Origin of the sequence: Sphingomonas sp. 1F27F7B, assembly GCF_005503355.1 — a bacterium.
Taxonomy (GTDB): domain Bacteria; phylum Pseudomonadota; class Alphaproteobacteria; order Sphingomonadales; family Sphingomonadaceae; genus Sphingomonas.
Genome location: NZ_SCMK01000034.1, coordinates 1 through 41,965, shown reverse-complemented (window position 1 = coordinate 41,965; position 41,965 = coordinate 1). Strand labels below are relative to the sequence as shown.

The window sequence follows — 41,965 nt, the reverse complement described above, 5'->3', positions numbered from 1 at the left end:
GCCGGCCAACGTGCCTGGGGGCATGCCCCCAGGCACGTTGCCATCCCATCAACCAACCATCATGAAGGAGCCGGACTCTACCTCTGAGTGGTAACAATCAGGGGCGCACGTCAATCGATCCTCCAGACGGTTGGCGGTATGGGTTCCCCAGGCCATTCAATCCGACGCCTGGGCAACACATCAACGATTGGCTTCTGGAAAATGGCTATCCGCAAAGCGAAATAGATTTGTGGGAAGGTAAGGGCGTGCCGTGTCACGTCTGGGAAGGCGATCTCCGCGACTGAGGCGGACCGCGCGATATCGAGCTGTTCGCCCAAAAACAGCACCAGCACCCGAACTCCCATCACCCTTAGGGTAAGATGGCTCAGATTGGTTGGAAAAGCGCAGGCTTATCGTGTCCTGACAGAAGCGTCACGGGAGGTGTGACGCCCACTCAACTCTGGACCAAGCGCAAAGAGGATATATCCATTCTGACCAGTTGGGCCAAGAGCGAATAACCGGTTATGCCTGGGCCAAAGCCGGATGATACCGCCTAAGTCTGGGCCGAACCGCATGAAGGGCGAACGCTCAGAAACGTGATATCGCGCGGTCAGACGTGAGATTCCGCAGCTTGCAGCGGGTGTTCAGATCGTCGCCAACCCTAACATGGTTCGAGCCGCAGAGCGAGGCACGAGGCCCTGCTCGTCGACGCTCAGGCCTGCCTTGCGCAGTTCGGCTGAGATCAGCCAGGTGCTCCCGCCGAGCTTTTCCCGTAGCTCGGTGATCGTGACCCACGTGGCGGCAACGGCGTCAACCTCGGACCGGCGGTATCGCATGCCAGAGTAAGAGTCCGATGAGGGCAAGCGGCCTGCGGCGGTCAGCGAGCGCAGGCGGTTGGGCGCGATCGCCAGTCGTTCGCGGGCGTCCTCGAAGCTGAGCCATTCGGACCGAATGCCGAGGCGGCTTTTAGCAGGAGGGAAAGCGCGAATCGTCCTGACGCCCTCGGGAGAGACCATGCAGCGCCGGAGGTTGAGGCTGCGTCCTTCATTCCGATGAATCGCCAGACGCCTTGCGAGGATGGCACTGATGATGGCCGGCCACGGCTTCTCGCCGGCCGGGCAACCCTGTAGTGCCGTGGCAAGCCTGATCGAGCCTTGTGGCGGCGCAGAGTTCTTCACGGCCTCTTCAAGCCGTTCGCGAAGTCGCTCGGCCGCCGAGGGGTCGAGGTGGTGCTCGGGCCAGAGCAGCTGGACGACTGGGTCGGCGTCAAGCGCGAGGTCTCCCTCGCTCATCAGCAGCTCGATAGCGTCCGTGCCGACGCCCAACATCCCTCCGAACGCCTGAGCGGGCACGCGGCTCGTGATCCGATGACGCAGGTCGGCGGCATCGGCGGGAAGAAAGAGCGCGATGTCCCTACCTCCTTCGGAGAACAGCGTGCGAGGCACGAGCGAGGACCGCTGGAGCGCGGCCATCCGCGAGTTCTTGAGTCCGGCCGCGCGAGCGAATTCAGTGGCTGTCAGTAGCCCGAGATGCCGACCGACGACGGAGGAGAAGGCGTTGGTCGAGATGCCTTCGAGCTGATCGGCGAGAAGGTCGGCTGGGCGCCCGATCGATGTCCGCCGACGCACGATGCCCTGGATAGTCTCGACCGTCCGTTGCAATCGGGCGTCTGTATCGTCGATCTGGGATCCTCGACGTAGCAGATCGGTGAGGCATCCCGGCCAAGCGGCAAGACGTTGCGCGCCGCAGGCGAGCATGGCGGCACGGTCGGGAGGTGCGCAGGTAGAAGGATCGCGTGCTGACGAGAGACCATCCGGCCGATCAAGGCATCCCAGAATCCAGGCGAGGTCGAACAGGTGTCCACGGTTCTCATGCCGCAGGCTGGCTGGAAGCCCGCTGAGGATCCGTGAGCGGGTCGCGGTGCAGGAGCTTAGGAGACCGGCGGCGAGCGCGATTCCCGGCCGCTGGTCGTCCGGGACGGATGTGGGAGAGGTCGCGGTGCCGCCCGGACATTCGGGATCGGAGCATCGTCCGAGGCGCTTGTGTCCGCTCCACGCCAGCGATGCGCCGCAGCCAGGCTCGGGGCAGTTCTCGAGCAGGAGCTCGCCGGTCTGAGTGCACGCGGCGAGCGTACGGATGTGCCAGACTTCCCGGTGATATGGCAGAGTGCGTATCGCCGTCGGTCCGACGCGCCTGACCGAGTGATCCACGTGGATCTTGCGCAGAAGGGCGCCGTGGAAGTCGATCGTGTTTTTTGCGTGCGCGTCACGGCAGGCGTCATGCCTGTGGCTTTCCACCCAGGCCGGTTGGACGGCTAGGAGGGTGGCCAGCGGCTCGAGGTCGCCGGCATGCCGGGCGATGCGGCCAAAGCCCTTCGGGCGTCCAAGGCCTGCGTCCGCCAGCAGAGCCGATGGATCGCGAAGGCCGTTGTGGTCGGCGGTGCGCCCGATGAAACCGGCCAGGCTCTCATCGCCATGTGGTTCGATCGGCCAGGTCACGTGCGGCAGGGCGCAAGGAGATCCTGCGAACACGGCGGCAAGCGTGTTCATGCAGCGTCCTTGAGGGCTTCCTGAAGGTCTGAGCGCAGGAAGGGGTTGCTGCGGCAGACCTTATTCACGATCGCCCAGCGTTCGACTGCCAGGCTGAGATCATAGGTCTCGACGAAGAGCGCGCCCCGGCTGGTCGCGATTAGGAGAGCCGCCCGCACGATGCGATAGGCCTGTCCGATCACGCCGTTCGAGGCGAGATGCAGACAGGTCACGACGTAGGGCGAGTCCAGCGAACTCGGCAGCTTCGTCAGGTTCCTGGCGACCATCTGCGCGTCGAGCAGCTCGAGGAATTTCGTCAGCAGGGCGACGTCGGCATCGCTTGCCGGATCGAGCGGCGTAAGCTCTACCGGATCTCCGCAGCGTCCAGCCAGCTGGAGGTTTTCAGCGAACATGGACTTCGCCTCCTCCACGCCGACGAAGACGACCGGGCAGATGCGGTCGTCGAGGAAGGTCTTTAGCTGGTCGGTGACCTCGAGGTTGTCGGTGGACCGGTTGCGGAGGTGCTGGACCTCGTCGATGACGATCACCTCGACGCCGGCGCGTTCGATGCAGTTGCGGACCTGCTCGATGAGTTCGTCCTCGTCGCGCTTGCGGGCATACCGGTCGCCGAACTTGGCGAGGATCGCCCGCAGCAGCTTCAGGACGGTGACCTTCTTGCGGAGACGGAGGTAGAGAAGCGGCATGCGACCGTCCGCGTATGCGTCGCTGCGGATGAGATGGGCGACGTATTCCTCGATGCCGGTCGTCTTGCCCGAGCCGGTGGGGCCGGTGACGAGGAGACCCCGCATGGGCTGGCCGGTTCCACGGACCTTGATGCCGTGAAGGCGGATGCGGTCGATCGCGAGCTGCATGTGCTTGTGGCGGGGGTAGTTCAGATAGATCGCGTCGAAGGCGGCCTCGACATCGGTGAGGACGTCGTTCATCGCGAGGCTGTTCTCCTCGTCGGCGCGACCGGTCGTAAGGTCCGGCATGACGACGGCCTCATCGGACCCAGGCAGTTCCCTGGGATGCAAGGAATCGGTGTCTAGGAGGGCCTTCGTGAGTGCCTGCTCGGCAGGCAGCTGAAAAGGGCCGGCGTTGCGCTTGGTCACAGTCCGCTCCAATCCTGATCCGGGCGGGCGCCGTGGCCGGCCGCACGGGTGAAGTTGACGGGTTCCCCAGTGGTCGGCGCGGTCAGCTTCTTGGCCGGGGTGTGCACCGCACGCTTCGGCTTGCCCGAGGCTTTGCGGGCGCGAGGACCCTTGGGTTTGACGCCGCCGTCGCTGCGCGTCGCGACGGCGGTCTCGTGCCCGATCACGGGAGCCATGCCGCTGTAGCTGCTGGGAACATGCGCGACGACGATGCTGCCGCTGGTATCGGCTCCGGCACCACCCTCGACCAGCGCCGCGAAGCGGTTGCGATGCTTCTGCGCCACGTGCGGAGCGGCCTCGCGGATCACGTGGTTCAGGGTAGCGCGGGCGAGCTTCCGCTCCTCCGGCGTGTTGAACGCGAGGTTCTGATGCTCGGCCCACTGCTCGAGGACGTCGAAGTGCTTCTTGCTCAGCCCGTGCAGGAACTCTTCCTTGCAGACGAGGGTGACGTAGTCGCGCAGTGTGGGATCGTAGACGTGGATCTCGGTCAGGTTGGCCGGATTGTATTTGACCTTGAAGCGCAGGCGGACAGACGCCTTTTTGCCCCGCCGGCGTCGCCCCTTTGGATCGTCAGGCGCGTTTCGGGCGATGATCGCCGCGAGGTTCTCAGGGTGTCCATACCATAGCCGGTTGAACATCTTGATGCCGGCGGTGGTGAGGGTCTTCTCCTCGACCATGCCCATGATCTGATCGATCTGGCGGTCGTTGTGGATGACGGGGATCGTCTCCCACTTGCGAAGCTCCTTCTCCCAGAGACGGGCGGGCTGAGCGTTTACGCCCGAATGCACCTCGACGTGATAGAAGGCGATGGCCTCGTCGAGGAGCGCGCGGAGGTCCGAGGCCGCCACGACGCGGTCCTTCGCGGGATCGTAGCCAAGGTCCTTCATCACCGCCGGATCGAAGACCGTGGCCGGCAGCTTCCGGGCCAGATAGGAGATCAGCGTTCCCCACCAGCGTTCGAGCCGTGCCTTGTCTTTCGGCATGCCGGCGCGCGACCAGTCGATGTGGCAGCCGAGATCCTGGAGCGAGTCCTGGCCTGAGGTGCCGGTGAACTCCCAGGCGTTATCCGGAAGGATCGTGTCGTAGCGCCCATAGATAGAAGCGAGAAGGTCGCGCTTGCTGGCGCCAACCTGGGTGGGCCTCAGCTTCGGCCGGTTGGCATGCTTGATGGCGTCGAGCATGTTGAAGAGCGACGGCGGGGTGAAGTGGAGGACGGCCGACACGCATCCGGTGTAGACGTCGAATACGGCGGTGATCGTGGGCCGACCGGCCGGAAGCAGCTCGTCGCCGATCTCCTCGAGCCCCACCCAGGCGTCGAAGGTGTGATGATCGATGATGCCGATCTCGAGGAAGCGCGTGGCGCGGACGCCCTGCCCGTCAGGTTTGTAGAGCTCGTCGGCCTTGGCCTTGCCGAACTTCGTCGAATACGTGTCGTAGTCCTGGATCTCGCAGATCCGCACGCGCAGCCATTCGATGCCGCAGGGTGCGACGGGCGTTAGGCCCTCCTTCGCGCGGTCGGCGTTGTAGCCGTTCACCCAGGCGACGTGCTCGGCATGAGCGTCCTCGAGGCTGTGCTCGCGGTCGGTCCAATACCAGATGGCGGCGTCGTTGCGCAGCTTCCTGACCTCGGGATCCAGCCGCTTTATGCGCAGCCCTGCGCCTGGCTTTGGGGCGCAGTTCTCGAGTGTGCGGTTGCCGATGCCGCCCCGCGTCTTCATCCATTTGCGCACGGTGGAGCCGGGAGGCGGACTTCCGTATTCCGCAACGACTTCGGGTGTGAATATCTGGACGAGGTGCCGGTTGATCGCGCCGTTGGATTCCGGGCAGGCCCGCTGGTCCAACTGGACGAGGACGAACTGGACTCGGCGCGCCTCGTCTAGGCGTCGACCCTCTAGGCCCGTCGGGTCGTCCTCCGGCCTCGGGCGATCACCGATGACCGTGACCTTGCTTCCCGCGATGACGAGACGGCCCTCGCTCCATTCGGTCAGGAACCAGAACTTCGTCGGAGGGGTGCCGTCGTCGAGGACGAAGGGCCGGTCCGAACGAATGCGCGTCATCGACAGGGTGCCATCGTCCCACTCCCGCTCCAAGCGCAGCATGAGACCTTCGTGGTCCAGGATGGCCGACCGGTCGAAGCGAGGAAGAGCGAGCTTCAAGCGGCATGCTCCCGCGCAGGCGTCGCGGTCGGAGCGGCCAGGACCGCCACGGTGGCGTCAGAGATCATCTCGCCGAGCGGGAGCTGCAGGACGCCACGGCACATGAGGCCGCGCACCATGTCGACCGCACCCGGCATTCCGCCGAGGACGTCCCTGATCTGGCCGATGGACATCCGGTTCCGGTTCGTCCGCATGGCGCGTTCGACGAGGAGGGTCTGCACGTCGTCGATCGCGACGAACCGCTGCATCTGGATCTGGACGACGTTGTCGCGGAAGCGCTTCGTCGGCGCCATGTCCGCATCGGTCCAGACTTCGAAGCGCCAGCCCAGATCCGCGCACACGTCCTGCACGGTATCGATCTTGGCGCGATAGTCGGCATCGGCCTGCCAGCGGGCGTCCTTTTTCACCTCGACGACGAGGATGTCGCCGTCCCGAGTGAGGGCGACGATGTCGGGGAAGTAACTGCGGGCCGCACCGCCGGACAGCAGATCGAAGCGGATGTGCTGGGAGCGGAAGTCGAGGATTCCAGGATCGATCTCGCAGGTCATAAGGGCCAGCTTCTCGCCGCCGATGCGGCCATGGCCACGGCTCTGATGCGGAAGCATTCGGCCGGCCTTGCGCGAATTGTAGCGGCCGACGGAAAGCCTGGAGCGAGGAGCGATCTGACGCACCGGGTCGCCGTTCGGCGTCCATGCGATGCGCACGCTGCGCTGCAGGTCCGACCAATGCGGTTCTTTGTCCGTCGTTTCTGCAGTCTCGAGGTCGAGGGAGCTGAAGAGCCGCAATCGGATTTCCGACCCGGCGATGGTCTCGGTGCGAACGCTATCTTTGCCGATCGCCAAAGGCATGGTGTGATCCCCGTGCACCGCGCGACACCGCCAATACCCAGTCGCATTTTAATTCGAAAGTCGCATATAAGATTGAAAATGCGCGGCGGCAACGCGATATTCGCATTTTAATCTGACAATCGTGGAATAGATGGTTAAGGGGCGAGATGGGAAGGAAGCCCGTCCGAGATGATGCCGACTGATCTGGCCGAGGCCGTCGAACTCGACGAGGAGCGGGCCGTGGCGATGTGGAACGCCCTCACCCCGTCGCAGCGGGAGCGGGCGGCGCGGAGGTTCGGGGCGCTTCAGCTATGGGGCGATGGTCAGCGCGACGTTGACGTAGGCAAAGCCGCTAGCGCTGCAGGCGTGAGCGTTAGTCGCTTTTACAGGATTGCCGCAGAGTGGCGGAAGCTGCGGTCGTTCGAATCGCTTGGCGTGTTCGCTAATCGAAGCAACAGGACGTCGACGATCTCCCCGGAGGTTTCCGCGTCCTTGATGGAGGCGGCGCGCAAGGCGGTGATTATGTCCGGTGGCGGATCGACGAGCGCGCTGGTTGCGCACACGCTCAGGATCGCGGCTCTGGATCCGGGAGGGAGGTTGCCGGGCATGACCAAGCTAAGGGAGATCGTCTCGGCGGAAGCACGCCGAATGTTGGCGTACGCTCCGCTTGGTCAGACGATCCTGTTTGATTGCGTCGCGACATCGCTGCCTAGGTCGGATGGGCGGCCACATGTCGCCTTCGTGTGCATCGATGGCGGAACGGGAGTCGTTTTAGGCGTGGCTGTCGGCAAAGTCGACGTGGCGGCTCGCGGATACGCGATCGCGGCCAACGATGCCTTGCGGGCGATCGATGGATGCAACGATTGGCGTTGGGCGAACGTGTTTACGTCGATGCGGATCGCGGCCGGCGAGGATTTCGAGCGCATGGTCAAAGTAGTGCATCGATTGAACGCCATGTTCTTAGCGTCCCACTTCATCCTGGAACGTGGCGATGGGCGTTATGGGAGGCTGATCACAAAGACTATCGGTTCGAGGTTGGGTAGGGTCGTATTCACCCCGACCCGAACCGTCTCTGGTGAAGCTCTGGCGACGAACGGCGACATGACCGCCTGGACCGAAAAGGAAGCCCTTGCTGAGCTTCGTCGGGCAGCTGACGCTCACAACAGGCCTATTCTTTCTGAAGGGCTTCAGGGCTCTGAACAGATTCCCGATCACCTTTACGAGGCGCTGGTGACGATCGGTGCCGATACCGGTCTTCCTTAAAACAGCATGTGACTGCTCATGTCGTCAGCGGGCTGGCCGCGTCACCGGCGGTCCTGAACCTTTCGCGCGCTTCGACCGCTGCGGGTGTTGGACCTGGCGGACCTTCCCGAGGTTCCGAGCGTCTTCAGGCCCGACCGCCATGATCTGATCCATCCGCTGAAGTTTCTGCACGCGTTTGCGCAGGACATCGTGCAGCCGATCAGCCGGGATGGCCGCGAGCACATCGAATACGTTCCACCCAGATCGCGACCGAGTTCTTCGGCCGCATCTTCCGCGATGCGCAGGGAAGCACGATAGATGGCATCGTCTACAGCAGCTCCAGGCATGCCGGAGGGAGGGCGTTCGTCGCGTTCTGCGAAAACGAGCAGTGCGTCGACGGAGAGCCGGGGCCGGCATTCCTGGAGCCCTTGATGCGCCTCGTCGGCGTGGAGCATCGCCCTTGTCCGGAGGGCTCGGCGCCAGCGCCTGTGATTTTGAAGGGCCTAGCGGCTCTCATGAACCTAAAAGGGTCGAAGCCGGCGCTGCATCATGGCGACTCTAGCTGAATTCACAGTTCGCTTCGAGGCATTCCGAATCGGTTCAAAGTGGTTGTATTCGGGCGAGATTGGTTGTTGCGCGACTTCGACGCTGGGCTATGCCCATCGAGTGGGGATGATAATAACGGCGGGGAGGGCCGGTCTTGGCGATTACACCGACGCATCTGACGGTTGGTCAGTTGTTCCAGCAGAACTTCATCTTCAGGGTTCCGAAGTATCAGCGCTACTACGCGTGGGGCGACGAGCAGATTGAGGACTTTCTGAAGGACCTCGAGGTCTGCTTGGCGAAGCGGACGATAGGGCAGCTTCAGCATCACTTCCTCGGCGGCATCGTGACCGTCTCGACGCCGACGCCTGGAAGCGTTCGGCGGAACGTGGAGGTGATCGACGGTCAGCAGCGGCTGGCGACGTTCTCGATTTTCGCGCACGAGCTCGCGAAGGCGATGCGAAATCTGGCGGCAGCATGCGATCCAAACGCTCCGGACTGTCCGGCGGCGTTCCTGCTGACCACGGCAGACGCGCTTTGGCGCCAGTATGAGTCCTTTCCCGACACGGTGGCGCTGCAGGTGGAAGAAATTCCGAGGTTGGAGCTGTCGAAGCCAGACAAGATCTTTTTTGAGCAGATGATGGCCGAACAGGCGCCGGCCGCGACCCGGCGATCGCACGAGATGCTTCTGCAGGCCAAGAACGAGATCGCGAAGAAGCTGGCCGAGATGGTCGCCAACGGGAGCGACGTCCAAAAGGCGCAGCGGCTGTCGGACCTGATGCAGGTGCTCGCGACGGATTGGACCGTCATCCACATGGGGACCGATCAGCGCAGCGAGGCCTACATGCTGTTCCAGGTTCTCAACGACCGGGGAACCGGCCTGACCGAGGGCGAGCTGCTGCGCGCGCGCACGCTCGAGATCCTGGACAACGGGGGAACCAACGCCCAGTCGCAGATCGTCGAGGACGCCTGGGACGCGATCCTGGCCGGAAATCCGGAAGACATCGGCGAGGGACTCCGCTGGATCTATTCGTCCTACGAGGCCAAGCGCCCGGGCAAGACCACGCTGTTCGACGAGTTCATGGACAAGCGCTTCCCGATGCACACGGCCGCGCAGCTGACGGGCCAGCAGGCCGCCGACGTCGTCTCGACGACCATCGGTCTCAAGGGCGACTTCGAGCGCATGGCCGCGATTCTCGAGGGGCGCTGGCCCTATGCGGTGCCGGTGCAGCAGGTCACCGCATGGGATCGGGACAGGCTGCGGCTTCTGATTCCGGAACTCAAGCTCAACATCTGCATGCCGCTGCTGATCGCGGCGTCCTCGCTGTCGCAGACCGTGTTCGCGGACGTCGTCCACGTGCTCGAGCGCTTCATGTATCGCTACAAGGTAGTCGTGAATGCCCGCATCGAGCCCGCCGCGAAGGTGTTCCTCGCCCACGCGAAGATCATACGGGACCAGCCGGCCAACTTCACGGTGGCCGCCCTGTCGGTCGCGCTGAAGGTTCTGCAGGACCAGCACGCGCCCGAGGCGCTGTTCCGCAATCGTCTCGACGAGCAGAAATACACCAACTCGGCGACGACCAAGCCGCTCAAGTATCTGCTTCTGACGCTCGATGCCTACGAGCCCTGGTCCGCCGCCGGCGGTGCAGGCGTGCCGACCGCCAACAAGACGACGGTCGCGGACTTCTCCGCGAACACGCTGGAGCACGTCTATGCGCAGAACGCGCCGAACTTCGATCCGGCGATGACGGACCTGGTGCACATGCTCGGCAACCTCGCGGTGCTCAGCCCGGCGGACAACGGTGCGGTCGGCAACCTTCCGTTCGCTGCCAAGAGGGCGGTGCTCGCGAACTCGCCTTCGCCGTTGAACCGGAAGCTCGCGACGGCGAACGCCTGGGGCCCGGCCGAGGTTAATGCGCGTCAGACGTATCTCAAGGACTTGGCGGTGAAGGTTTTCGCGCTCTAGGATCGAAGGACGGGATTCGCATGGGGGATGCAGGTTTGCAGCAGGAAGAAGGAGGGCCGCTCGAGGCCCTGATCCTGGACGTGATGAAGGTCCAGCGCCGCTATGCGCATGAGATGCGCAACGTGAAGTCGGAGCGCCAGGAGAAGGTCAGGGAGGCGGTCGAGGCGGCTGCGGTGAGGAGCGCGTCGTGAAGATCAAGCGCGTCGACCTCCGGGACTTCCGCCAGTTCCATGGACATGAACACATCGAGTTCGCGACCGACGACACGAGGAACGTGACGCTGGTCCATGCCGAGAACGGCGTGGGCAAGACGACGCTGCTCAACGCGGTCTTCTGGGCGCTCTACAACCGGACCACGCCGCGCTTCGAGCAGCGCTCCCGGCTCGTTAACTTCGAGACCGAGGCGCTGGGCGGACAGGAGGCGTCGGTCGAGATCAGCTTCGAGTTCGACGGAGCAGACTATCGGGCGATGCGCCGGCACGTGAACGGCGAGAGCGAGCCGAAGCTGACCGTCTTCCAGGAGCCCGCCGGAACACCCCTGCAGGCGCCGGAGACCTTCATCGGCACGATCATCCCGACCCGCATGGCGGAGTATTTCTTCTTCGACGGAGAGCACGCGGAGGCCTTCGCAGGCGAGCTCAACCGTGGCGCCGGCCCGGCGATCAGGAGCATGCTCGGCTGCGACCTCGCCGAGCGGGCCATCGCCGATCTGAAGGACGTCGCGGCGTCCTACACGCGCCAGGCCGGATCCATGAAGCTCGAGGCCGAGATTGAGACGATGCGCGTGCGCATGAGCGGTCTCGAGGCCGATCAGGACCGCGACGAGCGCAAGCTCGTCGATCTCGACGTGGCGATCCAGGGCGCGGTGGAACAGAAGGCCGTGATCGAGGAGCAGCTCCGCCAGATGGCGGGCGCCAAGGAGATCCAGGAGCTCCGCGACGAGCTGAACGTCCAGCTCGAGAAGGTCCAGGGCCGCATCGCGGATGCCGAGGGGGCGCTCGTCCGCTGGGTATCCGAGCGCGGCACGGTGCTGGTCGGCCGGCGGCTGGCCAAGGAGGTGCTCGACTTCATCGACGCCGAGCAGATCGAGAACCGGCTTCCCAGCCCGTATAACGAGTCCTTCATCCAGGGGCTGCTCACCAAGGGCAAGTGCATCTGCTGTCACGACCTCAAGCCGGAGACGGTGGAGTGGCGGTCGGTCGCGGCGCTGCTCGAGAATGCCGGCACGCCTGGTGCACTCAACAAGGTCGTCAGGGCCAAGGCGCGCCTGCTGGCCATGCACGACGATGCGCGCAGGGCTCCCGAGGATCTGAGGCGGATCGAGGAGCAGGCGGCGGCGGCGATCGAGGAGCGGCGGAGCCTTGAGCATCGCATCGGCGAGGAGTCCAAGAAGCTCGTAGGCTACAAGGTGGAGGAGGTCCGCGAGCGCGAGGCCGCCCGCATCACGCTGGAGACCGAGATCCGCACCAAGTCGGAGGAGAAGGGCGGGCTGGAGCGGATCGTCGCGGACCGTGCCCAGACGATCGGCCGGCTGGCGACCGACATCGAGACGCGAGTCAAGAAGAACGAGCGGGCGAAGGTCATCTTCGGCAAGCGGCGGCTTGCGCTGGACGCTTCCGATCGTCTCGTGTCGCACCTTCAGAAGTATGAGACTGATGCGCGGGCCGACATAGAGCGGCAGATCAATGAGATCCTCGCGATCGCCGCGCGGCGCGACTACAGGTTCCACTTCGCCGAGGACTTCTCGATGTCGCTGTCGCATCGCGACTTCGCCGGGCCAATCCCGAAGAGCGGTGGCGAGAACCAGCTTATGAGCCTAGCCTTCACCGCTGCTCTGGTCGCGTTCGCCAAGTCGCGGGTCGGAATGGAGGACGCCATCCTGACGCCGGGGACGGTCGCGCCGCTCGTGCTGGACGCCCCGATCGGCCATCTCGACAAGTCCTATCGGCGTGCGACCGCCGAGTTCCTGCCGGAAATGGCGGGTCAGGTCGTGCTGCTGCTCTCCAGCTCTCACACGGGCGACGGCGTGCTGGACGCGCTGCGGCCGAGGATCGGCGCGGAATACGTTCTGATCTCGGAGAACCGGTCGGAGCGGCAGGGGCGGAGCGACGACGAGATCGTCGTCGGCGGGCGCAGCATCGCGCGCTCGCTGTTCGGCCAGGAGATCAACCGCACACGTATCGAGCGAGTGGCATGACACTTAAGGCAATCCGTCGCCTCGTATCTGACGAGGACATCTGCGCCCGGCTCGCGCAGGCGCCGCACCCGCGCACGGGAGGCCCGATCTTCCGCACGTTCCGCGACCTTGCCGTGTTCGCGGCGACCGTGGGCTTCGAGCAGAGCCGTCGGCGACCGCTGGACGGCCCGACCGACGTCTTCGTCGACGGCCGCATCATGGAGCGCTCCGACACGGCCATGGACATGGTCTATCTGATCGGCCTCGCCGCCGAACGGCGGCAGGAGATCCTCTCCGACGATCCGAAGGAGGAGGACGAGCTCGCGAAGATCTTCGAGGAGTATGCGCGGGGCGGGCTCGAGGTGATTGCCGAATGGCTGGCCGAGGACGCCGCAGATCCGAACGGGGATCGGGCGCTGCGCTCGGCGCTGCAGCGGGGCGGCTATCTCGACGACGCCCGGTCCGCAGTGGAGTCGCTCGACGACGTGGACTTCTGATGCTGCGGTCGCTCGAGCTCAAGGAGGTCTACGAGTCCGAGGACGACGATCTTCTCGCCGACTTCTACGTTCCCGCGCTCGCGGCGTCGGTGCGATACGACCGTGCGGTGGGCTTCTTCTCCGGGGCAATGCTTTCCTACGCGGCGCAGGGCCTCTCGGCGTTTGTGCGCGGCGACGGGCGGATGCGGCTGATCGTCGGCGGTGAGATCGACGAGGAGGATGCACGGGCGATCGGCGAGGGCTACGACCTCCGCGCGATTTCCGACAAGCTCGGCGTCGAAATGGTTCGGCGCCTCGAGGCCGTCGATGACGAGCTCTTCCAGACCCGGATCGAGCTCATCTCGTGGCTCGTCGCCAGCGGGCGTCTCGAGGTCCAGGTCGCGTTGAAGCGGCGGGGGATGTTCCACAGCAAGATCGGGATCATGCACGACGCCGTCGGCGACAGCGTCGTCTTCCAGGGCTCGGCGAACGAGACGGCCTATGCGTTGCTCCCCGACTTCAACTTCGAGAGCATGGACGTCTTCCCGTCGTGGCGCCCCGAGCTCGGCGGCTTCCACGCGAAGCACTCCGCGACGTTCGCGAGGCTATGGGAGAACAAGTCGAAGAAGGCCGTCGTCATCCCGTTCCCCCAGGCCGCGAAGGAGCGCCTGATCGAGACCGCGAAGCGCGTCCAGATCGCCAAGCCCGACCAGGAGCTTGCGGTCCGGGACGCGGTGCTCGCGCGATACGAGCCGAAGACGCTCGAGCGCTCGCTGCCCAGGCTTCCGGCCACTCTCGGCGGCCGTCCGTTCGAGATGATGGAGCATCAGCGTCGCGCGCTGCGGGCCTGGAAAGCGGCAGGGGGGATGGGAATCCTCGCGCTTGCGACCGGCGCGGGAAAGACCATTACCGCCACCTACGCCGCCGTGAAGTTGTCCGAGGGCAGGCGTCGGCTGTGCATGATCGTCGCCGTCCCCTATGTCGCGCTCGCGGACCAGTGGGTGGAGGTCCTCCGGTCCTTCTCCATTCAGGCGTTCCGCTGCTACGGCGGCGTGGGATCATGGCATGACGACGTCTCGGAGGCGGCGCACTACTTCTCGCAGGGCGCGTGGCCCTTCCTGTGCCTCGTGGTGGTCAACAAGACGCTGATCGGACCTGAGTTCCAGCAGGTCCTTGCCGGGCTGCCGCAGGACGACGTCTTCTGGGTCGGCGACGAGTGCCACCGCCATGGAGCCGCCGGGACCAATGCCGCGCTGCCGGGCGACGTCGGTCTCCGCATGGGGCTGTCGGCGACACCCGAGCACTATCTCGACGCCGACGCCAATGCCCGGCTCGTCGGCTGGTATGGCAAGGTTTGCGACACCTTCGGACTCGCGGATGCGCTGCACGAGGGCGTGCTGACGCCCTACCGCTACAACGTCGAGGTCGTCGAGCTGACGGATGGCGAGCGCGGCGAGTATCTCGAGCTGACGTCCGAGATCTCCAAGAGGGTGGGTCAGCGCGGCGGCGATCTCGGGGAGGGCGATCCACGGCTCGATCAGCTCATGTTCGAACGAGCGCGCCTGCTCGGCGGCGCCGCGAACAAGATCCCTGCGCTGGAGCGGTTGCTCGGCGCGGAGCCGACCTCTCACACGCTGTTCTACTGCAGCGATGCCACCGTCATGGTGGACGACGAGGACACGGGCCAGCAGAGGCCGCAGCGCCAGGTCGAGGCCGTCTCCGCCATGCTGCATCGACGGCGCTGGCGCAGTTCGAGGTTCACGGCCCAGGAATCGCAGTTCGAGCGTCGCGAGATACTTGATGCATTCCGGATCGGGGACGTGGACGCGCTGGTCGCGATCAGGTGTCTCGACGAGGGCATCGACGTGCCCGCGTGCCGGCGTGCCTTCATTCTGGCGAGCAGCCGCAATCCGCGCCAATACGTTCAGCGTCGCGGCCGCATTCTAAGGCGGTCTCCGGGCAAGCAGTTCGCCGAGGTCTACGACTTCATGGTCGCACTGCCCGAGGTCGATGGCCAGGCGGGAGACATCGAGCGCCGCCTTCTTGCGATGGAGCTGGACCGCGTGGCCGAGTTCGCGCGGCTGGCGACCAATGTGGGTGAGACCAGGCGCGCGCTCTTGCCGCTGCTGGAACGATACGACCTCGCTCACCACCTCGTCTGACGCTCCATGCGTCTGAACTGACAGCTTCCGAACCACATCCGCCGGATCAGTCGGTCTCTGCGAACGAAGTGATGGTTTAGAGCCGCGCCGATGTGCGCGACGAGAAGCAGGATGAGGACCTCGGCGACGATCCCGTGGACTGACCTCGAAGCGTAGTCCGTGAAGCGGGGCAGCGTGCCTCCGGAAGAGGATAGGAGCGCCGTTCCCGCGCCGCTCGCGACCAGCATCGCGATGCTGCTTGAAGCCATCACGAGAATGGCGAGGTAGAGCGACAGGTGAACGAGGCGCGCGGCACGCCGCTCCCAGACAGACGATGATCGAGGCGCCAGCGGCTTTCGATCGAAGGCGATCCACCAGACCACTCTCGCCAGGGTGGTCGAGACCACAGCGAGGGCTGCCGGGATGTGGAAGCGCAGGATGGCAACCTTCGTCACAGGGTCGAGCGCGTGCGCAGCGCGGAAGCCCGAGCCCAGAAGAGCGACGATCAGGATCGCCGTCGACCAGTGAATCGTGACGGCGACCGCGCCGAACCTGTCCGGACTGCTTCTAAGCACGATGACGCTCCTCTCCGTATCCCACATGAAAGACGATCGAGCGGGCGTTTTCCGCTTCAACCCTCCAGCGGAGGGGGTTCGCGGCTCAGGCGACGAGCCGGGAGAGGCGATTGCAGGCTTCGACGATCGTGTCCGCCGCGAAAAGCATCTCTTCCTCGGTGGTCATGCGCCCGGCGGCGATGCGGAACGCCGAGGCGGCCCTCTCGCTCTCGCCGAACATGGCCAGAAGGACGTGGCTCGTCTCGACCGAGTTCGTCGAGCAGGCGCTGGATGCGGAGAAGCTCACGACGTTCGAGATCATGCGCATCAACGCATAGGGATCGACCCCGTCGATTGAGAGCGAGACGTTTCCGGGCAGCCGCTCGGTCGGATGACCGTTGAGACGGACGCCGGCGACGCCCCTCGTCAGCCGTTCGAGGAAGATCCTGGACAGGTTGGCCAGGCGCTCTGCGTGCTTGGGCGCTTCCCGGGCCGCGATCGCCAGTGCCTCGCCCATTCCGACGATGAGCGGAACGTTGAGCGTTCCGGAGCGCAGTCCGCGCTCCTGGCCGCCGCCGAAGACGAGCGGCGCTATCCGCGCGCGTGGGCCGCGCGACCGGACGTAGAGGGCTCCGATCCCCTTGGGGCCGTAGGCCTTGTGCGCCGACAGGCTCGCGAGGTGGACGTTGTCCTTGGCGACGTCGATCCGCTGCGTCGTCATGACCTGCGCCAGGTCGGTGTGGAACAGTGCACCCGCGTCCTGGGCGATTCGGCCGATCTCTCGGAACGGCTGAAGGGTCCCCACCTCGTTGTTGCCTGCCATGACGGAGACGAGCGCCGTGTCGGCGCGGAGCGAGGCGCGCAGGCCGTCCAGGGAGACCTGGCCGCTCTCGTCGACATCCAGATACGTGATCGACCAGCCAAGCCGCTCAAGCTCGCGGAATGGCTCGAGCACGGCAGGGTGCTCGATGACGCTCGTGATCGCGTGACGCTTCTCAGGCTCCGCCTTCGCGAGGCCGAGGATCGCCATGTTCGACGCTTCGGTGGCGCTGCCGGTGAAGATGATCTCGTTCTCGCGGGCGCCGATCGCGTCGGCGACCTGCGCGCGCGCCAGCCGGACGGCTTCGGCTGCCGCGTTGCCGTGCCGGTGCTCGACGCTGGACGCGTTGCCGAACTCCTGCGTGAAGTAGGGCAGCATCGCGTCGAGCACGCGCTTGTCGACCGGCGTGGTCGCGTTGTGGTCGAGATAGATGGGCCGGTCGGTCATGCGGCGAGAGCGTTCATTCCCAGCCGAGCGATGTCGACCGGTGACTTGGCGCGAACCGCCAGCGTGCCGACGCCCCGGTGGATGTGGGCCTGCATGCGCGCGAGCACTTCGGCGTCATCGAGCGATGCACCCTCCTCGTCCTCGCACTCGACGAACCGTATCAGCGACGCGAACACGCCGTTCAGCTCGCCCGTCAGCGTGTAAGCGTTGAACTCCTGACCCTCTTGGTCCGGAGCCCTGACGGTGCCGACCGGGCCCTCTTCCAGCGAGAGCATGAGGCCGAAGCGGCAGAGCAGGTTCGGCGTGAGGCCGGTCCTCTGCCGCAGCGACCGCAGCTTGCTGGTCGCGTCGAGGGAGATGCTAACCTTGGAGAAGTGCAACGTCGCCCTCCTGATCGTCGAAGTATCCGCGCGTCGCAACGGTGCGGCCCGCCACGCCGTCGTATTCGAGGCGGTATGAGTGGCTGACGCTTCCGTCGAGCCTGGCGAGCAGCGGACCGTCGACCTCGGTGTCTGTCGAGAGCACGATGACCTGATGGCTCGCCGACGGGAAGTAGCGCTCGACGATCGTCGCCCGGTGCTCGGAGTCGAGGCGGGCTAGCGGCGTGTCGATGATCATCGGCAGCGGGCGCCCGCTGGTGCGCGCGAGCGCCCAGAGCATGGCGATCGCGTAGACCTGCTTCTCGCCGGCGGACAGCCCGACCTTCGGGATTTCGCGTCCGGACGCGTCAATCAGCTTGCTGGCGAAGGTGTCGGGATCGATGGCGACGTCCGCCACCAGGTCCCCCTTGCGCGCGAGGTGGTTGAAGAGGACTGTGAACTCCCGCCGCAGCTGCTCGACCTTCAGTTCGAGTAGCCGCTGCTCGTATCGCGCGAGGGTCTGGCTCGTCATGGCCGCGAGCTTCGCGCGCTCCATCGCCATTCCGACGGCCGTCTGGGATTCGAGCAGCCGCTCCTGTTCGCGCAGCAGGGTCGCGCGCTGGTATTCTAGACCGCGAAGCTCCTCCTCGCGAGCCTTCAGCGTGGCTTCGGTCGCTCCGACGCGCTGCTCCGACACGGCCATCTCGTCCAGCAGTACGCCGGCGGCGTGGCCGTCGGCACGGACGAGGGATGCCTCGGCCTCGTTTAGCTGCCCGGTGAGCTCGGCCAGCTCGTGCGCGAGAAGCGCAGAGTGGCTGGACGTCGAGGCGCGGACCTGGGCGATGCGGCGTCGGAGCGCGTCGCGCTCGGCCGCGTCGGACAGCGGCCCTCCGACGGGGACTTCCCCCTGAGAGGCGGCGAAGCGTTCAAGGTCGGTCCAGTGCCCTTCGGTCCAGGTAGCCGTTCCGACGCTCGCCTGCCAGGTGCGCAGTTCGGCGAGCAGAGCCGAAGCGGTGTCCGAATTCACGCGGCTTCGGGCGTCCTCGTCCGCCAGGTGCCGTTCGACGCGCGAAAGCAGCTTCGTAGCGTAGGCGAGGGGGAGCAGGCCGTTTGCAAGCTCCCGCAGCTCGACCTCGCGCCGCACGATCTGCCGTCGCGTCTCGTCGCGGCTCGCCTCGAGCGAAGCGCGCTGGTTGGCGGCGTCTCCGCCTTCGGCAACGAAACGCCGGCGGACGCGCTCGGCGTTGGCACTTTGAGCGTCGCGCTGCGAGCGGAGCTCGGCCGTGTCCTCGACCGCCTCGGCGATCTTCGAGTCCAGTTCGGCCTTGCGCGCGAGAAGTTGGTCCAGCCTCGTCGCGCTCTCGCTGTCCTCCGCGCGGTTCTGGCGGGCGAGATAGAGGCCGAGGTCGGTGCGCAGACGCGCGATGACGTCGATGCCGAGGAGGCCGCGCATCGCGTCGGCCAGGCCGTCGTCATGCTCGCCCTCGGCGATTTCGCTGATCTTCTCGCCGTCGAAGAAGAACAGCTGCGAGACGCCGGGCGGAATGAGGTCGTGGAGGAAGTATTGCCACTCGTCGCGAGGGACCGAGGTGACGGTCTTGCCGTCCTTCTCGAGCAGGAGGTCCTCGTTGAGCTTCACCCCCTTGGCAGTCCACGAGCGTGTGATCTTGTAGCGGTGGATCTCGCCGGCCTCCGCGTAGTCGAACTCGAGTCCTACGGATGAGGAGTCGGCCCGCTCGCCATCGCGCGAGGCGTGGATGCGTCGCCGCAGGTAGTTCTCGTAGTCGGACTGGCCGACGCGGTGCCCGAGGGCGCGCCGCCCGTAGAGTGCAAGGCGGACGGCTTCGAGGAGCGTGGTCTTGCCCGCGCCGTTCTTGCCGCCGACGAGCACGACGGGGCGCGGCCCCCCGGCGTCGCTGCGGGGGACGAGGTCGATGAGCTGTCGGCCGGCGTATAGGCCGAAGTCCTGGAGGAGGATCGAGCGGAGGATCATGTCTTGCTGTTTCTTGCGTGTTCGGCGGCTGGGTTCATTCGACGTCCTCGTCGTCGTCGTCGATCACGGCGACGCTGACCCGGTCTCCCATGCGCGCCCTCCGTTCCGCGACGACGGCCTCGCGGTCGCGCCATTCGAGCTTGAACGTCTCCTCAATCCGTGTGTGGACGGCGTGGCGGCGCTTAAGGCCGTGGGAGGAGCGCTCGATGTCGAGCAGCCGCATGACGAGTTCGGTCGGCACGCCCTGCTCGCGGCAGAGATCATCGAGCAGCTGGCCGTCCTCGGCGGTGAACGCGACGGCATCGTCGGCCACCCAGTCCAGATCGCGCTTCAGGGTTTCGCGCACGATGCGCGGCACGCTGTCAGGCCAGTCGCCACGCTCGGTGCGCCAGATCCGGCGGATCTCGTGGAGCTCCGCCTCGTGGATGAGGGTGTCGGTCTCGCCCGGAGGCGCCTCGGCGGCCATCGCGACCTGCGTCTCAAGGAGCTTGCGGAGCAGCGTGCGGCAGAAGTCGAGCGTGTAGGGACCGGGCATGGGCCGGTCGCTGTCGCCGATGAAGGCGACCTTGCCCGACTTGCGGCGGAAGTCCCGGAACTCCTCCTTGCGGGAGGGATCCTGCGTCTCCGCGAGCATGTCGCGGTATTCGAGAAGCGGGGTCAGCCACTCCTCGCCGGAGTCGATCATCGCCTCCATCGAGCGGTCGCGCTCGACGACGGTGCAGACCCAGCAGCCGAAGCGGCTGTTGCCGCAAGACGGCGTCGTCTTGTCGACGACGAGCGGGCATTCGCCGGCCTGGGCATTGCGATACATCGCGACGAGGTCGCGGTTGTCGCTTCCCCAGGGGTTCTTGAACTGGAGGAGGTAGGTCCAGACGTCGTCGGTGCTGAACGCCTCGATGGGCCCGTAGACGAAGGCGTTGAGGAGAGACGAGTGTCGCGAGAGCACGGAGCCCTTGATCTTGTGCAGCGACATAACCTGCGCGCGCGTCGCGGACTCGGCCTTGCGGACGCCGAGCACCATGACGACCTCGCCGAACTCGGCGACGCGGTCGCGGATGAAGTCGTTGGCCGGTTCGATCTTCAGGCGCTCGGTGCACCAGCGGAAGCGGCGCGACGGGGCCGGGTATCCCCGGCCGATCATGTTCACCCAGAAGCTCTTGTCGACGTCGGGCGTGACCTTGAAGGTCTGGATCGGCATGCCGGTCGCGTCGGCCGCCTGCTGCATCTGGGCTAGCGAGGTGTCGATGTATCGCGATACCACCGGCGTCTCGACGAGCGTGTCGGAGGTGATCACGTAGACCGGCTTGGTCCGCTTGTGCGGGGGAAGCTCTGCAAGGGCGTTCCAGACCAACTGGAGCGTGCAGGTCGAATCCTTCCCGCCGCTGTATCCGACCACCCACGGCCGTGAGTCGGATTGGTAGATTTCCCGGATTTCGTCGGAGAGGCGGGCGATCCTGTCGCCGTCGATCATTGAACCACTCATTACGCCTCCGAACATGCTCAGGCTTCCGTCAGGGCACGATGTATGATCAGCGCAGTCGAATGCACGCTCGCCCGGGATCTGTTTATAATGCCGCCCACCAGCGCAGCCCCCTCCCAGACCTGCACGCTCGATCTCGACCAGTCGACGCACCTTAGCGCCGCAAGGCCCTCGGGCCAATCGGAAGGTTGCTCCTCGATCAATTTTGCGCCCGCCAGCGCGATCGCCTCCCAGGCGACGCCGTGCGCGTGGATCATGTCGCGCCGCAGGTCGGCGGCGGCGAGCCCGCCTGACGCGCAGGCTAGCCAGTCCGGCATGTTCGCGACGACCGCGCGCCAGAAGGGGAGCCGGAGGTCGCCGCCGACGCCATTCGCGGCGAGCACCGCGTTCGCCCGATGGATGCCGCTCAGAGAGAACAGTCGCCGGGAGCGGTTGGGAAGGCTCGACCGCTCGAAGTCGGTCAGCTTGCGGAAGGCGTCGATGCTTTCGATGATCGACCGGGTGGCGATCACTTCCGGGTCCCGGCCATCGTATAGCAGGCGCAGCGACCGGGCCGGTTTGACCGCATGCTGGTTGAGATCGACGAACATCTGCTGGGAACGTCGCAGACCACGGTCCGGATAGACGACCACGGCGATCGTCTCGTCGCCAAGGAAGGGTCGTTCGCGGATGGCGGCTTCGATCGCGGCGCGGCGGTGCTGGCCGTCGTTGATGACTAGCGAGGCGCCGAGCTCGATGGAGAGCTCTCCTACGGAGCGCGACCCGCCGACTGGGGAGAACTCGAACTCACCGTCCATCGTAGCCGAAAGGGCGGAGAGCACGTAATCCTCCGGATTGTCGACGATGTATCGGGCGATTGCTGGCACGCGCGAGTGGTTCAGCATGCGTTGGGCCTTGAGGTCAGCGGGAAGCTCGGGATCGTCGAAGCGGAACAGCCGGCTGACGGACTTCATCGGCACCATGACGACGTAGAAGGTCCGGCCCGCCTGTATGCCCCTGATTGCGGAGAACCGCATCACGTTCTCGGTCATCTTCTTTCCTCTCGGTCGGCTGAAGTTTCACTCATCACGCCGTCCGATCAATTCGCTTTTACACCACTTCCGCGAAGCGTGCCTTTCCGGCGTCTGGTCGCGGACTTCGGTCGCGGTTACGCTTCGCAGATGGCGAGCGCCGATATCACTGATGGCCGACTTGGGGTTCTGGACGCCGCGCGCCGGTTGCGGATCACGCCGGAGCTTCTTTTCAGCTACGTGAAGCACGGCGCGAAGGGACGCGATGGTCGGAGGCTGCTGATGGTGGCCGACGCGCCCGGCAACTTGTTCGCCGAGTCCGAGCTCGAGGCCTTCGACGCCTATCTGCGCGAGCCTTGGGCGGAGCCCGGCGCGGACCGGCCGGCGATCCCGAGGGCTGTGCGCGACTATCTTAAGGTGGAAGCGGGCGGCGGCTGCGCCCGATGCGTGTCGGGCGCGCCGCTCGAGGAGGCGCACATCGAGGCGTGGGAGGCTGTCCGTTCACACCACCATCACAACCTCATCCGACTGTGCCGCAACTGCCACCGCGCCTACGACGAGGGTGCCATTCCCCGTGCGGAGGTCGAGCGGCTTAAGGAGCGCTGCGTGCAGACCGTCCAGCGGCGCCTCTCGGGTGTGCGGCCGAACGGGTGGCCGTTCGCGGGCGCTCCGGCGGCCGCCGCGATCCTGGTTGGCCGCGACGTCGAGCTCGGAGAGGTGGCGTCCGCGCTGATCATGGGCGGAAGCGTCCTGGTCGAGGGCGCGGGCGGCATCGGCAAGACCCAGCTGGTCCTGTCCGCGCTTCGCGGCATCGAGGAGCAGCGGCCGGTGGTCTGGGTCGGGGTCGAGGCGGTCGGCAGCCCTGAGGCGCTGGAGGATGCGATCAGGCAGCGGGTGGCGGAGGTCGGGCTCGCACCGGCGGACCAGCTGTCGCGCATGCTTGACGACGGACGGGCGTGCCTGGTGCTGGACGGCGTCGAGCGCCTGCCGGACGGGCGCGACTTTGTGGCCGACCTCATCGATCGGCTCGTGTCCGACACGTCCGACACGATCCTCGTCGTAACGAGCCAGATGTCCTTGCCGTCGTTCGTGCCAGACGCGCATGTTAGGCTCCGTCCGGTCGACAGGTCGGCCGCCGAGGCCGTGCTGCGGAGGGGGCTGACTGACGAGGCGGCGCTCGACGAACAAAGTCTGTCGGCGCTCCTGGACTTCGCCGACGGGCACCCGCTCACGCTTAAGATCCTTTCCGCGCTCGTGCGGCACTTCGGTTCCGGTAGGGACGTCCTCCGTCGCCTCGGCGACCTTCGGTCGAAGGCGGTCCTGATGCCAGGGCGGCGGCGGCACGACGCGACCACATCGCTGGAGAAGTCGCTTGCGGTGGCGTTCGAGGATCTCGGCCCGATTGAGCGGAAGCTTCTCTGGATGGTCGCGATGAGCCCGGCGGGGTTCCGGAGCGGCATGCATCCGATCGACCGGGTCGGCATCGGGGATCCGTTTGTCGTCGCGGCAGATCTGCGGGGCTGGAACCTAATAGACCTCATGCGCGATCCGGCCTTCGATCTCGATCATCCCGCCGCCGTCGTGCTGACGATGCTGTCTCCGATCCGCGCGTTCGTCCTCGACGAGATGGATGACGAGCCGGGGGAGGCGCGGCTGTCGCGCGAGCGTGACTTCGCGTTCCAAGTCTCGTTCCTGATCTCGAGGCTTCAGTACAACTTCGTGAAGGAGGGAGCTGCCAGGTTGGGCCTGTCGCTGATGGATCGCGAGCTGCCCAACGCGATGGCCGTGTTCGATCTTGCCCGCAGCCGGATCGACGAGGACGCCGGCTTCCTCAACATCGTGTCGAGCTTGGCGAACTCGACCATGATGCTGCTCTTCACGTCCGGTCGCTTCCGACTGGGGCAGGAGATCATGCGAGCGGCTGCGTCCGACATGTCCGAGGCCGGCCAGTGGAAGGAGGCGATCCATCTGCTCCTTCAGATGCAGGTGCTCGCCGAGCGTTCAGGCGACGAGCAGTGGGCGACGTTCGCCTTGAACGAGGCCGAGAGGTTGGGAAGCGGTGCGCAGGGCGAGGCACTGGCCATGGTGAGGCAGATGCAGTCGTCGGCGGCCGAGCATCAAAGGGATTTTGGCGCCGCCGCCACGTTGGCGCGAGAGGCGCTAAAGCTGTATGACGCGCTCGGAGGAAATCACTACAACATCGGGTTTGCGGCGTTCCAGCTTGGCCGAGCGCTCGAGTTCGGCGGGGATCCAGAGGCGGCGCTTCCGTATTATCGGCGAGCGATCGAGGTCTGGGATCGGGAGAGCGACCCGATAAATCGCGCATCGACCTATCATCACATCGGTAACTGCGAGGCCGACGGTGGAAGATGGCGATCGGCGATGGACGCTTATCGGCTTGCGGGATCTGGCTTCGTCGAATTGGATGCCGTGGAATTCATCAGCAACGCTCTCGGCGAAGCGGGATTGATAGTCCCTCATCTCGACGAGCTCGTCGATCTTCCGAGTCGGCTGGAAATTGAAGCCGGCCTGCGGGACGTGGTCGCGCGGATTGCGGACCTCCTGAACGAGCCGCAACGTATACGCGACAGCTTGCGCGTCTCCTGTAAGAAGCTCGGAGGGATGATCAGCCTCGCGATCCATACGGGGAACTCGGACCTGTTGGAATCTACTGCCGACAGCCTTGCCGATAAGATCCTGTGGCCGTTGGCCGAGGGGTATGACGAGACCGTCCCGACACCCATCAGGGTCTTAGTCTACCACGTGCAGTGGATCACTCGGTTGTGCGCGTTCCTGTCGATGGGGATCGGCACGGTCAATCAGGATGAAGAATTCGAGATCGTCATTACCCTCGCGGGGAGGGGCTTTCCGGGCCCGGACCACGCGACTATGGCTCCATGGATCGCCTCGTTTCTCCGACGGGTGCGCGGCAATGGCGAGATGACCGCCGTGCGCATCGAACGCGAACTCGCGACGGTGACTTGAGATTTGCGCGGGAGGGGCAGCCTCTAGATGCTTGCCTCCGTCCCTTTAAAAGCCTCTCCCTTTCCGGTGAGCTCGTAGCCGACCTCGTTCCGGTCGGTGAGCCAGGCGGGGCGGGTGATCGTGTAATCGAGTGCCGAGGATTCGACGGTGCCGGCCGCCGCTGCACATGTGACGTCGCGTGGTTTCAGAGGTTCCGAAGGGCGCTCGAAAGAGCGTCCGTCGCAGAGCGGTTGAGGCGATACGTGATCGTCGTCCCCGAGCGGACCACGTCTACGATGCCGGCTTCAGCCAGCTTCTTAAGATGCGAGGACATCGTGTTCTGCACCACGCCAAGCCGGCGCGCGATCTCTCCCGCCGCCAGGCCGGCCTCCTCGGTTCCAAGCAGTCGCAGAACCGCGAACCGGGTCGGGTGGCCTGCAGCGGCGAGGATGGCGACGATCTGCCCTGTGTCCATGCGGTTCTGTGTCCTGCCGGACGCTAGCCGGTCAAGAAGCTCTTGAAATATCCAAATATCGGGATATATTGATATATAGGTGACTAGGGCTGGGATGTTAGCTCTGCCCGCCAGAATCAAGGGAGGCCAAAATCATGGCAGATCAGTTTACCGTCCTCCAGACTTCGTCGCGCGCTTCGGACCTCGCGGATCCGTTCTCGCGAGCGGAGCTAGGGGAGGACGCGATGGCGGTTCGCCAGGCCGAACTCGTCCGGCTTGCCATCGTCGCCGCCGGCGTCGGCGCGCGCTTCGAGCGCGAGCGCATTCCGCACGACCCGGTCGCGTGGCTGCTCGCGCCGCGCGAGATGTTCGACGGCGAGAGCGCGTTGACCGCCTGCCTCGGCGAGACGGCGTTCGAGCGGGCGTTGGTGCTGCACGCCGATGGCGCAGGGCTCGGTCTCGACGCGGACCCTCGTTTCCTCGACCAGCTTCTTGCCGATGAAACGGACGGCCATGCGGCCGAGGTCGATGCGGATGAGGAGATGGTCGCAGGCGGCGGCCCTCGTCACGATCCGCCGTTCCCGCAGAAGTCCTCGGAAGCGCGCGCGTGGCGTCGCCGGGCGGCGCACCGGCCGCCGGTCGGCGATCGGCTGTTCTCCACCGGCTTCACCCAGTACGCGTCCGGCGGACGGGTCCAGGTCTTCGTGGCGGCCGTGGTCGACAGCGAGCGCACGTTCCGCAATCGCCTCTTCGAGCGCTACGGTGCGATCGCTGCGCTCGGCGCGAAGGTGCGGGAGGGATTCGACCTCTACGACACGATCAGCGCGAGGCTGATCTCCGATCACGTCGCCCATCACCTCTCTGTCCTTGCCGTCGAGCCGGGCGCCCCCACTGCGGAAGGCTTCGCGGTCATCATGGAGCAGCGCGCTTGAGCGTCGAGGGCATGGTGAGCATTCCGGTGGAGGTGGAGGCGCTCGCTCGCGTGCTCGGGCGTCATCCCGACTTTCGTGTCCAGCGCCGCCTCGGCCGTTTCGAGCGCGCGGGGCTGCCGGGATTGGAAGTCGGCGTCGTCACGGGCGTCGCGCTGGACGTCGAGACGACGGGCTTCGATCCTGCTCAGGACCGCATCATCGAACTCGCTATGCAGCGCTTCACCGCCGACGCGGACGGCAGGATCGTCGAGACCGGACCCATGCTCGCGTTTCTCGAGGATCCGGGCGTTCCGATCACCGGGGCTATCACGGAGGTAACGGGCCTCCGCGACGCCGACGTGAAGGGCAGGGCGATCCATGACGGCGAGGCGGTCGGAACGCTGCTGGGAGCCGACTTCGTGGTCAGCCACAACGCGGCGTTCGATCGGCCGTTCGTGGAGGCGAGGCTCCCTGAGGCGGCGGGCCTCGCATGGGCGTGCAGCCTGAACGACGTCGATTGGTCGGAGCTCGGCTTCGAGGGCCGGACCCAGTCGCAGCTGATCTGTCAGATCGGCGGGTTCTACGATGCGCACAGGGCCAGCGTGGATGTGAACGCTTTGCTCCACCTCCTGGACCACGGGATTTCCGGAGGCGCCACGGTCCTCTCGAGGATGCTCGCGAATGCGCGCCGGGCGAGCTTCCGCCTGGAGGCGCACGGGGCGCCCCGATCCGCTTCGGACGCGTTGAAGGCGAGGGGGTGGCGCTGGTCGCCGGGTCGCCGCTGCTGGACGATCGAGGTGGACGCCCGGCGCAGGGACGAAGAGGTCGATTGGGCGACGATCCGGGTCTACGGCGCCACGGACGCGCCGGTCGTCGTCGAGGTCGACTGGCGGACTCGCCATGGCTGCTGACGGGAATGGGCGAGGCCTCTCCGCGCGGCGGTGGCGGCCGCCGATGTTCGCTCCTCGGGCCGAGAGCGTGATGGCGTCGGACCGGTCCGGGGCGATCGACCGGCGCGCGACGATGCGCGATGCGACGGCCGGAGCCTTCGTCGACCGTCTTTGCGACGTGGTCGCCCGTCTGGACGGGATGCCCGACGAACTCCTGGGCGACGACTGGCTGACGGCATCGGTCTACGTCGACGCGGCGGCGAGGAGTCTGCGCTTCGCCGCCGAGACGATGCGTGCTGACGATGTTAGCGGGCGCGGGACGGAGGACGGCGATGAGGAGGTCGATCCACGGCTACTCGAGTGGCTCGCCTAAGGCGTCTCGGCCGCCTCGCGCGCGGCGCGCGCCGCACGCCGCTTCTCGAGATCGGCGAGTTGCCGGTCGCGTGTGCTGATGCCCAGCCCGCGCGATGCGGCGATGTTCGCGATGAGAGCGCTCTGAAGACTGGTCGACAGCGACGTCAGACGGTCCACCTCGCGGCGGAGCTCCTCGTGGATGTCACGCAGGTTGGGATGCCGGTCTGCGGGTCGAAGCCGGCGCGAAGGGTGACGATCTCGCCGATCCTCATCCCGGTGAGCTGGAGGAGCGCCAGGATGGCGGCGTCCCTGATGACCGTGACGAGGTCGCAAAGAGTCTTCGAGGCCGGCTCGGTCGAGCCGTCGGCCAGCATGATCGGAAGGGTGGGATGCCATGGGGCCGCTTCTCCCGCCAGTGTCGCGAACGACCGACCGACGAGTGCCTCAGTGCCTAGACGGCGTTGGAGCTTGGTGATGCGGTCGCGTCTCGCCCTGCCGCGAGCGTCGAGATGGGCATCCTGGAGCCGCATGACCTCGTCGGCCGGAGTGCCGAGCAGACGGTCGACTGCGATCATGAGGGGATCGAGACCTCGTCCGGCAGCGGATGGGCCCCCTCCTCACGCGGGGCTCGCACCCTGCCCGCCACGGGTGCCGGCGCCAACAGCTTCGGGCTCGCCCTTGATTCTCCAAACCTTCGCCAGCCTGTAAAATTGCTGGACGCCGATGCCGATCTGCTTCGCATGATGTTCAGCATCGGCTTTGGTGGGAGATTTCAGCGCGAGGTAGCGTTGAAGGATTCCAATGCGGCGACGGACCTCGTCGCGGCGCAGCGGGTCGATGCCCGACAGGTCGACCTCTTTCATTCGGAGTTCCTTTCAAAGAAGGAAGCTCCTCAATTCACTTTGGTAGAATGCAGCATCGAGAATGATGCTGCTGTCGCGACGCGCGGTCGCCAGACGCCCTAATCTGGATTGGCCCAGAGTTAGGTGTGGAATGGCCCAGACTTAACTGGTGGCCATAGGAGGGGTGGTGGGTCCGCCGGGATTCGAACCCGGGACCTCTCGATTAAAAGTCGCTTGCTCTACCGACTGAGCTACGGACCCACACCGGCCCTGCCCCTAGGCGGGCCAGCCGGGCGGGTCAACGCTGCGCTTCGATCCGCGTCACCTGAATATGGGCGACCTGCCAGCGGCCGTTCGTCCGGCGGAACGTGTCGGCGAAACGGAAATGGCTGGAAAAACGCCGCCCGCCCGAGACGCCGCCGAGCACCGTCTCCGCATTGGCCACGCCGGCATCCGGCCCGAGCGACACGATCACCCGATCGGTCAGCACCAGCGGATCATAGCGGTCGCCCGGCGTCATCCAGCCGTCGATGAATGCCTGCTTGCCCTGCCGCCTGCCCGAGCCGTCGATATAGACCAGGTCGTCCGCGATCATCGTCTCCATCGCCGCGCGGTCCTGGCCGAGCTGCGCCCGGTCGAACGCATCGGCAAAGGCAACCAGGCCGGGATCGGGATCGGCCAGCGCCAGCATCATCCAGATCATCGCTTCCTCCGCAATCGTGCCGCGAGCTGGCGCACGCTAAGCCCGGTCACCGGATCGCGCCAGCCCGCCGCGACCCGGGCGAGCGGCGCCAGCACGAATTCGCGGCCGCGGAACAGGCGATGCGGCACGGTGAGCGCCGGCTCGCCCCAGCTGCCGCCCGACCATAATATGATGTCGAGATCGATCACCCGCGCCCCCCAGTTCCGGCCGCGCCGCCGGCCGAAGCCGCGCTCGATGGCTTTCAGCCGCCGGAGCAGGGCAGGGGGCATCTCGTCGCTCTCGATCAGCACGACGGCATTGGCGAAGCGGCGTTTCGAAGGGCCGAGCGGCGGCGTGTGCAGGATCGGGGAGACCGTGGTGACGCCGCCCAACGCCGCGATCGCCGCCGCGACTTCGCGCGCCGGGCTCCCGTGGCGGCCCCATCGGTTCGATCCGATCGCGATGGCATAGCTTGTCCTCGCCATGCCGGGCGGCCTATCGCGCGGGAATGCTTCAGCCAAGCCGCGATTGTCCGCTCTGCCCGCGCCTCGTGGCGTTGCGCGCGCAATTGCGCGCCGAACATCCCGACTGGTGGAATGCGCCGGTGCCCGCGCTGGGCGATCCCGATGCGCCGATCGCGATCGTGGGCCTTGCGCCCGGCAAGCACGGTGCCAACCGCACCGGCCGCGTCTTTACCGGCGACGATTCCGGCGCGCTGCTGTTCGCGACGCTGGAGAAGTTCGGGCTGGCCGAGAGCGGCGAGCCCAGGGGCGTGGTGATCCTCAACGCAGTGCGCTGCCTGCCGCCCGAGAACAAGCCCGAGCCCGCCGAGATCCATGCCTGCCGGCCCTTCCTGGCGGCGGAGCTCCGGGCGCCGGTGGTGCTGGCGCTGGGTCAGATCGCGCACCAGTCGGCCGTCAAGGCGATGGGCGGCAAGCTGCCCAAGGTGCGCTTCGCCCATGGCGCCGAGCATCGCATGCATCGCGGCCAATGGCTGGTCGATAGCTATCACTGCTCGCGCTACAACCAGAATACCGGGCGGCTGACGCCCGCGATGCTGGAGGCGGTGGTGGAGCGGGCCGTGGCGCTGGCGCGGCCGGAGGCGCGCTGATCCCGGCCGGGCTCAGATGTCCTGCACCAGCCGGGTATAGAGTTCGGGCCGGCGATCGCGGAAGAAGCCGAACGCGGCGCGGTGGCGCTTGGCGAGGGCCAGGTCGAGCGTCGCGGTGATCACGCCCTCTTCCTCGCGGTCCAGCTCGGCCCGGATGTCGCCGCGCTCGTCGGTGATGAAGCTGGTGCCGTAAAAGGTCTGGCCGTGCTCGATGCCGACCCGGTTGGCGGCGACTACGGGCACGACGTTCGATACGGCATGGCCCACCATCGCCCGGCGCCACAGCCGCGCGGTGTCGAGGCTGTCGTCATGCGGCTCGCTGCCGATCGCGGTGGGGTAGAAGAGGATGTCCGCACCCATCAGCATCATCGCGCGGGCAGTCTCGGGATACCATTGGTCCCAGCACACGCCGACGCCGAGCGTGCTCCTGTCCGGGCCGTCCCACACCTTGAACCCGGTGTTGCCGGGGCGGAAATAGAATTTCTCCTCATAGCCCGGGCCGTCGGGGATGTGGCTCTTGCGATAGACGCCGGCGATCTTGCCGTCCGGATCGATCATCGCGAGGCTGTTGTAATAATGATGGCCGTCCAGCTCGAAGAAGCTGGTTGGGATGTGGATCTTGAGCTCGCTGGCCAGCGCCTGCATCGCCAGCACCGCCTTGTGCTCGGCAGTGGGCTTCGCATTGGCGAACAGGCCCTCGTCCTCCACCCGGCAGAAATACTCGCCTTCGAACAGTTCGGGCGGCAGCACGACCTGGGCGCCGCGCGAAGCCGCCTCGCGAACGAGCCGCGACACATGTTTGATGTTCGCATCGATATCGTTCGAAAAGGCGAGCTGCAGGGCGGCGACGGTGATCTCGGTCATGGCGCGGCACATAGGGGGGATACGCGATTTTCGCTACCTGGCATCGCGACTTTCATGTCCGGTCGCCGGATATCTCGTCACTCTGAACTCGCCTGGCGATCGTCCCGTTTCGACAAGCGCCGTTCCTTTGTCATCCCCGCCTGCGCGTTGGATGCTGAAACGCGTTCAGCATGACGGGTGTTTTGGATCGGCGGATCGGTTAAGCACCCAGGTGATGCTGTCCCGCCCCCTGCTCACGGCGCTGCTCGCCGGCTTTCTCTCCGCCACCGGATTCGCCCCGCTCGACTGGTGGCCGATCACGCTCGCCTGCCTCGCCGTGCTGCTGCACCTGACCTGGCACGCGCCAAGCGCCAAGGCGGCGCTGCTGCGCGGCTGGGTCTTCGGCGTCGGCCATTTCACGCTCGGCAACAACTGGATCCAGCACGCCTTCGATTTTCAGGACAAGATGCCGCCGGTGCTGGGCTATTTCGCCGTGGTGCTGCTCGCGCTCTACCTGGCGGTCTATCCGGCGGTGGCGATGGGCCTTGCCTGGCGCTTCGCCCGCATTGTGAAGGCGCGCTGGAACGAACCCGATCTCGCTTTCGTCCTCGCCGCCGCCTCGGCCTGGATCGTCACCGAATATCTGCGCGGCACGCTGTTCACCGGCTATCCGTGGAATCCGATGGCGGCAATATGGGTGCCGACGCCGATCGCGCAGCTCGTGGCCTTCTCCGGCACCTATGCGCTGTCGGGGCTCACCCTGATCGTCGCCGGCGCGCTCTACCTCGCCAGTCAGCACCAGTATCGCGTACCGCTGGCCACCGCTGCGCTGCTCCTCGTCGCCGGGTTCGCGCTCAACCCCGGTCGCCCGGTCGAGGACCTCACGCGCCCGCACGTCCGCGTCGTCCAGCCCAATATCGGGCAGGAAGGCGTCGATCGGCCGGACTATGCCCCGCGCGTCCTCGCCAAGCTGGCCGAGTGGAGCGGCCAGCCGGGCGGCGTGCCGCGGCTGGTGGTGTGGCCCGAGGGCATGGTCAATTATTATGTCGAGGACGGCTATCCGCAGCGCTTCTACCAGCAGGGCGATCCCCGCTGGGTGCGCGGGCGGATCGGCGGACTGCTCGGGCCGCGGGATCGCGCGATGATCGGCGGCAACGCGCTGTTCTTCGACGGGGACCGGCTAACCGGCGCGGGCAACTCGGTGTGGACCATGGACCCGGCCGGCATGCTCGGCGGGCGCTACGACAAGGCGCATCTCGTCCCCTATGGCGAGTATCTGCCGATGCGCACGCTGCTGGCGCCGCTCGGCCTCGCCCGGCTGGTGATGGGCGATATCGACTTCATCCCGGGCCCGGGCCCGCGCACGCTCGCCGTCGACGGCTTCGGCAAGTCCGGTGTCGCGGTCTGCTACGAGATCATCTTCTCCGGCCAGATCATCGACCAGCGCAACCGCCCCGATTTCCTGTTCAACCCGTCGAACGATGCCTGGTTCGGCAGCTGGGGGCCCGTGCAGCACCTCGCGCAGGCACGGTTGCGGGCGATCGAGGAGGGGCTGCCGATCCTGCGCGCCACGCCTACCGGCATTTCCGCGGTGATCGATGCCCGCGGCCGCCTGCTCGGCACGGTGCCGGCGGGGCAGGAAGGGGCAGTGGAAGTGCCGCTCCCCGCGCCCTTGCCACCGACGCCCTTCGCCCGGCTCGGCAACGGGCTGGCGCTGATCGTCGCGCTGGCCTTTGTGGTGTTCGCGATTGCGTTCCGGCGCTTCGCCCGCTAGGGGGATCATATAAGGAAAGCTTTATATGGGCATGGCAACGGCCCGGCTTTCCTCCCCACAAGAGGAATTTCCATGCGTTCCAACTATCTCTTCACGTCCGAATCGGTTTCCGAAGGCCATCCCGACAAGGTCGCGGACCAGATTTCCGACGCCATCGTCGACCTGTTCCTGTCCAAGGATCCCGAGGCCCGTATCGCCTGCGAGACGCTGACCACCACCCAGCTGGTCGTCCTTGCCGGCGAGATCCGCGGCAAGGGCATCATGGACACCGAAGGCAATTGGGCCCCGGGCGTGCAGGAAGAGGTCGAGAAGGCCGTCCGCGATACCGTGAAGCGCATCGGCTATGAGCAGGAGGGCTTCCACTGGGAGACGCTCCGCTTCGAGAACAACCTGCACCCGCAATCGGCGCACATCGCGCAGGGCGTGGATGCCTCCGGCAACAAGGACGAAGGCGCTGGCGACCAGGGCATCATGTTCGGCTTCGCCTGTGACGAGACGCCGGATCTGATGCCGGCCACGCTTGATTACAGCCACAAGATCCTCGAGCGCATGGCCGCCGATCGCCATTCGGGCACGGCGCCGTTCCTCGAGCCGGACGCCAAGAGCCAGGTCACGCTGCGCTTCGAGAACGGCAAGCCGGTCGCGGCGACTGCGATCGTCGTCTCGACCCAGCATGGCAAGGGCTATGACGAAGGCGACAAGGAGGCCGAGCTCAAGGCCTATGTGAAGAAGGTCGTCGCCGATCTGCTTCCGGCCGAGCTGCTCTCGACCGAGACCGAATATCACATCAATCCGACCGGCTCGTTCGAAATCGGCGGTCCGGACGGCGATGCCGGTCTCACCGGCCGCAAGATCATCGTCGATACCTATGGCGGCGCCTCGCCGCACGGCGGCGGCGCGTTTTCGGGCAAGGACCCGACCAAGGTCGATCGTTCGGCGGCGTACATCACCCGCTATCTTGCCAAGAACATCGTCGCCGCGGGCCTGGCCAAGCGCGTGACGATCCAGCTGGCCTATGCGATCGGCGTGTCGAAGCCGCTGTCGCTCTATGTCGACACGCACGGCACCGGCACGGTCTCGGACGACAGGATCGAAGCGGCGATCGCAGGCATCGAGAAGCTGGGCGGCCTCACGCCGCGCGGCATCCGCACGCACCTGCAGCTCAACAAGCCGATCTATTCGAAGACGGCGGCTTACGGCCATTTCGGCCGCAAGGCCGAGGGCGACTTCTTCCCCTGGGAGAAGACCGACCTGGTCGAGGATCTGAAGGCCGCCCTGGCCGCCTGATCCCGCCCGCTTCGGCTTGCCGAACCCGATAGCCCCGCGCCGCACTGCCGGCGCGGGGCTTTTCGTTTCGGCTCTTCGATACGTATTCGCACGGGCCATCCTATAAAGCACTGAGCAACCGTAATTCTTCATCAGGAAGGACAGGAAAGGAGCGAGTCGGTGGAGTCGGAGAATTCGATGATGGTTCCGGAGAACGGAGCGTCCCCTGGCGCCGGCACCGGACTCGCGATCGCCTTCCAGCCCATCGCCGAGATCGCCGGTGGTCGCATCCATGCCTATGAGGCGCAGGCGCTGCGCGACGGCGCGCCCGCCACGGGCGATTTCGACCAGCTGTCGGCCGAGCAGCGCCGCGACGTCGATCGTCGCTGCGCAGTCGCCGCGGTGCGCTGGGCGGCGACGGCGGGCTTTGCCAGTTCGGGCGGCCGGCTCGCCATTCCGCTGAGCGCACCGGCGATCGGCGATCCTGCCGAGCACATCCAGCCGGCACTGCTAACCGCGCGCCAATATGGCATCGTCGCCGAGCGGCTGGTGTTCACGCTCCACCATTATCAGGCGATCACCAGTTCCGAGCTCGCCGACGTCATGCATGTCTTCAACAAGCTGGGCCCGGTCGTCGCCTTTCACGGCGTCGGCCCGAATGAATCGGGGCTGGCCTATTGCGGCAAGTTCGCGCCCCATGCCGTGACGATCGAGCCCGAACTGGTCAGCACCATCGCCTCCAGCTGGTCGCGCCGCATCGCCATCGAGGACCTCATCCGCCGCATGCAGAGCCTGGGCCTGCGCATCGTCGCGGCGGGCGTGGACAGCGAGCCGGTCTATGAGCGCATCCGCAGCTTCGGCGTGCCGCTCGTCCAGGGTGCCCATGTCGGCGCGCCCGCCACGGGCAGCCTGCCGCAACCGGCGCTGCGCAACGCGGCTTGATTCGCGCTTCGTCGCACCCGCTCCGCGCTACGGCTCTCGGAACAATAACCGTTTCGGTGGTAATCCTGCATCGGGTCGTTTCGGCGGCGATTCGCTTGCCGCGGCGCGACTCGCGGATTCGCGTGAGGCAAGCGAAATCCGCCGCTTTGCTTCCCCGGTAGAATCCCCATGGGGAGAATCCCCCTTCGGCGAGGCACGGAATGGAGCGGATGGCGTTAACCATTTTTAACGAAGGGCAGAAAGGAAGTACCATGCATACCGAACCTGCCTCAGCCGCCCCTCCGTCCGGTCTCGCCCTTGCCTTTCAGCCGATGATCGCCGCCATTTCGGGTCAGCCCTTCGCCTGGGCCGCGATCGCCACCGTAAAGGGCAGCGGCTTCGCGCCAGTCGCCGCAGGGCTCGCCGCCGAGGCCCGGCTGCGGCTCGAAATGGCGCGGATCGCCGCCGCGATCGCCGGCGCCGCCGATGCCGGGCTGCTCGACGGCGAGGCGCTGCTCGCGGTTCCCGTCGGAGCCGCCAGCGGCGCGCCCGAGGCGCTGCTCGCCCATCTCTTCCGTGCCGCGATCGCGCATCGCGTGCCGATCGGCCGCATCGTGGTCGAGATCGACGCCGACGAGCGCGGCGAGCTGGCCCTGGTCGCCGCGCTGGCCCAGGCGTGCGTCGACCGCGGCATCGCCATTGCGTTCGACGGCTTCGCGGTCGGCCCGCTCGCGGTCCGCCTGCTCGGCCGCTTCACGCCGCGTTTCGTCAAGCTCGACGCCGGTCTGGTCCGCAACATCGCCGACAGCAGCTCGCGCCGCGTGATCGTCGAAGGCGTGCTGCGTCTCGCCCGCAACATGGACGTGACGCTGATCGCCAACGGCGTAGCGCGCCGCGAGGATCTGGTCCTGCTCTGCACCATGGGCATCCGCCACATGCAGGGCGACTGGATCGCCCCGGCCCGCAGCCGCCCGCTGCCGCGCGCGCACCTCGCCCGCCGCGAGCCGCGCGCGACGGTGCCCCAGCATCGCCGCCTCGCCGCGCATCAGCGCATCGTCACGGTACGTCCGGCGGCTCCTGCCGCGCTTGCCCAGGCGCTCTAACGCTTGTCCTCCGCGTCCGGGACGCTAACAGGCGGCCCGTGTCCGATCCTGTTTCCATTCGCCGTCTCTATGGCCGCCGCCAGGGCCACAAGCTCCGCCAGGGCCAGTCCGCCCTTGTCGAGGAGCTGCTGCCGCAGGTGAGCCTGCCCGAATCGGGCCCGCTCGATGCCGCCACGCTGTTCGGCGACGATCGCCCCCTCGAATTCGAGATCGGCTTCGGCGCGGGCGAGCATCTCGCCGGCCAGGCCGCGATGCGCCCCGACCACGGCTTCATCGGCTGCGAGCCCTTCCTCAACGGCGTGGTCGGCGCGCTCGGCCATGTCCGCGACGGCGATCTCCGCAATGTCCGCCTGCACATGGGCGACGCGCTGGAAGTGCTGGAGCGGCTGCCCGATGCCAGCCTCGACCGGCTCTATCTGCTTCATCCCGATCCCTGGCCGAAGGCGCGCCACGCCAAGCGCCGGATGATGAACCACGGCCCGCTCGACATCATTGCGGCGAAGCTAAAGCCCGGCTGCGAATTCCGCCTGGGCACCGACGATCCCACCTATTGCCGCTGGTCGATGATGATCATGGACCAGCGCCGCGACTTCGCATGGCAGGCGAAGACCGCGCAGGATTTCCTCACGCGTCCCGCCGACTGGCCGGAGACGCGCTATGAGCGCAAGGCGCGGCGCCAGGGCCATGAAGTGTGGTACTTCCGCTACATCCGGCGATAGGCGACTGCCATCGAGGAAGCCGGCGGCTGCGTCGCGGCGCCGCGCAGGATCGCCGGCTAGGCCTTCACGGTCGCCGATGGCTGCGGGGAATGCACCTGCGCCGCTTCCAGCATCGCCCGGTCGCGGATGGTGATCCCGCGTGCGCCCATCAGGTTGATCGCACCCTCCGCCTTCAGCCGGCTCAGCTGGCGGCTCACCGTCTCGATCGTCAGCCCGAGCACCTCCGCCATCTCGCCGCGGGTCAGGGGAAGGTCGAAGGTCACTGGCCCGAGAGCGGTGGCGCGGCAGCCCCGCGTGCGGTCGGCCAGGTCGAGCAGAAAGCCGGCCAGCTTCTCACGCGCCGAAAGCCGGGCGAGGGCGAGCATCCGTCCCCGCGCCTCGTCGAGCGCCGCCAGCGTGCGCTGGAGCAGCAGCCGCTCCATGCGGGCATGGTCTTCGAGCACGCGCTCGAACGGCTTGCGCGGGAAGACGCACAGCTCGACGTCGCCGAGCGCAGTGACGGTGAAATCGGCCAGCTCGGCCCAGGGGCGGCCGACGAAATCGGCCGGATAGAGCAGCCCGACCACCTGCTCGCGCCCATCGGGGGTGACGGCGCTGAGCTTGAGCACGCCCGAGAGGAGGTTGGCGCAGACCAGGCTTTCCTCGCCCGCCCAGACCAAGGTCTGTCCGCGCGCCAGCTTGCGCCGCCGGCCGAGCGCATTGAGCGCGTCGAGCTCGACATCGTCGAGGCTGGCGCAAAGTGCCCGGTCGCGCACGGCGCAGTCGGAGCAGATATGAGCGACGGTCATGCGCCGCATATCGTGGCCGCCTTGACGAAGGTCAAAGCGACGGATTGTCCCAGGGGGCAGGCAGGCGGCACCTCACGAAGCGGGAAGCGCTCCATGTATCTCTATCTGGTTGCCGGTGCCTTTGCGTTCTTCATCGTCACGGTCGCCTTCCTCAGCATCGAGGACGCGATCCGCTTTCGCGGGCGCTGAGCCGGTCTCGGCACGGCCGGTCCGCTTCCAGGCGCCGCGAAGCAGCTTGCCGCCCAGGGCGTCGAGGCCCGGCCGCACGAACAGCCAGTCGCGGATGGCCGGGCCCTTCGCTGCGCCGATCACCTGCTTGTAGCCGCTGTCGCCGGCGCCCCAGTCGACGGCCGCGATGCCGTCCTCGATCGCGCGGACGAGGTTGCGGTAATAGAGCAGCTTGCCCGGCGAATGCTTGGCGAAGCGCGGGTCATAGCTGTTCGCGACGGCATATTTCAGCGGGCCGGCATTGAGGTCGAAGGAGAAGGCCGCGGGCGCGCCGTCGATGCGGAGCAGCGCCGCCCACATCATCCGGGCGATGACGGGATCCTCGGCGGCGGCGCGCCAGAAGCGGCCATGGCCACGCGCAGTGAACTTGGCGTCCGAGCCGTCAGTCCGCGCGGCGATCCAGCTCTTCTCCTCAATCGCGGCGAGTGCTTCGAACGCCGCCTCGTCCCAGTCGGCGCCGTGGACGAAGCCCCAGTCGAGTTCGCCGTGCCCGCCCAGATGCTTCTCGTGGAAGCGGTTCTTCTTCAGCGTCGAGTTGCGGGGCCAGGTGCCCTGGGCGCGCTCGGCGGCGATGTCGAGCAGGAAGCTGTCCGCCACGAACCGGTCGAGCACTGCCCAGCCCTTGTTTCGTGCCGCTTCCTTGAGCAGCTCGAGCCCAGGGTCGCCGTCATAGACCGGGCCGACGCGCAGCGCGCGCGCCGCGCGGGCGAGCCGGGGGAGCAGCGCCTCGATCGCCTCGACTCCGGCATCCTCGCGAACGGGGAAGCTGCGGAAGGGCCAGTAGCAGCCGGGAATCGCGGCCAGCTTCGCCCAGGCCGGGCCCGCCGAGACGATCGGCAGCGCGACGACGGGTTCGCCCTCGCGCGCCACGGTGAGCGTGCGGGCATGGCCGCCATAGGTGCGGAGGGCGGCGGCGAACCAGCCATAGCGCAGGAAATGGTGCGACGGGCGCGCACGCGCCGCCACGGCATCGATCGCGCCGGCCAGCCCGTCAACGCAATCGACGGTGAGCGCCGGCGGCAGGCGCGTGAATTCCTCGAGCAGCATCGGCTTCGACATGGCCATGTTTCTAGCGCGGCACCCGTTACCAAGCCGTGATGACGCGGGCGCTCATCCGCCGCGGGCCCAGGCGCGGGCGACGTCAAGCTCCTCGGGCGTGAAGATCTTCTGCTCGCCCGGCACCATCCACCCGGTCGCGCGGCTGGCGGCGACGATCCAGCCGATGTCGGTGACCATCGCGACGCGGCCGATCCTGGTGAGATGGCCCACGCCCCAGCTGATGTCCTTCCACCACGCCGCCAGCTCCATGCCGGCGAAGCTGCGTATCACCGCGACCGCCGACAGCTTGCCGTGGCGTGCGATCACTGCCTCCATTTCGGTGGCCGCGGCATCATATTCGGCGCGGGTGACTTCGCCGTCGACGGTGAATTCGATCACGCCGGCGTCCATGTCGGTATCGAAATGCATCATGGGCTTCACTCCGTTCGGTTCCCCGGTCATAACGCATGACGCATGGAAGGACCCTATCTCTCCACGGTTTCCGAAACGATTCAGGCGGCGATCGCTCCCGTGTTCCTGTTGGCGGGCATCGGGGCGTTCCTGAACGTGATGGTCGGCCGGCTGGCCCGCATCGTCGATCGCGCACGCAATATCGAGCAGCTTCACCCGCGCTCGACCGGGCCGGAGCATGATCGCCACGTCTGGGAGCTGCGGATCATCGATCGCCGCATCTCGGTGATCAACAACGCGATCTTCCTGTGCACGGCCAGCGCCCTCGCCATCTGCTTCGTCGTCGCGATGATGTTCGTCGCGCGGCTCAGCAACCTGCATGTGGGCATCTGGGTGGCGAGCGCCTTCATCGTCTCGATGCTGCTGCTGATGGCGGGGCTGGTCTATTTCCTCTTCGAGGTGCGCATGTCGCTCGCGGCGATCCATGTGCGCGAGGAACTGCTGGAGCTGGACGGGAAGCGCTAGGGCGCGGCGCCCTTCCTGCATCGTCGCCACGGCGAAGCGCCAAAGGTTGCGAAGGTTGCGCACAGCGCGGGTTCTCGCGGCTGCCATTTCCCCTCATTTCCCGGAAATGCGCCGCATCTCGCAGCATTCTTGCGCGGGCGTGATCCTATCTTTCCTACAGCTTCAAAGAGCGGGCGGGGCGGCGACCCCGACCGCGCGAGCCAAGCAGGCGCGATCCTACATTGCAAGCGGCTCGGGAGGCTTGGCACCGACGCCGATCCGGCCTGAGCGAGGAAGCATGCAGCGAGCCCCGTCATCCCCGCGAAAGCGGGGATCCAGGGCCAAGTGCGGAGCGAGGGTGGCAGGTTCTGCCCTTTCCGGACGGCGTTCGCGCGATGGCGCCGATATCCCGCATTACCCTGGATCCCCGCCTGCGCGGGGATGACGACGGAAGGGGTGGGGATGACGAGGAAAGAAACGAGTCCCCAACCTAGGGCGTCCGCGGCCCCAGGTCGGCCGGGATCGTCGGCAGATATTGCGGCACCAACCGGGCGTGCGTCGCCTGTTCATAGGCATGGCCGGCCTTGAGCAGCAGCCCGTCGGCATGGGCGGTGCCGATGAAGGAAAGGCCGGCGGGCAGCCCGTTCACCAGGCCCATCGGCACGGTGAGGTGCGGATAGCCCGAGACTGCCGGCAGCTCGCTCGCCGAGGGCCCCTGGAACTGGTCGCCATGCGCCGGGTCGCTCAGCCAGGGCGTGCCATAGGTCGGGGTGACGAGGACCTGCGCGTCCGCCGCCTTGAGCATCGCGTCGATTCCCTCGGGCCCGGCCATGCGCGCCGATTTCTCGCGCGCCGCCTGATATTCGGGATCGTCGAGGCCCTTGGTCTTGTCGGCCTTTAGGAAGGTCTCCTGGCCGAAGAACGGCATCTCCGCTTCCTTGTGCGCCTCGTTGAAGGCGATCAGGTCGGCGAGCGTCTTGGGCCCCACGCTGGCCGGCGTGGTGGCGAGATAGGCGGCCATGTCGGCCTTCAGCTCGGTGTAGAGCACCAGCCCCTCGGCCTCGCCCAGCCCCTTCAGCTCGGGCATCTTCACTTCGACCAGCACGGCGCCGGCCGCGCCGAGCTCGGCGAGCGCCTTGTCGAAGCGCGCGGCGAGATCGGCCGCCATCTCGGGCTTCCAATAGCCGATCCGCATGCCCTTGAGCGCGTCCGGAGACAGCCCCGCCGCATAGTCCTTGCGATATTTGTCCGCATCCTGCGTCGCCGGATCGGCGGGGTCGCTGCCCACCATCGCGCCGAACAGGATCGCGGCGTCCTTCACCGATCGCGCCATCGGCCCGGGCGTGTCCTGGCTATGGCTGATCGGCACCACGCCGGTGCGGCTGATCAGCCCCAGCGTCGGCTTGAGCCCGACCAGTCCGTTCATCGCCGCCGGGCACACCACCGAACCATCGGTCTCGGTGCCCACCGCCACCGCCGCCAGGCTCGCCGCGACCGCCGCGCCCGATCCGCTCGACGAGCCGCAGGCGGAGCGATCGAGCGCATAGGGATTCTTCACCAGGCCGCCCATGGCGCTCCACCCGCTCATCGAATGGTTCGAGCGGATGTTCGCCCATTCGGAGAGGTTGGTCTTGCCCAGGATGATCGCGCCCTGGGCCCGCAGCCGCGCGACCAGCGGCGCGTCGCGGCCGGTATCGTTGTTGGCGAGCGCCAGGCTGCCCGCGGTGGTGGGCATGTTCTGGGTCTCGATATTGTCCTTGATCAGCACCGGGATGCCGTCGAGCGGGCCGAGCGGCTTGCCGGCCTTGCGCCGGTCGTCGCTGTCGCGGGCATCGGCGCGCAGGTCCTTGGCCGGTGCGGTGACGATCACCGCGCGCAGCGTCGGGCCGTGCCGATCGATCTTGTCGATCCGCTGGAGATACGCATCGACGAGATAGCCGCTGGTCATGGTCCCGTCGGCGAGCGCCGAGCGGAGCGCGTCGATCGACTGTTCCTCGACCGTGGGGAGCGGGCGCCGCTTCCTGTGCCCATGCGGGCGACGCCCATGCCAGAGCCATCGCCAGAGCCGTCATTCCCGTCCGCATGTGCCGTCCCCGAATCTCGTTGCGCGGCCAGCCTAGCGCGTGCGCGGCCCCCTGCAAGCGGAGGGCGGATCGCGATGGCGCTCATATCCCCTCGGGACACGCATCGCTTGGGACAAATACCCCTTTTCGTCATCCCCGCGCAGGCGGGGACCCAGGGTTTCTCTGCCGCATCGCCCGTGACTCTGGATCCCCGCCTGCGCGGGGATGACGGGGTTGGGGCAGGATGACGG

The 41,965-nt window shown here is 66.6% G+C and carries 39 protein-coding genes, 1 tRNA gene and 1 pseudogene; 18 read left to right on the top strand and 23 right to left on the bottom strand.

The genetic code is table 11. The features are described from left to right. Positions 1 to 623: 623 nt before the first annotated feature. Genes FFS08_RS21695 through FFS08_RS21680 form a run of 4 tightly spaced genes read right to left on the bottom strand, consistent with a single transcriptional unit; the run spans position 624 to position 6,662 of the window. Positions 624 to 2,528: a helix-turn-helix domain-containing protein gene (locus FFS08_RS21695; protein ID WP_137864575.1), complete on the bottom strand. Its 1,905-nt coding sequence runs from the start codon at positions 2,526 to 2,528 to the stop codon at positions 624 to 626. Continuing rightward, positions 2,525 to 3,619: a TniB family NTP-binding protein gene (locus FFS08_RS21690; protein WP_137864576.1), complete on the bottom strand. Its 1,095-nt coding sequence runs from the start codon at positions 3,617 to 3,619 to the stop codon at positions 2,525 to 2,527. The genes FFS08_RS21695 and FFS08_RS21690 overlap by 4 nt, the downstream gene beginning before the upstream one ends. Then, positions 3,616 to 5,814, bottom strand: a complete 2,199-nt coding sequence (locus FFS08_RS21685; RefSeq protein WP_137864577.1) for a TnsB C-terminal domain-containing protein — start codon at positions 5,812 to 5,814, stop codon at positions 3,616 to 3,618. Before FFS08_RS21685 ends, FFS08_RS21690 begins: the two co-directional genes overlap by 4 nt. Further along, a complete protein-coding gene (locus FFS08_RS21680; protein ID WP_137864578.1) occupies positions 5,811 to 6,662 on the bottom strand; it encodes a TnsA endonuclease N-terminal domain-containing protein in 852 nt (283 codons plus the stop codon). The genes FFS08_RS21685 and FFS08_RS21680 overlap by 4 nt, the downstream gene beginning before the upstream one ends. A gap of 168 nt (positions 6,663 to 6,830) precedes the next feature. Between FFS08_RS21680 and FFS08_RS21675 the strand changes: the two genes are divergently transcribed. From FFS08_RS21675 to FFS08_RS21660, 7 genes and pseudogenes are all read left to right on the top strand, one after another. Beyond that, positions 6,831 to 7,904: a hypothetical protein gene (locus FFS08_RS21675; RefSeq protein ID WP_137864579.1), complete on the top strand. Its 1,074-nt coding sequence runs from the start codon at positions 6,831 to 6,833 to the stop codon at positions 7,902 to 7,904. Between the two features lie 206 nt (positions 7,905 to 8,110). Continuing rightward, positions 8,111 to 8,449: pseudogene (locus FFS08_RS24370) on the top strand (RES family NAD+ phosphorylase); the annotation flags it as partial. A 134-nt stretch (positions 8,450 to 8,583) separates the two neighbouring features. Further along, positions 8,584 to 10,392, top strand: coding sequence for a DUF262 domain-containing protein (locus tag FFS08_RS21670; RefSeq protein ID WP_137864580.1), 1,809 nt, complete (start codon positions 8,584 to 8,586; stop codon positions 10,390 to 10,392). Positions 10,393 to 10,412: 20 nt separating this feature from the next. Then, on the top strand, positions 10,413 to 10,583 hold the full coding sequence (locus FFS08_RS23700; RefSeq protein WP_164233304.1) for a hypothetical protein: 171 nt from the start codon (positions 10,413 to 10,415) through the stop codon (positions 10,581 to 10,583). Further along, positions 10,580 to 12,589, top strand: a complete 2,010-nt coding sequence (locus tag FFS08_RS21665) for an AAA family ATPase (RefSeq protein WP_137864581.1) — start codon at positions 10,580 to 10,582, stop codon at positions 12,587 to 12,589. Before FFS08_RS23700 ends, FFS08_RS21665 begins: the two co-directional genes overlap by 4 nt. Then, the gene (locus FFS08_RS23695; protein WP_171012758.1) at positions 12,586 to 13,065 is read left to right on the top strand and encodes a DNA phosphorothioation-associated 4-like protein; all 480 of its coding nucleotides are present in this window, start codon (positions 12,586 to 12,588) and stop codon (positions 13,063 to 13,065) included. The genes FFS08_RS21665 and FFS08_RS23695 overlap by 4 nt, the downstream gene beginning before the upstream one ends. Then, complete coding sequence (locus FFS08_RS21660) at positions 13,065 to 15,206, top strand: helicase-related protein (RefSeq protein WP_171012757.1); 2,142 nt, start codon at positions 13,065 to 13,067, stop codon at positions 15,204 to 15,206. The genes FFS08_RS23695 and FFS08_RS21660 overlap by 1 nt, the downstream gene beginning before the upstream one ends. Here FFS08_RS21660 and FFS08_RS21655 read toward each other — a convergent pair. From FFS08_RS21655 to dndB, 6 genes are all read right to left on the bottom strand, one after another. Beyond that, a complete protein-coding gene (locus tag FFS08_RS21655) occupies positions 15,191 to 15,760 on the bottom strand; it encodes a cytochrome b (RefSeq protein ID WP_137864583.1) in 570 nt (189 codons plus the stop codon). The genes FFS08_RS21660 and FFS08_RS21655 overlap by 16 nt on opposite strands. 85 nt (positions 15,761 to 15,845) lie before the next feature. Continuing rightward, positions 15,846 to 17,006, bottom strand: coding sequence for a cysteine desulfurase family protein (locus tag FFS08_RS21650; protein WP_137864584.1), 1,161 nt, complete (start codon positions 17,004 to 17,006; stop codon positions 15,846 to 15,848). Continuing rightward, a complete protein-coding gene (dndE, locus tag FFS08_RS21645) occupies positions 17,003 to 17,386 on the bottom strand; it encodes a DNA sulfur modification protein DndE (protein ID WP_137864585.1) in 384 nt (127 codons plus the stop codon). Before dndE ends, FFS08_RS21650 begins: the two co-directional genes overlap by 4 nt. Beyond that, on the bottom strand, positions 17,367 to 19,358 hold the full coding sequence (gene dndD / locus FFS08_RS21640) for a DNA sulfur modification protein DndD (protein WP_137864586.1): 1,992 nt from the start codon (positions 19,356 to 19,358) through the stop codon (positions 17,367 to 17,369). The genes dndE and dndD overlap by 20 nt, the downstream gene beginning before the upstream one ends. Positions 19,359 to 19,392: 34 nt before the next feature. Next, the gene (gene dndC / locus FFS08_RS21635; RefSeq protein WP_137864587.1) at positions 19,393 to 20,829 is read right to left on the bottom strand and encodes a DNA phosphorothioation system sulfurtransferase DndC; all 1,437 of its coding nucleotides are present in this window, start codon (positions 20,827 to 20,829) and stop codon (positions 19,393 to 19,395) included. A 29-nt stretch (positions 20,830 to 20,858) separates the two neighbouring features. After that, positions 20,859 to 21,869 (bottom strand): DNA sulfur modification protein DndB, encoded by a 1,011-nt coding sequence (gene dndB, locus FFS08_RS21630; protein WP_137864588.1) that lies wholly within the window; start codon positions 21,867 to 21,869, stop codon positions 20,859 to 20,861. A gap of 129 nt (positions 21,870 to 21,998) precedes the next feature. Here dndB and FFS08_RS21625 point away from each other — a divergent pair, with 129 nt between their 5' ends. Continuing rightward, positions 21,999 to 24,833: a tetratricopeptide repeat protein gene (locus FFS08_RS21625; protein ID WP_137864589.1), complete on the top strand. Its 2,835-nt coding sequence runs from the start codon at positions 21,999 to 22,001 to the stop codon at positions 24,831 to 24,833. A gap of 23 nt (positions 24,834 to 24,856) precedes the next feature. Here the strand turns inward: FFS08_RS21625 and FFS08_RS24305 are convergent, their stop codons facing one another. Both FFS08_RS24305 and FFS08_RS21615 read right to left on the bottom strand, forming a co-directional pair. After that, positions 24,857 to 25,021, bottom strand: a complete 165-nt coding sequence (locus FFS08_RS24305; protein WP_137864609.1) for an NAD(P)H-binding protein — start codon at positions 25,019 to 25,021, stop codon at positions 24,857 to 24,859. After that, positions 25,018 to 25,287 (bottom strand): ArsR/SmtB family transcription factor, encoded by a 270-nt coding sequence (locus FFS08_RS21615; protein ID WP_137864590.1) that lies wholly within the window; start codon positions 25,285 to 25,287, stop codon positions 25,018 to 25,020. Before FFS08_RS21615 ends, FFS08_RS24305 begins: the two co-directional genes overlap by 4 nt. 134 nt (positions 25,288 to 25,421) lie before the next feature. Between FFS08_RS21615 and FFS08_RS21610 the strand changes: the two genes are divergently transcribed. The 3 genes from FFS08_RS21610 to FFS08_RS21600 are packed head-to-tail and all read left to right on the top strand — an operon-like array spanning position 25,422 to position 27,440. Beyond that, a complete protein-coding gene (locus tag FFS08_RS21610; protein WP_137864591.1) occupies positions 25,422 to 26,198 on the top strand; it encodes a hypothetical protein in 777 nt (258 codons plus the stop codon). Continuing rightward, positions 26,195 to 27,088 (top strand): 3'-5' exonuclease, encoded by an 894-nt coding sequence (locus FFS08_RS21605; protein WP_137864592.1) that lies wholly within the window; start codon positions 26,195 to 26,197, stop codon positions 27,086 to 27,088. The genes FFS08_RS21610 and FFS08_RS21605 overlap by 4 nt, the downstream gene beginning before the upstream one ends. A 43-nt stretch (positions 27,089 to 27,131) precedes the next feature. Next, positions 27,132 to 27,440, top strand: a complete 309-nt coding sequence (locus FFS08_RS21600) for a hypothetical protein (RefSeq protein WP_137864593.1) — start codon at positions 27,132 to 27,134, stop codon at positions 27,438 to 27,440. On the opposite strand, the gene FFS08_RS23690 is transcribed toward FFS08_RS21600, so the two are convergent. From FFS08_RS23690 to folK, 6 genes are all read right to left on the bottom strand, one after another. Further along, positions 27,437 to 27,598, bottom strand: coding sequence for a hypothetical protein (locus tag FFS08_RS23690; protein ID WP_171012756.1), 162 nt, complete (start codon positions 27,596 to 27,598; stop codon positions 27,437 to 27,439). The two genes, FFS08_RS21600 and FFS08_RS23690, sit on opposite strands and share 4 nt — an antisense overlap. Continuing rightward, the gene (locus tag FFS08_RS21595) at positions 27,586 to 27,996 is read right to left on the bottom strand and encodes a site-specific integrase (protein WP_137864594.1); all 411 of its coding nucleotides are present in this window, start codon (positions 27,994 to 27,996) and stop codon (positions 27,586 to 27,588) included. Before FFS08_RS21595 ends, FFS08_RS23690 begins: the two co-directional genes overlap by 13 nt. 42 nt (positions 27,997 to 28,038) lie before the next feature. Then, on the bottom strand, positions 28,039 to 28,284 hold the full coding sequence (locus tag FFS08_RS21590; protein ID WP_137864595.1) for a hypothetical protein: 246 nt from the start codon (positions 28,282 to 28,284) through the stop codon (positions 28,039 to 28,041). A gap of 164 nt (positions 28,285 to 28,448) precedes the next feature. Then, a tRNA-Lys gene (locus tag FFS08_RS21585) sits at positions 28,449 to 28,524 on the bottom strand. Between the two features lie 37 nt (positions 28,525 to 28,561). Next, positions 28,562 to 28,966, bottom strand: coding sequence for a nuclear transport factor 2 family protein (locus FFS08_RS21580; RefSeq protein ID WP_137864596.1), 405 nt, complete (start codon positions 28,964 to 28,966; stop codon positions 28,562 to 28,564). Continuing rightward, positions 28,963 to 29,430, bottom strand: coding sequence for a 2-amino-4-hydroxy-6-hydroxymethyldihydropteridine diphosphokinase (folK, locus tag FFS08_RS21575; protein ID WP_137864597.1), 468 nt, complete (start codon positions 29,428 to 29,430; stop codon positions 28,963 to 28,965). Before folK ends, FFS08_RS21580 begins: the two co-directional genes overlap by 4 nt. Before the next feature lie 23 nt (positions 29,431 to 29,453). Between folK and FFS08_RS21570 the strand changes: the two genes are divergently transcribed. Continuing rightward, positions 29,454 to 30,056, top strand: coding sequence for a uracil-DNA glycosylase (locus tag FFS08_RS21570; protein WP_137864598.1), 603 nt, complete (start codon positions 29,454 to 29,456; stop codon positions 30,054 to 30,056). A gap of 12 nt (positions 30,057 to 30,068) precedes the next feature. Here the strand turns inward: FFS08_RS21570 and aguB are convergent, their stop codons facing one another. Beyond that, a complete protein-coding gene (gene aguB, locus FFS08_RS21565) occupies positions 30,069 to 30,920 on the bottom strand; it encodes an N-carbamoylputrescine amidase (RefSeq protein ID WP_137864599.1) in 852 nt (283 codons plus the stop codon). 214 nt (positions 30,921 to 31,134) lie between these two features. On the opposite strand from aguB, the gene lnt reads away from it, so the two are divergent. The 5 genes from lnt to trmB all read left to right on the top strand — a co-directional run bounded on the left by lnt (position 31,135) and on the right by trmB (position 36,682). After that, complete coding sequence (lnt, locus tag FFS08_RS21560) at positions 31,135 to 32,673, top strand: apolipoprotein N-acyltransferase (protein WP_137864600.1); 1,539 nt, start codon at positions 31,135 to 31,137, stop codon at positions 32,671 to 32,673. Positions 32,674 to 32,745: 72 nt separating this feature from the next. Further along, entirely contained in the window at positions 32,746 to 33,960 is a 1,215-nt protein-coding gene (gene metK / locus FFS08_RS21555) for a methionine adenosyltransferase (protein WP_137864601.1), read from the top strand. 159 nt (positions 33,961 to 34,119) lie between these two features. Next, positions 34,120 to 34,881, top strand: coding sequence for an EAL domain-containing protein (locus tag FFS08_RS21550; protein WP_171015340.1), 762 nt, complete (start codon positions 34,120 to 34,122; stop codon positions 34,879 to 34,881). Positions 34,882 to 35,132: 251 nt separating this feature from the next. After that, complete coding sequence (locus tag FFS08_RS21545) at positions 35,133 to 35,963, top strand: EAL domain-containing protein (protein ID WP_171012755.1); 831 nt, start codon at positions 35,133 to 35,135, stop codon at positions 35,961 to 35,963. A 38-nt stretch (positions 35,964 to 36,001) separates the two neighbouring features. Then, positions 36,002 to 36,682, top strand: coding sequence for a tRNA (guanine(46)-N(7))-methyltransferase TrmB (trmB, locus tag FFS08_RS21540; protein ID WP_137864604.1), 681 nt, complete (start codon positions 36,002 to 36,004; stop codon positions 36,680 to 36,682). 56 nt (positions 36,683 to 36,738) lie between these two features. Here the strand turns inward: trmB and FFS08_RS21535 are convergent, their stop codons facing one another. From FFS08_RS21535 to FFS08_RS21525, 3 genes are all read right to left on the bottom strand, one after another. Beyond that, positions 36,739 to 37,470 (bottom strand): Crp/Fnr family transcriptional regulator, encoded by a 732-nt coding sequence (locus FFS08_RS21535; protein ID WP_137864605.1) that lies wholly within the window; start codon positions 37,468 to 37,470, stop codon positions 36,739 to 36,741. A gap of 72 nt (positions 37,471 to 37,542) precedes the next feature. Further along, positions 37,543 to 38,757 (bottom strand): GNAT family N-acetyltransferase, encoded by a 1,215-nt coding sequence (locus FFS08_RS21530; protein ID WP_137864606.1) that lies wholly within the window; start codon positions 38,755 to 38,757, stop codon positions 37,543 to 37,545. Between the two features lie 51 nt (positions 38,758 to 38,808). Further along, positions 38,809 to 39,168: a SpoIIAA family protein gene (locus FFS08_RS21525; protein WP_171012754.1), complete on the bottom strand. Its 360-nt coding sequence runs from the start codon at positions 39,166 to 39,168 to the stop codon at positions 38,809 to 38,811. Between the two features lie 42 nt (positions 39,169 to 39,210). Between FFS08_RS21525 and FFS08_RS21520 the strand changes: the two genes are divergently transcribed. Next, positions 39,211 to 39,672 carry a DUF2721 domain-containing protein gene (locus FFS08_RS21520; RefSeq protein WP_137864608.1) on the top strand — a complete coding sequence of 154 codons (462 nt, stop codon included), beginning with the start codon at positions 39,211 to 39,213 and terminating at the stop codon, positions 39,670 to 39,672. Between the two features lie 469 nt (positions 39,673 to 40,141). On the opposite strand, the gene FFS08_RS21515 is transcribed toward FFS08_RS21520, so the two are convergent. Then, on the bottom strand, positions 40,142 to 41,599 hold the full coding sequence (locus tag FFS08_RS21515; RefSeq protein WP_249341336.1) for an amidase: 1,458 nt from the start codon (positions 41,597 to 41,599) through the stop codon (positions 40,142 to 40,144). Between the last annotated feature and the right edge of the window lie 366 nt (positions 41,600 to 41,965).

Coding starts and splice junctions, on each gene's coding strand:
- aguB (WP_137864599.1), bottom strand. CDS start 30,920: ATGACCGAGATCACCGTCGCCGCCCTGCAGCTCGCCTTTTCGAACGAT.
- lnt (WP_137864600.1), top strand. CDS start 31,135: ATGCTGTCCCGCCCCCTGCTCACGGCGCTGCTCGCCGGCTTTCTCTCC.
- dndC (WP_137864587.1), bottom strand. CDS start 20,829: ATGATCGACGGCGACAGGATCGCCCGCCTCTCCGACGAAATCCGGGAA.
- FFS08_RS21530 (WP_137864606.1), bottom strand. CDS start 38,757: ATGTCGAAGCCGATGCTGCTCGAGGAATTCACGCGCCTGCCGCCGGCG.
- FFS08_RS23695 (WP_171012758.1), top strand. CDS start 12,586: ATGACACTTAAGGCAATCCGTCGCCTCGTATCTGACGAGGACATCTGC.
- FFS08_RS21600 (WP_137864593.1), top strand. CDS start 27,132: ATGTTCGCTCCTCGGGCCGAGAGCGTGATGGCGTCGGACCGGTCCGGG.
- FFS08_RS21660 (WP_171012757.1), top strand. CDS start 13,065: ATGCTGCGGTCGCTCGAGCTCAAGGAGGTCTACGAGTCCGAGGACGAC.
- metK (WP_137864601.1), top strand. CDS start 32,746: ATGCGTTCCAACTATCTCTTCACGTCCGAATCGGTTTCCGAAGGCCAT.
- FFS08_RS21610 (WP_137864591.1), top strand. CDS start 25,422: ATGGCAGATCAGTTTACCGTCCTCCAGACTTCGTCGCGCGCTTCGGAC.
- FFS08_RS21545 (WP_171012755.1), top strand. CDS start 35,133: ATGCATACCGAACCTGCCTCAGCCGCCCCTCCGTCCGGTCTCGCCCTT.
- FFS08_RS21680 (WP_137864578.1), bottom strand. CDS start 6,662: ATGCCTTTGGCGATCGGCAAAGATAGCGTTCGCACCGAGACCATCGCC.
- FFS08_RS21570 (WP_137864598.1), top strand. CDS start 29,454: ATGCTTCAGCCAAGCCGCGATTGTCCGCTCTGCCCGCGCCTCGTGGCG.
- FFS08_RS21615 (WP_137864590.1), bottom strand. CDS start 25,287: ATGGACACAGGGCAGATCGTCGCCATCCTCGCCGCTGCAGGCCACCCG.
- FFS08_RS21695 (WP_137864575.1), bottom strand. CDS start 2,528: ATGAACACGCTTGCCGCCGTGTTCGCAGGATCTCCTTGCGCCCTGCCG.
- FFS08_RS21675 (WP_137864579.1), top strand. CDS start 6,831: ATGATGCCGACTGATCTGGCCGAGGCCGTCGAACTCGACGAGGAGCGG.
- FFS08_RS21580 (WP_137864596.1), bottom strand. CDS start 28,966: ATGATCTGGATGATGCTGGCGCTGGCCGATCCCGATCCCGGCCTGGTT.
- FFS08_RS21520 (WP_137864608.1), top strand. CDS start 39,211: ATGGAAGGACCCTATCTCTCCACGGTTTCCGAAACGATTCAGGCGGCG.
- folK (WP_137864597.1), bottom strand. CDS start 29,430: ATGGCGAGGACAAGCTATGCCATCGCGATCGGATCGAACCGATGGGGC.
- dndB (WP_137864588.1), bottom strand. CDS start 21,869: ATGACCGAGAACGTGATGCGGTTCTCCGCAATCAGGGGCATACAGGCG.
- FFS08_RS21515 (WP_249341336.1), bottom strand. CDS start 41,599: ATGACCAGCGGCTATCTCGTCGATGCGTATCTCCAGCGGATCGACAAG.
- FFS08_RS21595 (WP_137864594.1), bottom strand. CDS start 27,996: ATGATCGCAGTCGACCGTCTGCTCGGCACTCCGGCCGACGAGGTCATG.
- FFS08_RS21590 (WP_137864595.1), bottom strand. CDS start 28,284: ATGAAAGAGGTCGACCTGTCGGGCATCGACCCGCTGCGCCGCGACGAG.
- FFS08_RS21625 (WP_137864589.1), top strand. CDS start 21,999: ATGGCGAGCGCCGATATCACTGATGGCCGACTTGGGGTTCTGGACGCC.
- FFS08_RS21650 (WP_137864584.1), bottom strand. CDS start 17,006: ATGACCGACCGGCCCATCTATCTCGACCACAACGCGACCACGCCGGTC.
- FFS08_RS21535 (WP_137864605.1), bottom strand. CDS start 37,470: ATGACCGTCGCTCATATCTGCTCCGACTGCGCCGTGCGCGACCGGGCA.
- FFS08_RS21525 (WP_171012754.1), bottom strand. CDS start 39,168: ATGATGCATTTCGATACCGACATGGACGCCGGCGTGATCGAATTCACC.
- FFS08_RS23700 (WP_164233304.1), top strand. CDS start 10,413: ATGGGGGATGCAGGTTTGCAGCAGGAAGAAGGAGGGCCGCTCGAGGCC.
- dndD (WP_137864586.1), bottom strand. CDS start 19,358: ATGATCCTCCGCTCGATCCTCCTCCAGGACTTCGGCCTATACGCCGGC.